Origin of the sequence: Streptomyces sp. NPDC090127 (genome assembly GCF_044746945.1) — a bacterium.
In the GTDB taxonomy this organism is placed as follows: domain Bacteria; phylum Actinomycetota; class Actinomycetes; order Streptomycetales; family Streptomycetaceae; genus Streptomyces.
In genome coordinates, this window is the sequence record NZ_JBIVDE010000001.1 from 972,929 (window position 1) to 1,029,006 (window position 56,078).

Annotated in this window: 53 protein-coding genes and 1 pseudogene (2 of these 54 running past the window's edge); 19 read left to right on the top strand and 35 right to left on the bottom strand. The window is 72.0% G+C overall.

The window, feature by feature from the left end:
• On the top strand, nucleotides 1–396 hold the 3' end of the coding sequence (locus tag ACIPPS_RS04295; protein WP_401426618.1) for a hypothetical protein. Its footprint begins 792 nt before the window's first position; only the last 396 of its 1,188 coding nucleotides appear in the window; the start codon falls outside the window, past its left edge; the stop codon is at nucleotides 394–396.
• Nucleotides 397–523: 127 nt separating this feature from the next.
• On the opposite strand, the gene ACIPPS_RS04300 is transcribed toward ACIPPS_RS04295, so the two are convergent.
• The 11 genes and pseudogenes from ACIPPS_RS04300 to ACIPPS_RS04350 form a co-directional block, all read right to left on the bottom strand.
• Nucleotides 524–1,351: a phosphate ABC transporter ATP-binding protein gene (locus ACIPPS_RS04300; RefSeq protein ID WP_401426620.1), complete on the bottom strand. Its 828-nt coding sequence runs from the start codon at nucleotides 1,349–1,351 to the stop codon at nucleotides 524–526.
• A gap of 20 nt (nucleotides 1,352–1,371) precedes the next feature.
• Complete coding sequence (locus ACIPPS_RS04305; RefSeq protein ID WP_401426622.1) at nucleotides 1,372–2,253, bottom strand: class E sortase; 882 nt, start codon at nucleotides 2,251–2,253, stop codon at nucleotides 1,372–1,374.
• A 43-nt stretch (nucleotides 2,254–2,296) separates the two neighbouring features.
• Nucleotides 2,297–3,466, bottom strand: a complete 1,170-nt coding sequence (locus tag ACIPPS_RS04310; protein ID WP_401426624.1) for a hypothetical protein — start codon at nucleotides 3,464–3,466, stop codon at nucleotides 2,297–2,299.
• A 98-nt stretch (nucleotides 3,467–3,564) separates the two neighbouring features.
• Nucleotides 3,565–4,536, bottom strand: a complete 972-nt coding sequence (locus ACIPPS_RS04315) for a substrate-binding domain-containing protein (protein WP_401426626.1) — start codon at nucleotides 4,534–4,536, stop codon at nucleotides 3,565–3,567.
• Nucleotides 4,537–4,789: 253 nt separating this feature from the next.
• The gene (locus ACIPPS_RS04320) at nucleotides 4,790–7,270 is read right to left on the bottom strand and encodes a hypothetical protein (RefSeq protein WP_401426628.1); all 2,481 of its coding nucleotides are present in this window, start codon (nucleotides 7,268–7,270) and stop codon (nucleotides 4,790–4,792) included.
• Nucleotides 7,267–9,039, bottom strand: a complete 1,773-nt coding sequence (pstS, locus tag ACIPPS_RS04325) for a phosphate ABC transporter substrate-binding protein PstS (protein WP_401426630.1) — start codon at nucleotides 9,037–9,039, stop codon at nucleotides 7,267–7,269. Before pstS ends, ACIPPS_RS04320 begins: the two co-directional genes overlap by 4 nt.
• A complete protein-coding gene (gene pstA, locus ACIPPS_RS04330) occupies nucleotides 9,036–10,253 on the bottom strand; it encodes a phosphate ABC transporter permease PstA (protein WP_401426632.1) in 1,218 nt (405 codons plus the stop codon). Before pstA ends, pstS begins: the two co-directional genes overlap by 4 nt.
• Before the next feature lie 15 nt (nucleotides 10,254–10,268).
• Entirely contained in the window at nucleotides 10,269–11,261 is a 993-nt protein-coding gene (gene pstC, locus ACIPPS_RS04335) for a phosphate ABC transporter permease subunit PstC (protein ID WP_401426635.1), read from the bottom strand.
• Between the two features lie 78 nt (nucleotides 11,262–11,339).
• Entirely contained in the window at nucleotides 11,340–11,714 is a 375-nt protein-coding gene (locus ACIPPS_RS04340) for a DUF1508 domain-containing protein (RefSeq protein ID WP_401426637.1), read from the bottom strand.
• A gap of 152 nt (nucleotides 11,715–11,866) precedes the next feature.
• Entirely contained in the window at nucleotides 11,867–12,499 is a 633-nt protein-coding gene (locus ACIPPS_RS04345; protein WP_401426639.1) for a PH domain-containing protein, read from the bottom strand.
• 34 nt (nucleotides 12,500–12,533) lie between these two features.
• Nucleotides 12,534–13,061 (bottom strand): annotated as a pseudogene (locus ACIPPS_RS04350) (class F sortase); the annotation flags it as partial.
• Nucleotides 13,062–13,286: 225 nt separating this feature from the next.
• On the opposite strand from ACIPPS_RS04350, the gene deoC reads away from it, so the two are divergent.
• From deoC to ACIPPS_RS04365, 3 genes are read left to right on the top strand one after another with little or no spacing between them, the layout of a single operon-like run.
• A complete protein-coding gene (gene deoC / locus ACIPPS_RS04355; protein ID WP_401426641.1) occupies nucleotides 13,287–14,243 on the top strand; it encodes a deoxyribose-phosphate aldolase in 957 nt (318 codons plus the stop codon).
• Between the two features lie 5 nt (nucleotides 14,244–14,248).
• The gene (locus ACIPPS_RS04360; protein ID WP_401426643.1) at nucleotides 14,249–15,685 is read left to right on the top strand and encodes an aldehyde dehydrogenase family protein; all 1,437 of its coding nucleotides are present in this window, start codon (nucleotides 14,249–14,251) and stop codon (nucleotides 15,683–15,685) included.
• Entirely contained in the window at nucleotides 15,678–16,598 is a 921-nt protein-coding gene (locus ACIPPS_RS04365; protein ID WP_401426646.1) for an aldehyde dehydrogenase family protein, read from the top strand. Before ACIPPS_RS04360 ends, ACIPPS_RS04365 begins: the two co-directional genes overlap by 8 nt.
• Nucleotides 16,599–16,692: 94 nt before the next feature.
• On the opposite strand, the gene ACIPPS_RS04370 is transcribed toward ACIPPS_RS04365, so the two are convergent.
• Nucleotides 16,693–17,082 carry a hypothetical protein gene (locus ACIPPS_RS04370; RefSeq protein ID WP_401426648.1) on the bottom strand — a complete coding sequence of 130 codons (390 nt, stop codon included), beginning with the start codon at nucleotides 17,080–17,082 and terminating at the stop codon, nucleotides 16,693–16,695.
• 119 nt (nucleotides 17,083–17,201) lie between these two features.
• Between ACIPPS_RS04370 and ACIPPS_RS04375 the strand changes: the two genes are divergently transcribed.
• On the top strand, nucleotides 17,202–17,831 hold the full coding sequence (locus ACIPPS_RS04375; RefSeq protein WP_401426651.1) for a uridine kinase: 630 nt from the start codon (nucleotides 17,202–17,204) through the stop codon (nucleotides 17,829–17,831).
• 134 nt (nucleotides 17,832–17,965) lie between these two features.
• Here the strand turns inward: ACIPPS_RS04375 and ACIPPS_RS04380 are convergent, their stop codons facing one another.
• A complete protein-coding gene (locus tag ACIPPS_RS04380; protein ID WP_401426653.1) occupies nucleotides 17,966–18,694 on the bottom strand; it encodes a SigE family RNA polymerase sigma factor in 729 nt (242 codons plus the stop codon).
• A 159-nt stretch (nucleotides 18,695–18,853) separates the two neighbouring features.
• Between ACIPPS_RS04380 and afsQ1 the strand changes: the two genes are divergently transcribed.
• From afsQ1 to ACIPPS_RS04405, 5 genes are all read left to right on the top strand, one after another.
• Nucleotides 18,854–19,531, top strand: a complete 678-nt coding sequence (afsQ1, locus tag ACIPPS_RS04385; protein WP_181019089.1) for a two-component system response regulator AfsQ1 — start codon at nucleotides 18,854–18,856, stop codon at nucleotides 19,529–19,531.
• Nucleotides 19,528–21,021, top strand: coding sequence for an ATP-binding protein (locus ACIPPS_RS04390; protein WP_401426658.1), 1,494 nt, complete (start codon nucleotides 19,528–19,530; stop codon nucleotides 21,019–21,021). Before afsQ1 ends, ACIPPS_RS04390 begins: the two co-directional genes overlap by 4 nt.
• Entirely contained in the window at nucleotides 21,015–21,638 is a 624-nt protein-coding gene (locus ACIPPS_RS04395) for a hypothetical protein (RefSeq protein ID WP_401426660.1), read from the top strand. The genes ACIPPS_RS04390 and ACIPPS_RS04395 overlap by 7 nt, the downstream gene beginning before the upstream one ends.
• A 110-nt stretch (nucleotides 21,639–21,748) precedes the next feature.
• The gene (locus ACIPPS_RS04400; protein WP_401426663.1) at nucleotides 21,749–22,297 is read left to right on the top strand and encodes a VanZ family protein; all 549 of its coding nucleotides are present in this window, start codon (nucleotides 21,749–21,751) and stop codon (nucleotides 22,295–22,297) included.
• Nucleotides 22,298–22,387: 90 nt separating this feature from the next.
• Entirely contained in the window at nucleotides 22,388–22,594 is a 207-nt protein-coding gene (locus ACIPPS_RS04405; protein ID WP_401426666.1) for a PspC domain-containing protein, read from the top strand.
• An 81-nt stretch (nucleotides 22,595–22,675) separates the two neighbouring features.
• On the opposite strand, the gene ACIPPS_RS04410 is transcribed toward ACIPPS_RS04405, so the two are convergent.
• On the bottom strand, nucleotides 22,676–23,029 hold the full coding sequence (locus tag ACIPPS_RS04410) for a hypothetical protein (protein WP_401426669.1): 354 nt from the start codon (nucleotides 23,027–23,029) through the stop codon (nucleotides 22,676–22,678).
• A gap of 182 nt (nucleotides 23,030–23,211) precedes the next feature.
• Nucleotides 23,212–24,366, bottom strand: coding sequence for an adenosine deaminase (locus ACIPPS_RS04415; RefSeq protein ID WP_401426672.1), 1,155 nt, complete (start codon nucleotides 24,364–24,366; stop codon nucleotides 23,212–23,214).
• 115 nt (nucleotides 24,367–24,481) lie between these two features.
• Between ACIPPS_RS04415 and ACIPPS_RS04420 the strand changes: the two genes are divergently transcribed.
• The gene (locus ACIPPS_RS04420) at nucleotides 24,482–25,258 is read left to right on the top strand and encodes an alpha/beta hydrolase (protein ID WP_401426675.1); all 777 of its coding nucleotides are present in this window, start codon (nucleotides 24,482–24,484) and stop codon (nucleotides 25,256–25,258) included.
• Between the two features lie 22 nt (nucleotides 25,259–25,280).
• On the opposite strand, the gene ACIPPS_RS04425 is transcribed toward ACIPPS_RS04420, so the two are convergent.
• Nucleotides 25,281–26,234 (bottom strand): LysR family transcriptional regulator, encoded by a 954-nt coding sequence (locus ACIPPS_RS04425; RefSeq protein WP_401426678.1) that lies wholly within the window; start codon nucleotides 26,232–26,234, stop codon nucleotides 25,281–25,283.
• A gap of 62 nt (nucleotides 26,235–26,296) precedes the next feature.
• On the opposite strand from ACIPPS_RS04425, the gene ACIPPS_RS04430 reads away from it, so the two are divergent.
• From ACIPPS_RS04430 to ACIPPS_RS04440, 3 genes are all read left to right on the top strand, one after another.
• Nucleotides 26,297–27,559, top strand: a complete 1,263-nt coding sequence (locus ACIPPS_RS04430) for an MFS transporter (RefSeq protein WP_401426681.1) — start codon at nucleotides 26,297–26,299, stop codon at nucleotides 27,557–27,559.
• 137 nt (nucleotides 27,560–27,696) lie between these two features.
• Entirely contained in the window at nucleotides 27,697–28,344 is a 648-nt protein-coding gene (locus ACIPPS_RS04435) for a L,D-transpeptidase (protein ID WP_401427207.1), read from the top strand.
• Nucleotides 28,345–28,426: 82 nt separating this feature from the next.
• Nucleotides 28,427–29,407 (top strand): sigma-70 family RNA polymerase sigma factor, encoded by a 981-nt coding sequence (locus ACIPPS_RS04440; RefSeq protein ID WP_401426684.1) that lies wholly within the window; start codon nucleotides 28,427–28,429, stop codon nucleotides 29,405–29,407.
• A gap of 10 nt (nucleotides 29,408–29,417) precedes the next feature.
• On the opposite strand, the gene ACIPPS_RS04445 is transcribed toward ACIPPS_RS04440, so the two are convergent.
• The 12 genes from ACIPPS_RS04445 to ACIPPS_RS04500 all read right to left on the bottom strand — a co-directional run bounded on the left by ACIPPS_RS04445 (nucleotide 29,418) and on the right by ACIPPS_RS04500 (nucleotide 43,450).
• Nucleotides 29,418–29,690, bottom strand: a complete 273-nt coding sequence (locus tag ACIPPS_RS04445; RefSeq protein ID WP_401426687.1) for an STAS domain-containing protein — start codon at nucleotides 29,688–29,690, stop codon at nucleotides 29,418–29,420.
• A gap of 51 nt (nucleotides 29,691–29,741) precedes the next feature.
• Complete coding sequence (locus ACIPPS_RS04450) at nucleotides 29,742–31,019, bottom strand: thymidine phosphorylase (RefSeq protein ID WP_401426689.1); 1,278 nt, start codon at nucleotides 31,017–31,019, stop codon at nucleotides 29,742–29,744.
• Nucleotides 31,020–31,101: 82 nt separating this feature from the next.
• Entirely contained in the window at nucleotides 31,102–31,506 is a 405-nt protein-coding gene (locus ACIPPS_RS04455) for a cytidine deaminase (protein WP_401426692.1), read from the bottom strand.
• Nucleotides 31,503–32,792: an ABC transporter permease gene (locus ACIPPS_RS04460; protein WP_401426695.1), complete on the bottom strand. Its 1,290-nt coding sequence runs from the start codon at nucleotides 32,790–32,792 to the stop codon at nucleotides 31,503–31,505. The genes ACIPPS_RS04455 and ACIPPS_RS04460 overlap by 4 nt, the downstream gene beginning before the upstream one ends.
• The gene (locus tag ACIPPS_RS04465; protein WP_401426697.1) at nucleotides 32,789–33,901 is read right to left on the bottom strand and encodes an ABC transporter permease; all 1,113 of its coding nucleotides are present in this window, start codon (nucleotides 33,899–33,901) and stop codon (nucleotides 32,789–32,791) included. Before ACIPPS_RS04465 ends, ACIPPS_RS04460 begins: the two co-directional genes overlap by 4 nt.
• Complete coding sequence (locus tag ACIPPS_RS04470; RefSeq protein WP_401427209.1) at nucleotides 33,898–35,490, bottom strand: ABC transporter ATP-binding protein; 1,593 nt, start codon at nucleotides 35,488–35,490, stop codon at nucleotides 33,898–33,900. Before ACIPPS_RS04470 ends, ACIPPS_RS04465 begins: the two co-directional genes overlap by 4 nt.
• 196 nt (nucleotides 35,491–35,686) lie before the next feature.
• Entirely contained in the window at nucleotides 35,687–36,724 is a 1,038-nt protein-coding gene (locus ACIPPS_RS04475; RefSeq protein ID WP_401426700.1) for a BMP family protein, read from the bottom strand.
• 292 nt (nucleotides 36,725–37,016) lie between these two features.
• Nucleotides 37,017–38,237 (bottom strand): amidohydrolase, encoded by a 1,221-nt coding sequence (locus ACIPPS_RS04480; protein ID WP_401426703.1) that lies wholly within the window; start codon nucleotides 38,235–38,237, stop codon nucleotides 37,017–37,019.
• Nucleotides 38,238–38,353: 116 nt separating this feature from the next.
• Nucleotides 38,354–39,547: a hypothetical protein gene (locus tag ACIPPS_RS04485; RefSeq protein WP_401427211.1), complete on the bottom strand. Its 1,194-nt coding sequence runs from the start codon at nucleotides 39,545–39,547 to the stop codon at nucleotides 38,354–38,356.
• 299 nt (nucleotides 39,548–39,846) lie between these two features.
• Nucleotides 39,847–40,740: an N-acetylneuraminate synthase family protein gene (locus tag ACIPPS_RS04490; RefSeq protein WP_401426706.1), complete on the bottom strand. Its 894-nt coding sequence runs from the start codon at nucleotides 40,738–40,740 to the stop codon at nucleotides 39,847–39,849.
• A 14-nt stretch (nucleotides 40,741–40,754) separates the two neighbouring features.
• Nucleotides 40,755–42,182 carry a cytidylyltransferase domain-containing protein gene (locus ACIPPS_RS04495; RefSeq protein WP_401426708.1) on the bottom strand — a complete coding sequence of 476 codons (1,428 nt, stop codon included), beginning with the start codon at nucleotides 42,180–42,182 and terminating at the stop codon, nucleotides 40,755–40,757.
• Nucleotides 42,182–43,450, bottom strand: coding sequence for a DUF6716 putative glycosyltransferase (locus ACIPPS_RS04500; protein ID WP_401426710.1), 1,269 nt, complete (start codon nucleotides 43,448–43,450; stop codon nucleotides 42,182–42,184). Before ACIPPS_RS04500 ends, ACIPPS_RS04495 begins: the two co-directional genes overlap by 1 nt.
• Nucleotides 43,451–43,637: 187 nt before the next feature.
• Here ACIPPS_RS04500 and ACIPPS_RS04505 point away from each other — a divergent pair, with 187 nt between their 5' ends.
• Together ACIPPS_RS04505 and ACIPPS_RS04510 are read left to right on the top strand one after the other, a co-directional pair.
• Complete coding sequence (locus ACIPPS_RS04505; protein ID WP_401426712.1) at nucleotides 43,638–44,636, top strand: glycosyltransferase family 2 protein; 999 nt, start codon at nucleotides 43,638–43,640, stop codon at nucleotides 44,634–44,636.
• Nucleotides 44,633–45,946: an alpha-2,8-polysialyltransferase family protein gene (locus ACIPPS_RS04510; RefSeq protein ID WP_401426715.1), complete on the top strand. Its 1,314-nt coding sequence runs from the start codon at nucleotides 44,633–44,635 to the stop codon at nucleotides 45,944–45,946. Before ACIPPS_RS04505 ends, ACIPPS_RS04510 begins: the two co-directional genes overlap by 4 nt.
• Before the next feature lie 10 nt (nucleotides 45,947–45,956).
• Here the strand turns inward: ACIPPS_RS04510 and leuE are convergent, their stop codons facing one another.
• Together leuE and ACIPPS_RS04520 are read right to left on the bottom strand one after the other, a co-directional pair.
• Complete coding sequence (gene leuE, locus ACIPPS_RS04515; protein ID WP_401426717.1) at nucleotides 45,957–46,616, bottom strand: leucine efflux protein LeuE; 660 nt, start codon at nucleotides 46,614–46,616, stop codon at nucleotides 45,957–45,959.
• A 135-nt stretch (nucleotides 46,617–46,751) separates the two neighbouring features.
• Nucleotides 46,752–48,332 carry a methylmalonyl-CoA mutase gene (locus ACIPPS_RS04520; protein WP_401426719.1) on the bottom strand — a complete coding sequence of 527 codons (1,581 nt, stop codon included), beginning with the start codon at nucleotides 48,330–48,332 and terminating at the stop codon, nucleotides 46,752–46,754.
• A 157-nt stretch (nucleotides 48,333–48,489) separates the two neighbouring features.
• Here ACIPPS_RS04520 and ACIPPS_RS04525 point away from each other — a divergent pair, with 157 nt between their 5' ends.
• Nucleotides 48,490–49,347, top strand: a complete 858-nt coding sequence (locus ACIPPS_RS04525; RefSeq protein WP_401426722.1) for a L,D-transpeptidase family protein — start codon at nucleotides 48,490–48,492, stop codon at nucleotides 49,345–49,347.
• A 157-nt stretch (nucleotides 49,348–49,504) separates the two neighbouring features.
• Here the strand turns inward: ACIPPS_RS04525 and ACIPPS_RS04530 are convergent, their stop codons facing one another.
• Nucleotides 49,505–50,779: a hypothetical protein gene (locus ACIPPS_RS04530; RefSeq protein ID WP_401426725.1), complete on the bottom strand. Its 1,275-nt coding sequence runs from the start codon at nucleotides 50,777–50,779 to the stop codon at nucleotides 49,505–49,507.
• Nucleotides 50,779–51,444: an RNA polymerase sigma factor gene (locus tag ACIPPS_RS04535; protein WP_401426728.1), complete on the bottom strand. Its 666-nt coding sequence runs from the start codon at nucleotides 51,442–51,444 to the stop codon at nucleotides 50,779–50,781. The genes ACIPPS_RS04530 and ACIPPS_RS04535 overlap by 1 nt, the downstream gene beginning before the upstream one ends.
• Before the next feature lie 394 nt (nucleotides 51,445–51,838).
• Between ACIPPS_RS04535 and ACIPPS_RS04540 the strand changes: the two genes are divergently transcribed.
• Complete coding sequence (locus ACIPPS_RS04540) at nucleotides 51,839–52,573, top strand: Clp protease N-terminal domain-containing protein (RefSeq protein WP_401426731.1); 735 nt, start codon at nucleotides 51,839–51,841, stop codon at nucleotides 52,571–52,573.
• 97 nt (nucleotides 52,574–52,670) lie between these two features.
• Here the strand turns inward: ACIPPS_RS04540 and ACIPPS_RS04545 are convergent, their stop codons facing one another.
• From ACIPPS_RS04545 to ACIPPS_RS04555, 3 genes are all read right to left on the bottom strand, one after another.
• Nucleotides 52,671–53,219, bottom strand: coding sequence for a hypothetical protein (locus ACIPPS_RS04545; protein WP_401426734.1), 549 nt, complete (start codon nucleotides 53,217–53,219; stop codon nucleotides 52,671–52,673).
• 62 nt (nucleotides 53,220–53,281) lie between these two features.
• Nucleotides 53,282–53,917 carry a DUF4328 domain-containing protein gene (locus tag ACIPPS_RS04550; RefSeq protein ID WP_401426737.1) on the bottom strand — a complete coding sequence of 212 codons (636 nt, stop codon included), beginning with the start codon at nucleotides 53,915–53,917 and terminating at the stop codon, nucleotides 53,282–53,284.
• A gap of 121 nt (nucleotides 53,918–54,038) precedes the next feature.
• Complete coding sequence (locus ACIPPS_RS04555; RefSeq protein ID WP_401426740.1) at nucleotides 54,039–55,652, bottom strand: glycoside hydrolase family 20 protein; 1,614 nt, start codon at nucleotides 55,650–55,652, stop codon at nucleotides 54,039–54,041.
• A gap of 301 nt (nucleotides 55,653–55,953) precedes the next feature.
• Here ACIPPS_RS04555 and ACIPPS_RS04560 point away from each other — a divergent pair, with 301 nt between their 5' ends.
• Nucleotides 55,954–56,078 carry the 5' end (the start) of a 2-oxo-4-hydroxy-4-carboxy-5-ureidoimidazoline decarboxylase gene (locus tag ACIPPS_RS04560; RefSeq protein WP_401427213.1) on the top strand. 424 nt of this gene lie beyond the right edge of the window, so 125 of the gene's 549 nt are visible here — the first part of the coding sequence; the start codon lies at nucleotides 55,954–55,956; the stop codon falls past the right edge of the window.

Consider the following 56,078-nt stretch of genomic DNA (forward strand, 5'->3'; position numbering starts at 1 on the left):
CAGAGGTCCTGGGGCAACGCCTGGGACGGCGGCTCGGTGACGCTGCGCCAGCTGCGCAGGCAGCTCGTCTACACCCAGGACCCGCAGCTCTTCCTGGTCATGGTCTCGCTCGCCATGATCGCCGCCGTCGCGCTGTTCGCGCTCTGCGTCGCCGACCGGCAGCCGCTGCCGCTGCTCGTCTTCGCGGGCGTGCTGCTGCTCGTGGTCCTGGGCAGCGGGGGCGTGTACTTCCCCCGCGCCCGGTTCCTGCTGCCCGGCTTCCCGCTGCTGCTCCCGCTGGCGCTCGCGGCCGGCCGGGCGCGCCGCCACGTCGCCGCCCTGGTGCTCGGCGGGGCGGCGCTGTCCTCGGCGTGGCTGGGCGCGTACATGCTGCTGGTGTGGCGGGGCGCACCGTGAGCCCCGCCGGGTCCGGCCGTACGGCGCGCGCCGTCTGCCCCCCGTCCGCTCTGGTCGTACGGGGCACGCCGTGAGGCTCTCCGTACGGTCCGGTCGTACGGGGCGCGCCGTGAGCCCCCCGTCCGGTCTAGCCGAAGCGGCCGTTGACGTAGTCGGCGGTACGGGAGTCCCGCGGTGAGCCGAACATCCGGTCGGTGGGGCCGTGTTCGACGATCACGCCGGGGGTGCCCTGCTCGGCGAGGAAGAACGCGCACGAGTCGGAGACCCGGGCGGCCTGCTGCATGTTGTGGGTGACGATGACGATCGTGATCTCGGACCTCAGCTCGGCGATGGTCTCCTCGACGCGCCGGGTGGAGGTCGGGTCGAGCGCCGAGCAGGGCTCGTCCATCAGCAGCACGCGGGGCCGGACGGCGAGCGAGCGGGCGATGCAGAGCCGCTGCTGCTGGCCGCCGGAGAGCGCGCCGCCGGGCTGCCGCAGCCGGTCCTTGACCTCGCGCCAGAGCCCTGCCTTGGTGAGGCACTCCTCGACGAGGTCGTCCCGGCCGTCGCGGGTCGCCTTGATGCCGTTGAGCTTCAGACCGGCCAGGACATTGTCGTAGAGGGACATCGCGGGGAACGGGTTGGGTTTCTGGAACACCATGCCGATCTCGCGCCGGGCGTGGGTGATGCGGCGGCCCCGGTCGTAGATGTCCTCGCCGTCGAGCAGGACCCGGCCGGCCAGCGAGGCCGAGCCGATCAGCTCGTGCATCCGGTTGAGGATGCGCAGGAAGGTGGACTTGCCGCAGCCTGACGGGCCGATGAGGGCGGTGACCTCACGGGCGGGCATGGCGAGGGAGACCCGGTCGAGGACCTTGTGGTCGCCGAACCAGGCCGAGACGGCGTCCGCCTCCAGCGCCGCGGCGCTGGAGGAGGGGTGGAGCGGCGGCAGGGTGACGGTGTCCGCTACGTCGGTCATGGTGGTGAACTCCTGTGCTGTCAGAGCAGGTTGGGAAGCAGCCGGGTCAGCTGCCCGGAGACGAGGACGCCGAGGGCCAGCAGGACCGGCACGGCGGCGACCCAGGTCTGCCTGGCTCCCCATCCGCGGTGCGCGGCGACGGTCAGCAGCGCGGCCAGGAGCAGTCCCTGGGCGGAGAGGAAGACCGCGAGCCAGGCGCTCTGGTCGCCGGCGAGGGGCTTCTCGGCGGCGGTGATCCAGCCGGGGCGCAGCGGCCGGGGCGGGCTGGGCTGGACGGTCGAGACCAGCTTCGCGTCGACGTGGACGATGTCGCCGGGCGTGTACGCGCCGCCGCTCGCGGTCGTGAGGACGAGCCGGCCCTGGCCGGAGCCGGGGAGCGGGGCGGGGCGGAGCGGCCGGCCGGGGCGGCGGACGCCCTCGACCTCGTAGACCGCCTCCCCCTGACCGGTCGTCACCTCGATCCTCGCGCCGACGGGCAGCCGGTGGACGTCGACGAAGGGGCTGCCGTAGCCCCACTGGCGGCCCATGATCGTGGCGGTGCCCTCCTGTCCGGGCAGGGGCGTGTCGCGCCGGTGCCCCGGACCGGACATGAGGACCTCGGAGGTGGTGCCCTCGGCGACGACCTCCCGCAGCCCGAGGGCCGGGATGCGCAGCAGGGCGACGGGGGCGCCGAGGGCGAGCTGCTTGCCGTCGAAGGTCTGCTGGCCCACGGGGGCCGTGCCCAGGGCGAGTTGTTCGCGCAGGTCGTCGTAGGCCGTCCGCTGGTCGCGGGCGTGCTGGAGGTGGCCGACGACGGTCAGATTGGCGGCGAAGCCGATGAGCAGCGCCGCGAGCACGCACAGGGCCGCCCCGGAGAGGGCGAACCCGGGGCGGCGTTCGGCGGTCGGCGAAGGGGTCGTCACGGGAGGGCTCCGGTCCGTGGGCGAGCGGGTGTCGGGGGCGGGGTCAGAGGAAGGTGAGCAGTCCCTTGCGGCGGACGTGGATCACCAGCGCGGCCCCGAGCAGCACGAGCGCGAGCGAGCCGAGGGCGGCGGCGGCCATGGGGGCGCCGGTCGAGGCGAGCGCCCCGTCGCCACCGGATCCGCCGGACCCCGAGATGCCGGAGGTGGTGTCGCCGCCCGAGGTCCCGCCCGTGGTCCCGGAGTCGCCCCCGCCGGTGTCGCCGGTGTCCCCGGTGTCCGAGGGGTCGGGGGTGGGCGTCCCGGTCTCGCTCGGCGTCTCGGACGGCGTCTCGGAGGGGGTCTCCGAGGGGGTCTCGGACGGCGTCCCGGAGGGGGTGCCGGTGGGGGTGTCGGTGGGGGTGGGGGCGGGGGTGATGTTGTACGCGGCCACGGCGCCGGCCGAGGGGGCGTGCGTGTCGGGATCGGTCGGCGTGAAGGTGGCGAAGAGACTGGCGTTGCCCAGGGGCAGGGCGGTGGTCTTCAGGACGGCTGTCCCGGACGTCGGGGTCACCTTGCCGAGTTCGGTGCGGGCGCCGCTCTTCTCGTACCCGAAGGTCACCTCGCCGGCGGCGTCGCCCGGTGTGACGGCGGCGGTGAGGGTGACCTCGGCACCGACGGTGGCGGTGCCGGCGGGGGCGGCGGTGAGCGAGGTCGTGGTGGATTCGGCCTCGATCACGGCCCACGCCTCTGCCTGGCTCTCACCCGAGATCACGATGCCGGACGTGAAGTAGGGGGCGTCGGAGATCGGTACTCCGGGTTTCGCGCAGACCAGATGGAGCGGGTACGTGCCGTTCCAACTCGTCCGCTCCGGGGCCCACATCATGGGCGGGTCGAGGACCAGGCGACTGAAGTCGGGAAGCAACGTGACGTCGAGCGGACCGGTGCCGTAGTCCCCCCGCGCCGATGCCTGCATCCGGATCCTCGCGCCGTTGGCCGGGTTGACCATCATGAAGACCAGCTCGTCGGTCTGCGCCGGGCAGGGGACCTGCGTCTTCACCGTCTGACCGAACGAGTCGTAGGCGGAGCCGCTCGTGGGGGACATGGTGAAAGAGCCGAGCCTGTCCGCCGCCCGCGCGTCCGTGGAGAGCGCCAGGGTCGCCGCGAGCGCGCCGAGGAGCAGGCCGAGCGCGGTGAGCAGGGCTATGGGTGATCTGTGCGGTGCGAGACGGTGCATCTGGTCTCTCCACGAGTGGGTGGGTGAGGGATACGGGAGGGGGCCGGGCACCCGGAGGGGTGCCCGGCCTGGGGTTCGGGTGGCGTGGGCCGCCCGGGTCAGCGCTCGGCGCGGAGCGTGGTGGCGCCGCAGTTGGCGATGGTGCCGAAGCCGTAGTTGGTGAGGGTGGTGGTGTCCAGGCAGACCTTGGAGGACGCGCCCACGAAGGTGTAGGCGATCGTGGCGTTGGTCAGCTTGGCGGTCGGGACGACGTTGTAGACGTCACGGGCCAGCGGGAAGGACGTGTTCAGGGTGCCGTTGGCGTTGCGCGGGGCGGTACCCCCGATGGAGCCGAGGGCGGCCGTGCCACGGCGGTCGACGACGCTGCCCTTCTCCTGCGCGATGTACTGCGCGACGGAGTAGGGGACGACGTCGCCGGCGCTGTCGAGGACGGTGCCGTCGTTCTCCTGGGCACCCTGCGTGACGCAGCTGCCCGGGGTGGCCACGCCGATGGAGCTGAGGAAGAACTGACGCGTACCGGAGTTGGCCTGCGGCAGGATCGGCGTGAGCGCGACACCGTTCAGGGACGTGAGGGTGCACTCGTAGATGCCCTTGAGCTGGGCCTGGGTCAGGTTGGACGGCAGGCCGCTGGTGGACTGCTTGGCCCACGTCACCGCGTCCTTGGCGAACGGGATGAAGGCGAGGTCGGTGGTCGTGGTGTCGACCGGGCCGCGCGAGGAGCGGGCGACGTCCACACAGCCGGAGGCCGTGTCGACGGCGTTGCGCAGCGCGTCGATGCCGGCGGAGGAGCCGTTCGGCCGGTTGATGACACAGTTGGTCGCCTTGGTCTTGATCGTCGCCGAACCCGTGGCGTTCCACGAGGCGATGATCTTCGCGTTGGCGGCGTCCCGGACGGAGTTGCCCAGGCCGTTCAGGACGTCCTGGGTCGTGTCGGAGCCGACGGCCGTCAGCTGGCGGTAGTCGGTGATCGGGGCCGGGTCGGCCTGGGCGGCGGGGGCGGCCATGACACCGAGACCGAGGGCGGCGGCACCGACGACGGCACCGATGCGAGCGCGGGACTTGACGTTCACTTCTGTTCTCCTCCGTGTAAACGGATGACGAAAGCCAGGAAAGGGACGCACAAGCAAATCCGGATCATTCTGCGACCGGCCCGTCGACCAGCCGTGGAGAACAATTCCGCAGACCTCCTCGGAACGGCCACAAAATCCAGCCACAGTTTGGGTTACGAGTTCATTTCCTAGGTGACTCCAAGGGAATTCCTCGCAGGGTGTACGGAATCCCCGGAACCGGTGCGGGCGGTTCCGGGGATCCCGGAGGCAGGGGTCAGCCGCCCGCCGCCCGCCGCGCCGAGAACCGCAGCATCACCGGACCGGCGAGCCCGGCCGCGCCGCCCGCGACCAGGACGCCGAGCAGCACCCAGCGGATGACGCCCAGGGCTCCGGACGGGGTGGTTCCGGAGTCGGCGAGCCGCTCCTTCGGGGAGGTGTCGCCGCCGGCGGTCGACGCGGTCGCGCCGGTCGCGGCCGAGGGCGCGGCGGACGGGTCACCCGGGCCCCCGTCCGCACCGGCGCCGCCCGAGGACGTACCGGAGGAGGCGGCACCGCCGACCGAGCCGCCACCCGCACCCGCGCCGCCCGTCCCGCCGGCGCCCGAGGTGGAGCCGGACGCGCCGCCGGGCCCGCCGGGGACCGCGCCCCGCTCCAAGGCATCGGCGGCCGCGCTCGCCCGCGCCCGCAGGTCCGCCGGCATCGGCACGTAGCCGTACGGGAGTTCACCGGGCGCGGTGCCCTGCTTCTGCCCCGGGCCCGCCGCGTACCGCATCACCCGGGCGTAGTCCTCGCGGAGGTCCGCGGGCAGTGCGACGGAGGCCGTCGCGTAGGTCACGATCGTCAGCGGGTAGGCCCCGTTCCGCGCGCGGCCGGGGTCGGCGGCGAGCACGCCGGGAACCGCCGAGTCCTGGAACCGGCCGACGGCCTCGAGCAGCGAGTCGGCGGTCGGCTTGACGTAGGCGCCGTCCGCGTTCGGCAGCGCCGCCGTCTGGATCTGGTAGCGGGAGGCCGACGCGGCGTCCATGATCCCGTAGGCGCGCCGGATACCCGGGTAGACGTCCGCGGAGGCCAGCTTCAGCTGGTTCGTCACCGAGTCGACCGTCCATCGGTCCTTGGCGTTGTTGGTGCCGCGACGGACCCACTGGGCGGCGTCGTGCATGTCGAGGGCGAAGGGCGACCGCTCGGTGACGCCGTACGTGATCGTCCGCCCGTTGTCGGAGAGTTCCGTCTCCGTCGGGTCCGCCTTCGGGAACTCGTCCGTGCCGGTCGTGGCGAGACCCAGATCCTCGAAATGGGGGTTGACCTTCATGCCCCACGGGTCCGGCTTTCCTTCCAGAAAAGCGCGGGAGTCGGCATTCGACCGCAGATAGTCCCAGACGATTTCGGTCACGTCCGACCGGTCGGCGGAGAGCAGAATTCCGCCGGGATAGTTCATCTCGGCCTGCGCCGGATCCTTGAATATCGGGTTGAGTTCCAGGAACTCCGGATCGCGCACGAGAGACGTCGGGTTGCCCCTCAGATGCTCGGGAACCGGCGCCGAGTCGCTCAGCACGCGGATGTCGTACGGGTACGACAGCGTCAGCGCCTTGGCGAGGAGGCGGGCGCTGAGCTTGAGTTCCGGTACCCGCCCGACCGAGTCCGCCTCCCAGAAGAAGCCGACGGTCAGTCCGCTGACGGCGACCGGCGCGTGGACGAATCCCGCCTCCACCCCGCCCTCCATCGGCCTGACCGTGAAGGCGAGGCCGGCCGACGAGGACGACGCGTTCGTCAGCGCCTGGCGCGCCAGGCCCTCGCCCCGCTGGGTGAACGTGTAGCGGGTGTCGCCGCCGGCGCAGAGCGCGCCCTGCCAGGACGTGATCGCGTCGGTGATCAGCTCCGACCCCGCCAGGCGCCGCTCGGCCTTGTCCGCCGGACACGGTTCGCCCACCGCCAGGAAGTCGAGCGGGAAGACGATCCGGCGCTCCCAGTTCGTCGTGCTCAACGCCGAGGTGTCCAGCTGTCCGCCGTTGCCGCCGGGGTCTCCGTTCGGCTCGTGCTCGCCGCGCGGGACGACGACGAGCCAGCAGGAGCGCCCTCGTGGGGCTCCGTCCTGCCGGATCGGGTCCCCGCAGCCGAGGTGGGGCGCCTCGCGCGTCGTCTGAAGCCTGACGACGGCCTCCCCCGTGCCGTCGGCCTGCGTGGGCGCGAAGATCTCCTCGTTGGTGTCACCCGGGCCGAAGTAGGTGAAGTCCGTACTGGTCCTGGTCGGCGGCCCCGACACCGGTTGGAAGGGGACGAAGGGGGACATCGTCTGGTCCGGACTGTCCGGGTTCGGGATCGGCTCGTCGTACTGCGTCTCCCGGGGGTCCGTCCCGACGATCAGCGTCCGCTGCGTCGTCCAGTTGCCGAACGTCGAGCCACCACCGCCCCCGCCGAACTGGCACTGCTCCCGCCTCGGCCCCGCCGCGTCGTCCCCCCAGCACTGCATGATCTGGAGGAAGTTGTTCTCCGTGCCGTTCGTGGGCCTCCCGCCCTTCCAGCTGACCCTCACCCCCTGCGCCCGCAGGTTCCTCGTCTGGTGGACGGTCACCTCCAGGTCGGAGAAGTCGTCGTACGGGCCCCTCGTGCCCTTCTTCGTCACGGCCGTGCCGTCCCGGCCGCCGTCCCCCGTCGCCGCCGCCGCGGCCGGGGCGACCTGGGGCAGCGGGAGCAGCGCGAGGACGACCGCGGAGAGGAGGGCGCCGACGCCTGCGCGGACGCGGATCGCCGCTCTCATATCAGGCCTCCCTTAAGGCGGTTGCGCGAGCCGAGCGCGCGGCCGACCAGCGGGGGTCCGACCACGACGGCGAGCAGCAGCACGCCCGACAGCGCCATCAGCACCGTGCGCAGCCCGCCGCCCGCGTCGGACGCGAGGGTGACCGGGTTGCCGACCACCGTCACGTCGCCGCCGCCCGAGCCCCCGGCCCCGCCGTCCAGGATCTGGCCGGTGTCGGGGTCGACGGTCCCGCCGGTCGTCCCGGCCGTGCCCGTGGCACCGCCCGTCGCCCCGCCGGTCGCCGCGCCCCCGGTCGTACCGGCGGAGCCGCCCGTACCGCCCGTGGCCGCGCCCGCCCCGCCGGAGCCGGAACCCGAGCCGGAGCCCGACCCCGTGCCGCCGCCCGAGCCCGACCCCGTGCCGCCGCCGGAGCCGGAGCCGCCCGAGCCCGAACCGGCCGACGCCGAACCGCCGTTGCTCACCGGGGTCGTGGTGCCCCGCGCGCCCGCCGTGCCGTCCGTGCACTGTGTCGGGCCCTGCTTGTCGCAGGCCTTCGGCTTGGGCGCGTTCTTCGCGAGGGTGTTCGTGCCGTCCGCCGAGAACGTGGGGTTACGGCACCTGGAGAGGTCCGGCGCGCCCGTCGGGGCGCCCGGGATCCGGCGGACCTGGTCGAAGCCGGCCTGGACGAGGTTCTTCGGCAGCGGCGAGTAGCCCAGCTCCTCGGCCTGCTGCTGACCGTCGCAGAGGAAGTACTGCGCGAAGGTGCCGAGCGAGCGGCCCTTCTCCCTGGTGTGCGGGGAGGACTCCGTCGTCGGGACGATCATGTACGAGTAGCTGGAGAGCGGGTAGCTGCGCTCGTCGCGCGAGCGGTAGACGTCGTCCAGGATCTGCGTCAGGTAGTTCGAGGAGTTCCTGTCGCCGTTGATCCGGGCCTTCAGCAGGGCGACGGCCACGCTGGAGGCGGTCGGCTCGACGTAGTACCCGGCGGAGTTGAGGACCTTGGCGACCGGGAAGTGCGCGTTGAGCGCGTACGAGTACTCGACGTAGGTGATCGCGCCCTCGCCCTGGGGCTGGCGGACGTGCGCCGAGACGCCCAGGGAGCCGGACTTGGCCACGATCGTCGAGCCGGGCGCGACGGGGAAGTACGAGGTCATGCCGCAGGGCGCCTGACGCCCCGCGCGCCGGCAGTAGTCGTTCCAGACCCCGCTGTGCTCCTTGGCCAGCCAGGTGGTGAACTGCGCGGTCGTGCCCGAGCCGTCGGAGCGGACGACCGGCACGATCCGCCGGGCCGGGAGGTTGAGGCCGGGGTTGTCGGCCTTGATCTCGGGCGCGTTCCACATGGTCAGCCTGCCGGCGAAGATCCCGGCGAGGACGGGACCGGAGAGCCGCAGGTTGGTGACCTGCCTGCCGCCGATCTTGACGTTGTACATGAACGCGGTGCCGCCGGCCACGATCGGCATGTACGCGTAGCCGCGCTTCGGCGGTACGTCGGTCACGTTGCCGTCCTTGAGCCCGTAGGGGATCTCGGAGACGGCGAAGTCCATCGTGCCGTTCTTGAACTGCTCGCGGCCCTGGGAGGAGCCGTTGGCGTTGAAGTTGACCGTCAGGCCGATGTTCGCGCCGATGTTGCGACGCCACTGCTCGACCGCGTTGGAGCTCCAGGTGGAGCCCGCGCCGGTGATCTTCGTGTATCCGGCGGCGTGCGCGGCCGGTGGCCGGACCGTCGCCAGCAGCGCGCACAGCACGGCCCCGAGGGCCATGCCGATCCGGACGAGGGTTGCGGGTCTCACGGAGTGCTCCTTGTCGGACGACGTACGGGTGCGGGCGCCGGGAGCCTCCCGGCCATGCGCTCGGCGTCCCGCCGGGACGCCAGGACCCGCCGGTGCTCCTGGCGCTTCGTCAGTTGCCCCGGCCCGCGCCCGCCGACGATCCGGGCGACGACGAACAGGACGAGCACGAGCAGCATCAGGACGGCGGCGGTGCCGAATCCGCGCGCGATCATGTTCGGTTCGGGCGACTTGACCAGTTCGAAGGTGGCCAGCGGCAGGGAGACCTGGGGGCCGGAGGTGGGCAGGGCGTTCAGCTCCGCCGTGAAGCCGGCCGTCAGCAGCACGGGCGAGGTCTCCCCCACGCCGCGCGCGGTGCCGAGGATGACGGCGGTGGTGAGGCCGGAGCGCGCGGTCGGCAGCACGACGTGCCAGACGGTCCGCCAGCGCGAGGACCCCATCGCGTACGAGGCCTCGCGCAGCGTTCCCGGCACCAGCCGGATGACGACGTCGGCGGCGCGGATGATGATCGGCAGCATCATCACCGAGAGCGCGAGCGAGGCGGCGAGCCCGGACCGCTCGACGCCGAGGGCCAGGATGACCGTCGCGTAGATGAAGAGACCGGCGACGATCGACGGCAGCGCCGTCATCGCCTCCACGATCGTGCGGACGAGACGGGCGAAGGCGCCCGGCACCTCGCTGAGGAAGACGGCGCACAGCACCCCGGTGGGCACGGTGAGCGTGAGCGCGATCAGGATCTGCTCCAGCGTGCCGACGACGGCGTGCAGCACGCCACCGACGTCGAGCGGTTCGAGCGGGCCCGCCAGGCTCATGTCCTCGGTGAAGAAGTTGAGGTGGACGAGCGCCTCGCGCCCCTCCCAGAGCGTGAAGGCCACCACGAAGACCAGGACGGCGACGAGCACGATCCCCGCGGTGCGCACGACGACGGAGGCGAACCGGTCGCGTACCGCGGGCCCGCCCTCGTCGAAGGAGACGAGCAGCGCGTACAGGCCCAGGAAGAGGGCGTACGCGACGAGGACGAAGCCGACGGCCCCGCTGAAGGGCAGCAGGCGGTCGAAGAGCAGCCAGGTCAGGGCGACGGAGGCGGCCCCGGCGCCGAGCGTCGCGTAGACGTCGGTGGCGCGCAGGCCGCCGGTGGTGCGCCGCCGCTCGCCGACGGACGGCCGGTCGTGCGCCGCCCCCGTGGTCAGGGGCGGTCTCTCCGGGGCGATGGTCATCGGGACGGGTCTCCCTTACGCGTCGCTGGAGGCGCCGGAACGGCTGCGGGCGACGATGGACGAGGCGGCGAAGTTGACGATCAGGGTCATGACGAAGAGCGCGAAGCCGGCGGCCATCAGGGCGGACATGCCGAAGGTCGTCGCCTCGCCGTAGCGCAGCGCGATGAGCGACGACACGGAACTCGTACCGGTCTGGAGGACGTGCCACTGCACGGTGAAGACCTGCGAGATGACCATGTAGACGGCGATGGTCTCGCCGAGGGCGCGGCCCAGGCCGAGCATGGTGCCGCCGATCATGCCGCCCTTGCCGAAGGGCAGGACGACGCTGCGGATCATGCCCCAGCGGGTGGCGCCGAGCGCGTACGCGCCCTCGCGCTCGCCGGCCGGGGCCTGCGAGAAGACCTCGCGCATGATCGAGCAGATGATCGGCGCGACCATCATCGCGACGACGAGGCCGGCGACGAAGGTCGACGAGGTGTAGACGGTGGGCGGCGCGAGCGGGTCGGCGGGATCGGCGCCGTCGACCCGGAAGAGCGGGATCCATCCGAGGTACGTGGCGATCCAGCGGGCGATCGGGAGGATCGACTCCTCCAGGAAGAAGACGCCCCACAGGCCGTAGACGACGGACGGCACGGCGGCCATCAGGTCCACGGTGGAGATGAGGGTCTTGCGCAGCCGCGGCGGCGCGTACTCGGAGATGTAGAGCGCGGCGCCGGTCGCGAGCGGGACCGCGACCACGATCGCGACGAGCGCGATCAGGACCGTCCCGACGATGACCGCGGCGATCCCGAAGCGGCCGGCGTCCGGCTCCCAGGCCTCGGTGGAGAGGAACGACCACCCGGCCCGGGAGAGCGCTTGCCACGCGCGCAGCAGCAGAAAGCCACCGACGAGCACCATGACCGCGAGGACGAATCCGCCGCCGCTCCTCGCGACGGTACGGAAGATCCGGTCCGGCAGACCGGGGTCGCTGTGCAGTCGTCTCGGTGCGTCTGTCGTCTCAAGTGTCACGGGGACGACGTTCATCGGGCCCGGTGGACGCCCCCGCCCCGCAAAGTGAACGAGGGGAGTGCTGGGGGCAACTTCCTTTCACAAGAGGGAAGTTGAGACCCACTCCGCCCCTTCTTGAGCGAGCAGGACCCGGAATCGGTCGTACGCCGACCGGCAGGTCGCGTGTCTCTCGTAGGCCCGCCCCGAGACGGCCACGGTTCTCCCCCGCACGTCTCTGAGCAGCCAGATCCAGCCGTTGCCCTCGACGGTGTGCTGGACCCCTCCCGCCATCCCGTCCTGACCCGCGCAGAGCCGCTCGAAAGCCGCCCGACAGCTCGCGTGATCCGGATGGCACTCCCCTGAACGGGCGATCACACGACCGTTCTGCGCCACCAGGCGCCAGCTGTACCGTCCGTCGATTCCGGTGTCGAACAGACAGCGCTTCCCCGATGTCACCAATGCCCCCACCCCCACAGTCTCGGCAGGAGCAATCTAGGGAGACGCTGGTGGTAGTTGGGCTCTAAACCATTTGCCGCGTGGACGCTTCACCGGTCGGTTGCCCCTAGGACTCCCCTAGGGCACTCGCCGGGGTTTCAGAAGGGACTCATCGGACCGGACGCGGACGCTCAGCCGATCGCCAGCAGGATCACCAGCAGGACCAGCCCCGCGGCCGCCGGCGCGAGGACCTCGTACGCCCAGCGCACCTGCGGCTCCCCCTGCGCCTCCGGTCGGCTGCCACAGCGCTCGGCCAGCTCGCGCAGGTCGGCGATGGTCTGGTCGGCGGGGGCGAGCCGATCCCGGTCGTCCACCCGCGCGTTGACGGACGTACGGCCGTGCGGATCGTCCTGGGAGGCCCGCGCCTGGGTCCGGGCCACGCGCTTGCGCTGGCGCAGCGAGACGGGCACGGCCCAGAGCTGGAAGGTGCCCCCGGCCCGGGTGAGGACCTCGCTGGAGTACCCGGCCCGGATGTCGGCGACCGAGGCCCAGGGCAGTGTGATGTGCCGGAAGGGGTTACGGACCCGCAGCCGCTCCTCGTTGGCGTACACCGCCGGGCGGATCGTGAACGCCACCACGAGCGGCACGACGAGCAGCAGGCTCGCGAGGGCCAGCCACGGGGTGCGCCCGGTGCCCCGGACCATCGCGTCGACGCAGAACCACAGGGTCAGCCCGATCAGCAGGACACCGCCGGCGATCCCGAGGGGCGAACGGAAGACGCGGTCGGCGTAGGGCGGCTCGGCGGGCGGCTGGGGGCTCGTCATGGAGCCGATTCTGCCTCAGCCCCCACCGCTCGGCTCAGGCGGCTCGGGTGACCAGGTCGGCGTAGAGAATGATGTTGTCGGGGCGGTGGCCGTCGGTCAGCTCTCCCCCGCAGGTGATGAGCCGCAGCTCGGGGCGGGTGGTGTCGCCGTAGACCTTGCGCGTCGGGAAGGCCTTCTTGTCGACCTGCTCCAGCTCGCGCAAGCGGAAGACGGCGTCGGTGCCGTCGGCGCGGGTGACGGTGATCTCGTCGCCGGGACGGACCTTCGCGACGTCCTTGAGCACGGCGGGGCCGCGGGCCGTGTCGAAGTGGCCGATCAGGATCGCGGGGCCGGTCTGGCCCGGGGTGACGCCCTTGTCGTACCAGCCGATGCGGTCGGCCTCGGCGACGGACGGGACCTCGACGGTGCCGTCGGCGGCGAGCCCGAGCTCCAGGACCGGCCCGGTGTCGACCCCGGCCGCGGGGAGCCTGACGCGCACCGGCTCGGAGCGCGGCAGCGGCTTCACCGGGGCGAGGCTCGCCGCCGGCGCGGGCGCGGCGCTCTCCACGACCTGCGCGGGCGGCCCGGCGCGTGAAATACAGGTCGGGTGAGGAAGAGCCGCATGCCGCTGACATCTCGTTCGGGTGGGGCCGGTGAGTTCTGGCTGGCTGCAGGGACGAATTTAGTGATCTTGTATGAGTGAGCGTCCGCTCCCTGTCACAGAGGCGTGACAGAGGTCACCTATCCCCTGCGGGACCTGCGGGGCTGTACAGGCCGCTACGCGCGTAGATATGCTCGACTGGTGACCATGCCCACCACTGCATCCGCAGCTTCCGCTTTCGCCGACGCGACCGCGTCCGACGGCGCGCTGCGCCGCTTCCTCCACGGGCTGCCCGGCGTCGACGCCGTCGGCCTGGAGGCGCGCGCCGCGTCCCTCGGCACCCGGTCGATCAAGACCACGGCCAAGGCCTACGCCATTGACCTGGCCATTTCCATGATCGACCTGACGACGCTCGAAGGCGCGGACACCCCGGGCAAGGTCCGGGCGCTCGCCGCCAAGGCCGTCCACCCCGATCCGATCGACCGTACGACCCCGGCGACCGCCGCGGTCTGCGTCTATCCCGACATGGTGGCCACCGCCAAGGCCGCCCTGAAGGGCTCCGACGTCAAGGTCGCCTCCGTCGCCACCGCCTTCCCGGCCGGTCGTGCCGCGCTCGACGTGAAGCTCGCGGACACCCGCGACGCCGTCGCCGCGGGGGCCGACGAGATCGACATGGTGATCGACCGCGGGGCGTTCCTCGCGGGGAAGTACCTGAAGGTCTACGAGGAGATCCGGGCCGTGAAGGAGGCCTCCGGCGCCGCGCGTCTGAAGGTCATCTTCGAGACCGGCGAGCTCTCCACGTACGACAACATCCGCCGCGCCTCCTGGCTCGGCATGATGGCGGGCGCCGACTTCATCAAGACCTCGACCGGCAAGGTCGCGGTCAACGCCACCCCGGCCAACACGCTCCTCATGCTGGAGGCGGTCCGCGACTTCCGCGCGCAGACCGGCGTCCAGATCGGCGTGAAGCCGGCCGGCGGCATCCGCACCACGAAGGACGCCATCAAGTTCCTGGTCCTGGTCAACGAGACCGTCGGCGAGGACTGGCTGGACAACCACTGGTTCCGCTTCGGTGCCTCCAGCCTGCTCAACGACCTGCTCATGCAGCGTCAGAAGCTGGCGACCGGCCGCTACTCCGGCCCCGATTACGTGACGGTGGACTGATCAACATGGCATCTGCATTCGAGTACGCACCGGCGCCCGAGTCCCGGTCCGTCGTCGACATCGCACCCTCGTACGGCCTGTTCATCGACGGCGAGTTCGTCGAGGCGGCCGAGGGCAAGGTCTTCAAGACCGTCTCCCCCGCCACCGAGGAGGTCCTCTCCGAGGTCGCCCAGGCAGGCGCCGAGGACGTCGACCGCGCGGTGCGGGCGGCCCGCAAGGCCTTCGAGAAGTGGTCGGCGCTGCCCGGCGCCGAGCGCGCCAAGTACCTCTTCCGGATCGCCCGGATCATCCAGGAGCGCAGCCGCGAGCTGGCCGTCCTGGAGACCCTGGACAACGGCAAGCCGATCAAGGAGACCCGCGACGCGGACCTCCCGCTGGTCGCCGCGCACTTCTTCTACTACGCGGGCTGGGCCGACAAGCTCGACCACGCGGGCTACGGCGCGAACCCGCGCCCGCTGGGCGTGGCCGGCCAGGTCATCCCCTGGAACTTCCCGCTGCTGATGCTGGCGTGGAAGATCGCCCCGGCGCTGGCGACGGGCAACACGGTGGTCCTGAAGCCCGCCGAGACGACCCCGCTCTCCGCCCTGTTCTTCGCGGACATCTGCCGCCAGGCGGGCCTGCCGAAGGGCGTCGTCAACATCCTTCCCGGGTACGGGGACGCGGGCGCCGCGCTCGTCGAGCACCCGGACGTGAACAAGGTCGCGTTCACCGGCTCGACGGCGGTCGGCAAGTCGATCGCGCGCTCCGTCGCCGGGACGCACAAGAAGGTCACCCTGGAGCTGGGCGGCAAGGGCGCGAACATCGTCTTCGACGACGCGCCGATCGACCAGGCCGTCGAGGGCATCGTCAACGGCATCTTCTTCAACCAGGGCCAGGTCTGCTGCGCGGGCTCGCGCCTCCTGGTCCAGGAGTCGGTCCAGGACGAGGTGCTCGACGCGCTCAAGCGCCGCCTGAACACCCTTCGCCTCGGCGACCCGTTGGACAAGAACACGGACATCGGCGCCATCAACTCCTCCGAGCAGCTGGCCCGCATCACCACGCTGGTCGAGCGGGGCGAGGCGGAGGGCGCGGAGCGCTGGACGGCGGCCTGCGAGATCCCGTCGGCCGGCTACTGGTTCGCCCCCACGCTCTTCACGGGCGTCACGCAGGCGCACACCATCGCCCGCGACGAGATCTTCGGCCCGGTCCTGTCCGTGCTGTCGTTCCGTACGCCGGACGAGGCGGTCGCCAAGGCCAACAACAGCCAGTACGGACTGTCGGCCGGCATCTGGACGGAGAAGGGCAGCCGCATCCTCGCGGTCGCCAACAAGCTCCGGGCGGGCGTCGTCTGGGCCAACACGTTCAACAAGTTCGACCCGACCTCGCCCTTCGGCGGCTACAAGGAGTCGGGCTTCGGCCGCGAGGGTGGCCGTCACGGTCTGGAGGCCTACCTCGATGTCTGAGCAGCGCGGTGTCGAAAAAGGCGGCTCCGCCGCAGGGCGCCTGAACGTCTTCAAGACCTACAAGCTGTACGTCGGGGGCAAGTTCCCCCGCTCCGAGAGCGGCCGGGTGTACGAGGTGACGGACTCCAAGGGCACATGGCTGGCGAACGTGCCGCTCTCCTCCCGCAAGGACGCCCGTGACGCGGTCGTCGCGGCGCGCAAGGCGTTCGGCGGCTGGTCGGGCGCGACGGCGTACAACCGGGGCCAGGTCCTCTACCGCGTCGCGGAGATGCTGGAGGGCCGCCGGGAGCAGTTCGTGCGCGAGGTGGCGGACGCGGAGGGCCTGTCGAAGTCCAAGGCGGCGGCACTCGTCGACGCGGCGATCGACCGCTGGGTCTGGTACGCGGGCTGGACCGACAAGATCGCCCAGATCGTCGGCGGCGCGAACCCGGTGGCGGGCCCGTACTTCAACCTGTCGACCCCGGAGCCGACGGGCGTCGTCACGGTGGTGGCCCCGCAGGACTCCTCGTTCCTGGGCCTGGTCTCGGTGATCGCCCCGGTGATCGCGACGGGCAACACGGCGGTGGTCATCGCCTCCGAGACGTCCCCGCTGCCGGCCCTCTCCCTCGGCGAGGTCCTGGCCACGTCCGACCTGCCGGGCGGCGTGGTCAACATCCTCTCCGGCAAGGCCTCGGAGATGGGCCCGCACCTGGCGGCGCACCAGGACGTCAACGCGATCGACCTCACGGGCGCGGATGCGGACCTGGCGCGCGAGCTGGAGATCGCGGCGGCGGACAACCTCAAGCGCGTCCTGCGCCCCCGCCCGGTCGACTTCGCGGCCTCCCCGGGCACGGAGCGCCTGACGGCCTTCCTGGAGACGAAGACGGTCTGGCACCCGACGGGTTCGCTGGGCGCGGGCGGCTCGTCGTACTAGCCCCGCGCCGCGCCCGCTCGACGGGAACGCGCGAGAAAACGGCCCCCGGCATCGCCCGGGGGCCGTTTCGCGCACCGTCGACGGCCTGGTGCCGTTACGTCCGCGGGAGCAGCCCGGTCGCCTCGCCCACCAGCGGCAGGTCGGACAGCCCCCCGCCCTGGGTGAGGTGGTCCGTCACCAGGTCCGTGCCGACGGGCTTGAAGTCGGCGACCTGGGTGCCGACGCCGTTGGCCAGGGGGTCGACGCCGGTGTTGGCCAGCGGGTTGAGCGGCAGGTCGGTCAGCGGGCCCACGGCGTGCCCGGTCGCCCCGAGGGCCGACGTCACGTCGGCACCGGCGAGCGTCTCGAGCGGGACGGGCAGCGGGGCGGCGGCCTGGGCGGCGGCGCCCGCACCGAGCACGGCGGCTCCGGCCGCGGTCGCGGTGAGCCCGGCCTTCAGCAGGGCGCCGCGACGGGAGGTGCTGGATGCCTTGTGACGCGCCATGAGAGTCCTTCGACGTTGGGTGACCGCAGGGACACCGAGCGTAGTTGAGGTGTGATGCTGGATACCACCTCCTCCCTCGGGGGTCCCCTGCCCGGGGGAATGGTTCACACTGGTGTCCCGTGAGTTCCCAACCGATCCCGACCCGTGTCGTCCTGCTCGCGGGCCCCTCAGGCTCCGGCAAGTCGTCCCTCGCCGCCGTCGCCGGCCTCCCGGTCCTGCGCCTCGACGACTTCTACAAGGAGGCCGTGGACCCCACGCTCCCGCTGGTCGCGGGCAGCGCGGACATCGACTGGGACTCCCCCCGCTCCTGGGACGCGGACGTGGCGCTCGCGGCGATCCTGGAGCTCTGCCGTACGGGACGCACCGACGTCCCCGTCTACGACCTCGCCACCAGCTCGCGCGTGGGCCGCGAGGCGCTCGACATCGGCCGGACCCCGCTCTTCGTCGCGGAGGGGATCTTCGCTGCGGAGATCGTGGAGCGCTGCCAGGAGCTCGGCGTCCTCGCCGACGCCCTGTGCCTGCGCGGCCGTCCCTCGACGACGTTCCGCCGCCGGCTGCTGCGCGACCTCAAGGAGGGCCGCAAGTCGGTCCCGTTCCTGCTCCGCAGGGGCTGGCGCCTGATGCGCTCGGAGCGCTCCATCGTGGCCCGCCAGACAGCCCTGGGCGCCCACCCGTGCGCCAAGCAGGAGGCCCTGGGCCGCCTCGCGGCAGCGGCGGCGGGCCGCCACCGCACTCCGGTGGCGCGCTGACCCCGCGGCGACGACGCGCACAGCGCCCCGGAAAAGCGGAAAGCGACGCGGGTCGTACAAGCTCCCCCGGCTTGTACGACCCGCGCCTTTTCCCCCGTACCCCCGTACGGTTCCCCCGTGTTCCCCCCGTACCTTCAGGCCACCAGCTCGCCGAAGGACTCCTCCTCGTCACGGCCGAAGCTCAGCACCTCGTCCTCGCGCAGCCTCCGCAGCGAGCGCCAGATGCTCGACTTCACCGTGCCGACACTGATGTCCAGGATCTCCGCGATCTCCGGATCCGTACGGCCCTCGTAGTAGCGCAGCACCAGCATCGTGCGCTGGAGCTCGGGCAGCCGGGCCAGGGCCTGCCACAGGACCGCGCGCAGCTCCGTGCCGCGCATCGCGTCCGTGTCGCCCGCCGTCTCCGGCAGCTCCTCCGTCGGGTACTCGTTGAGCTTGCGCCGACGCCACGCGCTGATGTGCAGGTTCGTCATGGTGCGGCGCAGATAGCCGCCGACCGCCGCCTTGTCGCTGATCCGGTCCCAGGCCCGGTAGGTCGAGAACAGCGCGCTCTGCAGCAGGTCCTCGGCCTCGAACCGGTCACCGGTCAGGTGGTAGGCGGTGGCGTACAGGGAGGCGCGACGTTCCTGGACGTAGGCGGTGAACTCCGCCTCCGACACCGAGTGCCGCTCCCCCGTGACCTCCCCGTACGCCGCTCCCCCGTCAGCCACGGCGACCATGTAGGGCGCCTTGTGCTGACGCCCGGCGCCGCGAACGCACCCCCGTACGTTCACCGCCCCGGACTTCTCCGTACCGCCCCGCACGACGATGTCGTGGAGGCGCGTGACAACTGCGTTTGAGGTGGTGCTGTGCAGTGCGTTCATCCCACGCCCCCCGTCGGTTGGAGTCTGTTCGGTCCGTGTGCCAAGAAGCTTGCCCGGGGCACTTCATCGCGGTGTCCGCCGACTGTCACAGCCGTGTCACAGGGGGCGGGTCCCGCCACACAGTCGAAGTCGGTGGCCGCATGGGACAGAATGACGTCCGTGCCTTTCCTGTTGCTGATCGAGGACGACGACGCCATCCGCACGGCCCTCGAACTCTCCCTGTCACGCCAGGGCCACCGAGTGGCCACCGCGGCGACGGGAGAGGACGGCCTGAAACTGCTCAAGGAGCAGCGCCCGGACCTGGTCGTACTGGACGTCATGCTGCCCGGCATCGACGGCTTCGAGGTGTGCCGGCGCATCCGGCGCACCGACCAGCTGCCGATCATCCTGCTCACCGCGCGCAGTGACGACATCGACGTCGTCGTCGGACTGGAGTCCGGCGCCGACGACTACGTGGTCAAGCCGGTCCAGGGGCGGGTCCTGGACGCCCGTATCCGGGCCGTACTGCGGCGCGGCGAACGGGAGTCGACCGACTCGGCGACCTTCGGTTCGCTGGTCATCGACCGTTCGGCGATGACGGTGACGAAGAACGGGGAGGACCTGCAGCTCACGCCGACCGAGCTGCGGCTGCTCCTGGAGCTGAGCCGGCGGCCCGGACAGGCCCTGTCGCGCCAGCAGTTGCTGCGCCTGGTGTGGGAGCACGACTACCTCGGCGACTCCCGGCTGGTGGACGCCTGTGTCCAGCGGCTGCGCGCCAAGGTGGAGGACGTGCCGTCCTCGCCGACCCTGATCCGTACCGTCCGGGGTGTGGGCTACCGGCTGGACGTCCCTGCGTGAGAAGAGCGATATTCGCCGGGCTGCGCTTCACGAGCCTGCGGCTGCGGCTGGTCGTCGTCTTCGCCCTCGTCGCGCTCACGGCCGCGGTCTCCGCGTCCGGGATCGCGTACTGGCTGAACCGCGAGGCGGTGCTGACGCGGACGCAGGACGGGGCGCTGAACGACTTCCGGCAGGAGATGCAGAACCGGGCGGCGACGCTCCCGCCGCGTCCCACCGAGGAGGATCTGCGGCGCACCGCCGAGCAGATGGCGGGCGGCAGCGCGGGCTACAGCGTGCTGCTGCTCGGGGAGCGGGACGAGGGCAAGCCGATCATCGGGGCCTCGAACTCGGACACGTTCACGCTGGCCGACGTGCCGGAGTCGCTGCGGGTCGCGGTGGACACCGCGCGGCCCGCGACGGACGGCGGCGCCCGCCCGTACCACCTGTTCTGGCAGCGGACCCAGCGCGGACAGACGCCGTATCTGGTCGGCGGGACGCGGATCACCGGCGGCGGGCCGACCGGTTACATGTTCAAGTCGCTGGAGGCCGAGCGGGCGGACCTGAACTCGCTCGCCTGGTCGTTGGGGATCGCGACGGCGCTCGCGCTGGTCGGCTCCGCGCTGCTCGCGCAGGCCGCGGCGACGACCGTGCTGCGGCCCGTGCACCGGCTCGGCGAGGCCGCCCGGCGGCTCGGCGAGGGCAAGCTCGACACCCGGCTGCGGGTCTCGGGCACGGACGAACTGGCCGATCTGTCCCGGACGTTCAACAGCGCGGCCGAGTCCTTGCAGAAGAAGGTCGACGACATGAGCGCGCGGGAGGAGTCCAGTCGGCGTTTCGTCGCGGACATGTCCCACGAGCTGCGCACGCCGCTGACGGCGCTGACGGCCGTCACGGAGGTCCTGGAGGACGAGCAGGACGACCTCGACCCGATGATCGCGCCGGCGGTGGCGCTCGTGGTGAGCGAGACGCGACGGCTGAACGACCTGGTGGAGAACCTGATGGAGGTGACCCGTTTCGACGCGGGCACCGCCCGGCTCGTCCTGGACGACGTCGACGTCGCCGACCAGGTCACCGCCTGCATCGACGCGCGGGCCTGGCTGGACGCCGTGGAGCTGGACGCCGAGCGCGGAGTCATGGCGCGGCTCGACCCGCGCCGGCTCGACGTGATCCTGGCGAACCTGATCGGCAACGCGCTCAAGCACGGCGGTTCGCCGGTACGGGTGTCGGTGCGCACCGAGGACGACGAGCTGGTCATCGCGGTACGGGACCACGGCCCGGGCATCCCCGAGGAGGTCCTGCCGCACGTCTTCGACCGCTTCTACAAGGCGAGCGCCTCCCGGCCGCGGTCGGAGGGCAGCGGTCTCGGTCTGTCGATCGCCATGGAGAACGCGCTGATCCACGGCGGTTCGATCACCGCCGCGAACTCGCCGGACGGCGACGGCGCGGTCTTCGTCCTGCGGCTGCCGCAGGACGAGGAGCAGGACGAGCAGGACGGGGTGGAGGAGTGTTGACCCGCCGCAGAGCAGTCCGTACGGCGATGGCGTCGGCGGTCGTGGTCGTGGCCGCGCTCGGCTCCGGGTGCGGGATCAGGACGACGTCGGTGCCGGTGGACGCCGGGCCCGGCCCCTCGCGGGTGCCGTGCAGCGTCGCGGGCGAGGAGAGCACCTCCCGCTCGACGGGCCTCCCGGTCCGGGTCTACCTGGTGTGCGGGTCGCAGTTGGAGGCGGTGGACCGACGGTCGCCGCTGCCGGAGGAGAAGGCGAGTGGGAATCCGGTCGCCACGGCGTCGGCACTGCTCACGCAGTTGCTGAGCGAGCCGTCGGAGAACGAGCGGCAGGCCGGGTTCTCCACGGCCGTCAAGGGGCCGCTGGTCGTCACCGGCGGGCAGCAGGGCGACCCCGTGGACACGTTGCGGCTGAGCCGCCAGCCCGAGGACCTGACGCCGACGGCGCTGTCGCAGATCGTCTGCACCCTCGCGCACAGCTCGGCGGGCGTGGGCGCCCAGAGCGTGGTCCTCGGCGGTCCGGGCCGCTACGCCCCGCGCCGCTACGCCTGCACGACCGACCTGCGCGAACGGCCGGAGTCGGCGCCCCCGACGCTGACCCTGCCGGCCCCGTCGCCGTCCTGAGCGGGGCGGACGGGGCTGAAGGACGTGTTCCGGGCCGCGGCGGAACCGATTCCGGGACGGGGCGCGTCTTGGGGGGCGTGCAGCGTCAAGGTTCGGGCGGCAGTGCCGCCGTGGTCGTACGCGTGGTGGGGTTCGCTCTCCTCCTCGCGCATCTGCTGCTCGTCGCCTGGGTGACGCTCCGCCCACGCGACGTGGCCTGGGTGACCGCGCCGAACCTGACCCCACTCGCCGGGATCCAAGCCGATCTCCTGCTCGGCCCGGCCGAGGCGGCCCGGCGGCTCGGTGAGGGGCTGCTGCTCCTGGCCCCGCTCGGGGTCCTGCTCCCGATGGCCGACGGCCGGCTCCATGTGTCGCCCTGGGCCTCCCTGGCCCGTACGGTCGCGGCCGGAGCGCTCGTCTCACTCGCCGTCGAACTGCTCCAGACCGCCGTGCCCGGGCAGGTCGTGGACATCGACTCGCTGCTCCTGAACACCGCCGGGGTGGCGCTCGCGCATCTGCTGGTGGTCCCCGCCGGGCGGGCGCGGCTGCGCCGGGGGCGGGACCGCGGGAGGAGCGGGTCCTCCTCGCGTACCAGGCAGGACCGGGGTTCGGCCCTGCTGCGGGACGAGGGTTCTCAGGGGCCGACCCCGACGATTCCCAGGGTCGGGATCGCCCCGTAGACCGACGCTTTGTCCCCCGGCCGGGGCCACCATGGAGTCATCGGAAGCCCGACGGAGCGGCTTCCGGAAGACCTCCCGAAGGAGCCCACCATGGCCGCACTTGTCCGCCCCCGTGACGGCCGCATGATCGGCGGAGTGTGCGCAGCGCTGGCACGGCGCTTCGGCACCTCGGCCACCACCATGCGGGTCATCTTCCTCGTCTCCTGTCTGCTGCCCGGCCCGCAGTTCCTGCTGTACCTGGCGCTGTGGCTGCTGCTCCCGTCGGAGAAGACGGCGAGCGCCGGCACCGCCTGGTAAGGCGCGAGGACGGACGCACACGCCGATGGGGCGCTCACCCGGTCCGGGTGAGCGCCCCATCGGCGTACGGGACGGCGTGGATCAGCCGATCGGCAGGGAGCCGACGGGCAGGCCGCCGAGCAGGCCGCCCACGGGGGTGTTGGCGAGCGCGCCGGTGGCACCGTCGAGCGGCGCGTGCTCCAGCGCCTGGCCGGCGGCGGCCGGGACGGCCTTGGCGCCCTGGCCGACGGCGGCCTGGCCGCCGAGGAGGGACTCGGTGGCGCCCTGCGGAAGCTCGGTGAGGCCGTCACCCAGCGGCACGGTCGAGGTGACCAGGCCGAGCGCGTCAGGGGCGGCGGGCAGCGCCGGGGCGGCGGTGGCCGTGCCCGCGGCGGCGGCGGCGAAAGCGGCACCGAGAGCGGCGACACCGAGCGTCTTGGCGGCAGACTGCTTCATCAGAAAATCATCCTTAGCGGATTTCGGGGTTCTTGGAGCTTCGGGGAGAGCGGGTAAAGCAGGTAATTCGGGGAATGCGGAGCGGCTTTGCAACTTAGCCACCGGATGACGCTCCCGCAAACACCGAAAGGCGGCCGGTCAGATGTTCCCGGCCGCCCCCGGCTCCGCGCCGAAGCTCTCGCTCAGCCCTCCTGGCCCGCAGACTCGCTGGTCGTGGCAGTCTGCCTGAACAGCCATTCGGACTTCAGCTCGGCATATCCAGGCTTGATCACGTCGTTGATCATGGCCAGACGTTCATCGAAAGGAATGAACGCTGATTTCATCGCATTGACGGTGAACCACGCCATGTCGTCGAGCGTGTAGTCGAACGCCTCGATCAGCAGCTCGAATTCACGGCTCATGCTCGTCCCGCTCATCAACCGGTTGTCGGTGTTGACGGTGGTCCGGAAGTGCAGGCGGCGCAGCAGCCCGATCGGGTGCTCGGCGATGGAGTCGGCGGCGCCGGTCTGCAGGTTGGAGGTCGGGCACATCTCCAGCGGGATGCGCTTGTCCCGGACGTACGCGGCGAGCCGGCCGAGCTTCACCGAGCCGTCGTCGGCGACCTCGATGTCGTCGATGATGCGGACGCCGTGCCCGAGGCGGTCGGCACCGCACCACTGGAGCGCCTGCCAGATCGAGGGCAGCCCGAAGGCCTCGCCGGCGTGGATCGTGAAGTGGTTGTTCTCCCGCTTGAGGTACTCGAAGGCGTCGAGGTGGCGGGTGGGCGGGTAGCCGGCCTCGGCGCCCGCGATGTCGAAGCCGACGACGCCGGAGTCGCGGTAGCGGTTGGCCAGTTCGGCGATCTCCAGGGCACGGGCCGCGTGCCGCATGGCGGTCAGCAGGGCGCCGACGCGGATACGGTGGCCGTCGGCCCGCGCCTGCCGCTCGCCCTCGCGGAAGCCCTCGTTGACCGCTTCCACGACCTCCTCCAGGGTGAGCCCAGCCTCCAGGTGCTGCTCGGGGGCGTAGCGCACCTCGGCGTAGACGACGCCGTCCTCGGCGAGGTCCACCGCGCACTCGGCGGCGACGCGGACCAGGGCCTCGCGGGTCTGCATGACGGCGCAGGTGTGCGCGAAGGTCTCCAGATACCGCTCCAGGGAGCCGGAGTCGGCGGCCTCGCGGAACCAGATGCCGAGCTTGTCGGGCTCGGTCTCGGGGAGTTGGTCGTAGCCGTGGGCGCGGGCGAGTTCGATGATCGTGCCGGGGCGCAGCCCGCCGTCGAGGTGGTCGTGGAGGAGCACCTTCGGGGCGCGGCGGATCTGGTCCGCGGTGGGGACGCTGTGGGTCTGGCTCGTCATTGCCGCACTCTAGCCCCTACGCGCGTAGAGCGCGCCTCCTCAACTCACCTGTCGATACGTAACAGTGACCGCGCGTACGGATGGCGTACACCTCGGCTTCTGAGACTGTTCTGCCATGGCGCACTCCGCACTCGTAGGGACCGCAGGAGGCCGGACACCCCGGCTCGGACGGCCCGTCGGCGCATCGCACCCCGGTACGACGGTGGGCGGTGTGGTCCTGCTCCTCCCGGACGGGGAGGTCGCGTCCGCCCGGGGCGCCTCGGTCAGGGCGCACGCGGCGCTGCTGCCGCTGGGCCGCCGACTGGCCAGGGCGGGGCGCGGGGAAGGGCTGGTGGTGCACGTGGTGCGCTACCGGGGGCGCGGCTGGAACGGCACGGACGCCCAGTTGGCCTCGGACGCCTCCTGGGCGGTGGCGGAGGCGGTACGGCGCTACGGCGACGTCCCGGTCTGCCTGGCCGGCCACGGGATGGGCGGGCGGGCGGCGCTGCGGGCCGCGGGGCACCCGGCGGTCGACGCGGTCCTCGCGCTCGCGCCGTGGCTGCCGGAGGACGACGTGGCGGCGGAGCCGGAGCCCGTACGGCAGTTGGTGGGCCGGCGGGTCCTGATCGTGCACGGCACGAACGACGCGTGGACGGACCCGGAGCTGTCGTACCGGCTGGCCGAGCGGGCGAAGAAGGCGAACCGCGACACCTGCCGCTTCGAGGTCCACTCGGACGGCCACGCGCTGCGCCAGTACGACGAGGAGATCCGCGCCCTGGCCGCCGACTTCGTGCTCGGCTCCCTCTTCGCCCGCCGGTACGCCCGCCCGGTCGCCGACGCCCTGGCGGCCCCGCCGCCGCTGGGTCTGCGGATGCCGCTGGCGGCGGGCTTCGGGCGAGCGCTGCTGCGCTAGCGGGCCCCACCCCGCACCCGCGCTACTCCGGCAGGAGGCTGCCTCGCTTGCTCAGGAGGAACTTCTTGAAGGCGGCCACCGGCGCGGTGTCGGGGTGGCCGTCCAGCCAGGCGACCCCGATCTCGCGGACGGCGCGGGGGGCCGTCACGGTCAGCTCGACGACACCGGGGCGCGGGACGGCCGGCGGTGGGAGCAGGGCGACGCCGAGGCCCGCCGCGACCAGACCGCGCAGGGTCTCCGCCTCCTCGCCCTCGAAGGCGACGCGGGGTGTGAAGCCGGCCTCGGCGCACAGGTCGTCCGTGATGCGCCGCAGCCCGTAGCCGGGCTCCAGGGTCACGAACGTCTCGTCGGCCGCCTCCGCGAGGCGGACCCGCTTGCGGGCGGCGAGGCGGTGGTCGTCGGGGACGACCAGGCGCAGCCGCTGCTCGTCCAGGCGGCGGGCCACCAGGTCGGGGGCGTCCGGGACCGGCGAGGTCAGGCACAGGTCGAGATCGCCCGCGCGCAGCCGCTCGATCATCGCCTCGCCGTAGTTCTGGACGAGCGTGAAACGGACCCGGGGGTGGTTCACGCGGAAGGCCCGGATCAGCGCCGGGACCGTCTCGGAGCCCATCGTGTGCAGGAAGCCGAAGGCGACCCGCCCCGCCGTCGGGTCGGCGTCCGCCCGTACGGAGTCGGCGGCCCGCTCCACCTCCGCGAGCGCCCGCTCGGCCGAGCCGAGGAACGTCCGGCCCGCCGGGGTCAGCGAGACCGTCCGGCCCCTGCGGGCGAACAGGGCCACCCCGAGGTCCTGTTCGAGCCGGACCATCGCCCGTGAGAGCGTCGACTGCGGCACCCCCATCTCGGCCGCCGCCCTGGTCACGTGCTCGTGCCGGGCCACCGCCGCGAAGTACGCGAGCCGGGGCGCGAGCAGCAGCCCCATGTCTTCTTCGTAACTACTCGGTGACAGCCGACCCTGTGACCTGTACTCATGCACCATGGGAACGATTACAGCAGTTCCATGCATTGGACGCATGAAACGAATCGTCCTACGTTCGAGACATGCCTTCCGCCAGTACCAAGGCGGCCGCCACCAGCACGGCCGCCGACACCCGCCTCGCCCCCGGAGCACCCGGCCACCGCCGGATGAGCTTCGCGCTCTTCGCCGCCGGTCTCGCCGCTTTCGCTCTCCTCTACTCCACCCAGGCCCTCCTCCCCGCGATCTCCGCCGAGTTCGGCGCGAGCGCCTCCGCCGCCTCCTGGACGGTCTCCGCCGCGACCGGCGCCCTCGCCCTCCTCGTCCTGCCGATGAGCGCCCTGTCCGAGCGCTTCGGCCGACGCCGGATGATGACCGTCTCGCTGGCCGTCGCGGTCGGCGTCGGGCTGCTCGTCCCCTTCGCACCGAACCTGGAGTGGCTGGTCGCCCTGCGCGCCGTCCAGGGCGCGGCGCTCGCGGGCCTGCCGGCCTCGGCGATGGCGTTCCTGGCCGAGGAGGTGCGGCCGAAGGCGCTGATCGCCGCGATCGGCCTCTTCGTCGCCGGCAACTCGATCGGCGGCATGAGCGGCCGGATCGTCACCGGCTGGGTGGCGCAGATGTGGGGCTGGCGCGCGGGACTCCTCGCGGTCGGCCTGATGGCGGTGGCCTGCGCGGTCGCGTTCCGGCTCCTCATCCCCAAGGCCCGGAACTTCACGCCCGGTTCGCTCAACCCGAAGGCGCTCGCGGCGACGGTCCGCGGCCACCTCGCCGACCCGCTGCTCGTGCGGCTCTACGCGATCGGCGCCCTGTTCATGACGGTCTTCGGCGCGGTCTACACCGTGATCGGCTACCGCCTCGTCGAGGCCCCGTTCTCGCTGCCGCAGGGCGTGATCGGCTCGATCTTCCTGGTGTACCTCGTCGGTACGGTCTCCTCCGCGGCGGCGGGGAAGCTGGTCGGCCGGCTCGGCCGGCGCGGGGCGCTCTACCTGGCGGTCGGCACGACTGCGGCCGGGCTGCTCCTCTCGCTCGCCGACAGCCTCCCCGCGGTCCTGGCGGGCCTGGTCCTGATCACGGCCGGCTTCTTCGCCGGGCACGCGGTCGCCTCGTCCTCGGTGAGCCGGACCGCGACGACCGGCCGGGCGCAGGCGTCGGCGCTCTACCAGTCCGCGTACTACGTCGGCAGCAGTGTGGGCGGCACGCTCGGCGCGATCGCCTTCCACTCCGGCGGCTGGGCGGGCACGGTCCTGCTGGGCCTGGTCGCGGTCCTCGGCGTCGTGTCGATCACGCTCTACGGCACCCACAGCGCCCGGGTCGAGGCGCGGCGTCCGCACCTGCGCACGGCGCACTGACGGCGTAGCCGATCCGGTACCGGATCCGTACAACCGTGAGGCTCCCCCGGCCGTCCTAGGGCATAGGACCCTAGGGGGAGTTGGTGATCATGAACGGGATACGCAAGCGGGCCGGGATCGTCCTCGGCATCACCTCGATGGTGGTGCCGCTGACGGTCGCCCTCGGCTCGGGGACGGCCCAGGCCGCGTCGTGCAACGTGACGACGGGCCCGTACCAGAAGCAGGTCGAGAAGTTCCTGGGCCGGACGGTCGACGGGAAGCAGTCGCTCGCCGACTGCAAGGCGATCCAGTCCTTCCAGCGCACGCACGGCATCACCCCGACGGCGGGCTTCGCCGGGCCGCTGACCTGGCGGACGATGGACACGATGCTCCAGCAGAAGGCGGCCGGCAAGAACCCGAACAAGGCCGGGAAGTGCCCGACCGACAAGGGCCGGATCGCCTGCGTCGACCTGACGCGGCAGCTGTCCTGGATCCAGGACGGCAAGACCCTGAAGTACGGCCCGGTGCCGGTGCGCACGGGCAAGGACGGGACCGAGACCCGTACGGGCGCCAAGAAGATCTACTGGCGCAACATCAACCACTGGTCGACGATCTACCACGTCTCCATGCCGTACTCGCAGTTCTTCGACGGCGGCCAGGCCTTCCACTCCACGACCAAGTCCATGTGGAACCCGCCGGGCTCGGGCGGCTGCGTCAACATGCGTCCGGCCGACGCGAAGGCCTACTGGAACCTGCTGAAGAACGGCGACGACGTCCACGTCTACGGGCGGAAGCCGGGAACCTGACCCCCGCTGTCAGTGCGCTGCGGTAGCTTCCCCTCATCGGCACAGCACCGGTGCCGGTGAGGGGCGACTGGGGTGGACCTGCATGAGTGATCTGGTGACCGCGACCGAGGACCGGAACTCCGAGCTGGAGAAGTACCGCACGGAGCTGACCGGTTACTGCTATCGGATGCTCGGCTCCTCCTTCGAGGCCGAGGACGCCGTGCAGGACACGATGGTCCGCGCCTGGCGGTCCATCGACTCCTTCGAGGGGCGCTCCAGTCTGCGCTCCTGGCTGTACCGCATCGCGACGAACGTGTGCCTGGACTCGCTCAACGCGGGGAACAGAAGGGCCAGGCCGATGGATCTGACCGCCGCCACGCCGGTCGCGCAGGCGCAGTTGACCGCGAGGCCGGAGATCACCTGGCTGGAGCCGGTGCCGGACGGGCGGGTGCTGCCGTCGGTGGCCGACCCGGCGGAGACGGCGGTGTCGCGCGAGACCGTGCGGCTCGCGTTCGTCGCGGCCCTGCAGCACCTGCCGCCCAAGCAGCGGGCCGTGCTGATCCTGCGCGAGGTGCTGGCCTGGAAAGCGAGCGAGGTCGCCGAACTGCTCGACACCTCCGTCGCCTCGGTGAACAGCGCGCTGCAGCGGGCGCGCGCGACGATCGCGGAGAACGAACCGGCGGTCTCGGACCCGGCGAACCCCCTGGACGAGGAGCAGAAGGAGCTCCTGGAGCGCTATGTCGCGGCCTTCGAGGGGTACGACATGCAGGCGCTGACCGCGCTCCTGCACGAGGACGCGACGATGTCCATGCCGCCGTACGACCTGTGGCTGCGCGGCCACGACGACATCGTGGGCTGGATGCTCGGCGTCGGCGACGTGTGCCGGGGCTCGAAGCTGGTGCCGACCGTGGCGAACGGCTCGCCGGCGTTCGCGCACTACCACCCGGACCCGGAGGGCGGGTACAGCCCGTGGGCGCTGATCGTCCTGGAGCTGCGGGACGGCAAGGTCGGCGGGATGGACTTCTTCCTGGACACCAAGCGGTGGTTCCCGCTCTTCGACCTGCCGGAGCGGCTCGACGCCTGACGCGCCTGGTTCACAGGACGGCGTCGGCGAGGCCGACCAGGCCGAGGAGGAGACGCAGCTCGCCTCCGGTCCCCCGGAACCGGAGGCGGTGCCCGAGCCGCCGGGCGGTGAGCCGCAGCCGGGCGAGGGCGTCCACGGCGGCGAGATCGGCGTGGACAAGCCCACCGACGTCGCAGATGACATCCGTCGGCGCGGCCCCTTCGAGCAGGGCGCACAGCCGCGCCACCTCCTCGGGGGTGGCGCGGGCTGCCAGGGTCAGTACGAGCGGTCGGCTGGTGTCCACACCAGTCAGACCCGTCCGACGGCCGGAACTCATCGGAGCGGGCCCTCTGCCTCAGGCGATGCGGTCGAGCACGATCGGCTTCGCGGTGAACGCCGTGCCCGTGGGGGCGATGTCCCAGGAGGCGCTCAGGGACTTCAGGGCGTAGTCGAACTTCTCCGGGGTGTCCGTGTGGAGGGTCAGCAGGGGCTGGCCCGCCGTGACCGTGTCGCCCGGCTTGGCGTGCAGCTCGACGCCGGCGCCCGCCTGGACCGGGTCCTCCTTGCGGGCGCGGCCCGCACCGAGGCGCCAGGCGGCGATGCCGATGTCGTACGCGTCGAGGCGGGTCAGGACGCCCGAGGACGCGGCCGTCACGACGTGCTGCTCGCGGGCGACGGGCAGGGTCGCGTCCGGGTCGCCGCCCTGGGCCGCGATCATCCGGCGCCAGACGTCCATCGCCGAGCCGTCGGCCAGCGCCTTCGCCGGGTCGGCGTCCTTGATGCCGGCCGCGTCGAGCATCTCGCGGGCCAGCGCGATCGTCAGCTCGACGACGTCCGCCGGGCCTCCGCCGGCCAGGACCTCGACGGACTCGCGGACCTCCAGGGCGTTGCCCGCGGTCAGGCCGAGCGGGGTCGACATGTCGGTGAGCAGCGCGACCGTCTTCACACCGCTGTCCGTGCCGAGGCCGACCATCGTGTGGGCCAGCTCCTGCGCGTCCGCGAGGTTCTTCATGAAGGCGCCCGAGCCGACCTTGACGTCCAGGACCAGCGACCCCGTGCCCTCGGCGATCTTCTTCGACATGATCGAGCTGGCGATCAGCGGGATCGCCTCGACGGTGCCCGTGACGTCGCGCAGCGCGTAGAGCTTCTTGTCGGCCGGAGCGAGGCCGTCGCCCGCCGCGCAGATCACCGCGCCGGTGGTGTCCAGGACGTCCAGCATCTCGGCGTTGGAGAGCAGCGCGCGCCAGCCCGGGATGGACTCCAGCTTGTCGAGCGTGCCGCCGGTGTGGCCGAGGCCCCGGCCCGACAGCTGCGGCACGGCCGCGCCGCAGGCGGCGACGAGCGGGGCGAGCGGGAGGGTGATCTTGTCGCCGACGCCACCGGTGGAGTGCTTGTCGGACGTGGGGCGGGAGAGCGAGGAGAAGTCCATGCGCTCGCCGCTCGCGATCATCGCGGCGGTCCAGCGGGCGATCTCCGCGCGGTTCATGCCGTTCAGCAGGATCGCCATGGCCAGGGCGGACATCTGCTCGTCGGCGACCACGCCGCGGGTGTAGGCGTCGATGACCCAGTCGATCTGCTCCGGGCTCAGCTCGCCCTTGTCCCGCTTGGTGCGGATGACGGAGATGACGTCCATGGTGGTGCCTCTTTCTACGCGCATAGAGGGGGAAGAGGAAGGAGCGGCCCTCCCATCGTGCCGGAAGGGCCGCTCCGAGGTCTTACTTCGCGAGGTGGCCGGGGCCGAAGGCCTGCGGGAGCATCTCCGCCAGCGTGACGAACCCGGCCGGGGTCTCCAGGACGAGTTCGGGGCCGCCGAACTCGTACAGCAGCTGCCTGCAACGTCCGCACGGCACCAGGGGCGCGCCCTCGCCGTCCACGCAGACGAAGTGGGTCAGCCGGCCGCCGCCGGTGGCCTGGAGACGCGAGACGAGCCCGCACTCCGCGCACAGCCCGAGGCCGTACGAGGCGTTCTCCACGTTGCAGCCGGAGACCATCCGGCCGTCGTCGACCAGGGCGGCCGCGCCGACCGGGTAGCCCGAGTACGGGGCGTAGGCGCGGGACATGGCGTCCCGGGCCTCCGCCCGCAGGGCCTCCCAGTCGGCGTCGGAGACGGGCGAGGTCACTTGCCCTCGCCCTTGCGGTACCGCATGCCGTCCGCCTTGGGCATCCGCAGGCGCTGCGCGGAGAGCGCCAGGACCAGCAGCGTGACCACGTACGGCGTGGCGCCGACGAACTCGACCGGGACGGTGTCGGTACCGATGTACCAGATGAAGACGCCGACGCCGATGACGAGGGCGATCGCGGAGGTGATCCAGCGCTTCTTGTACGCCTTCCACGCGGCGATGACCACGAGGACGGCGAACAGCAGCAGGAGCAGCGCGTGCACGGACTCGCCGCCGCTGCGCAGCTGGAGCGCGTCGGCGAAGCCGAACAGGCCCGCGCCCATGGCGAGACCGCCCGGACGCCAGTTGCCGAAGATCATCGCCGCGAGGCCGATGTAGCCGCGGCCGCCGGTCTGGCCCTCGTTGTAGATGTGCGAGGTGACCAGCGACAGGAAGGCGCCGCCGAGGCCGGCGAGACCGCCGGAGACGATCACGGCGATGTACTTGTACTTGTAGACGTTGACGCCGAGTGACTCGGCCGCGATCGGGTTCTCGCCGCAGGAACGCAGCCGCAGACCGAACGAGGTCTTCCACAGCACGAAGAACGTGGCGATCACCAGGAGCACGGCGATGATCGTGACCACCGAGAGGTTGGTGACCAGACCGCCGAGGATGCCGGCGATGTCCGAGACCAGGAACCAGTGGTGCTTCTCGATGTCGGCCAGCCACTCGGAGAGACCCGGCACGGTGACCGAGGTGATCTCGTCGGCCGGCGGGGACTGCTTGGGGCTGCCGCCCTTGGCCGCGGCCTCGCCGGTGTTGAACCACAGCTTGGCGAAGTAGGTGGTGATGCCCACGGCCAGGATGTTGATCGCGATGCCGGAGATGATGTGGTCGACGCCGAAGGTGACGGTGGCGACCGCGTGCAGCAGACCGCCGAACATGCCGCCCACGATGCCGGCGAGGATGCCGAGCCAGGGGCTGGTCTGCCAGCCGGCCCAGGCACCGAAGAAGGTGCCGAGGATCATCATGCCTTCGAGGCCGATGTTGACCACGCCCGCGCGCTCGGCCCACAGACCGCCGAGACCGGCGAGGCCGATCGGCACGGCGAGCGAGAGCGCGGCGCTGATCTGGCCGGCCGAGGTGAGGTCCTGCGCCCCGGTGATGGCCCGGACCGCGGAGAGGGCGATGAGCCCGCCCGCGACGATCAGCAGGATCCAGGGCAGGGAGAGGCGGGTGCGGCCGCCCTTGCCACCGGCCGCCTTGGGTGCCGCGGGCGGCGGGGTGGAAGTCGCCGTGGCGCTCACGCCGACACCTCCGTCGAGTCGTTGGAACGGGCCTGGGCCGCGAGCTTCTCGCCGACCTGACGCTGCTGGCGCTTGAGGCCGTAGCGGCGGACGACTTCGTAGGCGATGACGACGCAGAGGACGATGACGCCCTGCATGACGCCGACGATCTCCCGGTCGTAGTCCTCGAACTCCAGCTGCTGGCCGCCACGCTCCAGGAAGGCCCAGAGGATCGCGGCGAGCGCGATGCCGACCGGGTGGTTGCGGCCGAGCAGGGCGATGGCGATACCGGTGAAGCCGATGCCGACGGGGAAGTCACCGCCGAACTCGTACGAGTCGTTGAGCAGCGTCGGCATACCGATCAGACCGGCCATGGCGCCGGAGATCAGCATGGAGGTGACGACCATCTTCTTGACGTTGACACCGCTGGCCGCGGCGGCCGTGTCGGACCGGCCGACCGTGCGCAGGTCGAAGCCGAAGCGGGTGCGGGAGAGCGTGAACCAGTACGCGATGCCCGCGATGACCGCGATCACGACGAAGCCGTAGATCGGGGTCGGCGTGGTCGGGAACTCGAAGAAGCGCGAGGACTCCGGCAGCGGGGTGGTGGCGACCTTGGTGCCGGCCGCGTCCAGGTGGCCGAGGCGGCCGGGCTGGAGGAGGTAGGCGATGATCGAGGTCGCGATGAAGTTCAGCATGATGGTCGAGACGACCTCGCTGACACCCCGGGTGGTCTTCAGCAGACCGGCGATGCCCGCCCACATCGCGCCGACGATCATCGCGGTGATGATGATCAGCGGGATCTGGACGATGCCCGGCAGGGTCAGCGCGCCGCCGACGGCGGCGGCGAAGAAGGCCGCGAGCCGGTACTGGCCGTCGACACCGATGTTGAACAGGTTCATGCGGAAGCCGATGGCCACCGCGATGCCCGCCAGGTAGTACGTCGTCGCCTTGTTGATGATGTAGACCTGGCTGTCCGACTTGATGCCGTAGTCGAACATGATCCCGAAGGCGCTGAACGGCTCCTTGCCGGTGGCCGCGAGCACCAGGGCGGTGATCAGGAAGGCGGCGACGATCGCGAGCAGCGGCGCCGCGATGCCCAGGAGCACCCGCTCCTTGTCGAACTTCTTCATCGGGCCTCGTCCTCCGGGCCGTCGGTGCCCTCAGGGCTCTCATCGTGCTCAAGGTGACCGGCGGCGGCGCCGGTCATGGCCGAGCCGAGCTCCTCCGGGGTGATGGTCGCCGGATCGGCGTCGGCGACCAGACGCCCGCGGTACATGACGCGCAGGGTGTCGGAGAGGCCGATCAGCTCGTCCAGGTCGGCGGAGATCAGCAGCACCGCCAGACCCTCGCGGCGCGCCTCGCGGATCTGGTCCCAGATCTGCGCCTGCGCGCCGACGTCCACGCCCCGGGTGGGGTGCGCGGCGATCAGCAGCTTGGGGTCGTGGCTCATCTCGCGGCCGACGATCAGCTTCTGCTGGTTGCCGCCGGAGAGGGAGGCCGCGGTGACGTCGATACCGGGGGTACGGACGTCGTACTCGCGGACGATCCGCTCGGTGTCGTTGCGGGCGGCCTTGATGTCGAGGATCGGGCCCTTGGAGTTGGGCTTCTCGGTGACGTGGCCGAGGATGCGGTTCTCCCAGAGGGGGGCCTCCAGGAGCAGGCCGTGCCGGTGGCGGTCCTCGGGGATGCAGCCGATGCCCTCCTCGCGCCGCCTGCGGGTCGGCGCGGCCGAGATGTCGGCGCCGTCGAGGGTCACGACACCGCGGTCGGTGGTGCGCATGCCCATGATCGTGTCGACGAGTTCGGACTGGCCGTTGCCCTCGACACCGGCGATGCCGAGTACCTCGCCCTTGTGGATGGTGAGGGTGATGCCGTCGAGGACGGCGCGGACCACGCCGTCGGGGTCGACGGCGCTCAGCGACAGGTCCTGGACCGTCAGCATCGGCACGTCGGTGACCGTCGACTCGCGGGTCTCCGGCGAGGGCAGCTCCGCGCCGACCATCAGCTCGGCGAGCTGCTTGGTCGTGGTGTGCTTCGGGTCGGTGGTGCCGACCGTCGTACCGCGCCGGATGACGGTGATGTCGTCGGCGACCGACAGGACCTCGCCCAGCTTGTGCGAGATGAAGATGACGGTCAGACCCTCGGCCTTGAGCTCGCGCAGGTTGTCGAAGAGCGCGTCGACCTCCTGCGGGACGAGCACGGCGGTCGGCTCGTCGAGGATCAGGGTGCGGGCGCCGCGGTAGAGGACCTTGAGGATCTCGACGCGCTGGCGGTCGGCGACGCCGAGGTCCTCGACGAGGACGTCGGGGCGGACGCCGAGGCCGTACGCGTCGGAGATCTCCTTGATCTTGGCGCGGGCCTTGTCACCGATGCCGTACAGCTTCTCGGAGCCGAGGGCGACGTTCTCGAGGACGGTGAGGTTGTCCGCGAGCATGAAGTGCTGGTGCACCATGCCGACGCCACGGGCGATGGCGTCGCCGGGGCTGTTGAACGTCACCTGCTCGCCGTCGACCGTGATGGTGCCCTCGTCCGGCTTCTGCATGCCGTAGAGGATCTTCATCAGGGTCGACTTGCCCGCGCCGTTCTCGCCCACGAGGGCGTGCACGGTGCCGCGGCGCACGGTGATGTCGATGTCGTGGTTGGCCACGACTCCGGGGAAACGCTTGGTGATGCCGCGGAGTTCTACGGCGTTCGGACTGCTGGGGCTGGAGGCTTTGATGACGCACTCTCCTAGGCAGGGAGCGTGAGGAGGATGAGGCGGGGGACGCAGGCGCTGTCGGTGGCGAAAAATACCCTGTGGGCCGCGCGCTACGCGCGTAGCATCAGGAAAATCGTTCAACTGCCCACGGGGGTACGTGTGAAGGGGGCCCGGAGTGTCGGCCGAAGCCGCTCTCCGGGCCCCCCTCCGACATGTGTCAGAGGGTCGTCGCGACCTTGATCTGGCCGTCGACGATCTTCTTCTTGGCCTCGTCGATCTGGGCCTGGATGTCCTTCAGGTGGTCACCCGTGGTGGTCAGCGAAACGCCGTTCTCCGCCAGCGAGTAGATGTGCGTGCCGGTGATCGGCTTGCCGTCCTGGACGGACTTGACGAGCTCGAAGACACCGGTGTCGACGTTCTTGACGACCGAGGTCAGGATGGAGCCGGCGTACTTGGACAGGGCCGGGTCCTTGGCCTGGTCCGAGTCGACGCCGATCGCCCAGGTGCCCGGCTTCGCGGCGACGGCCTCGATGGCGCCGGCACCCGAGCCGCCCGCGGCGGCGTAGATGACGTCGATGCCCTTGTCGAGCATGCCCTTGGCGGCGGCCTTGCCCTTGTCGGGGGCGCCGAAGCCGGACATGTCCGTACCGGTGGACAGGTACTGGATCTGGACCGAGGCGTTCGGCTTCGTGTCCTTCACGCCCTGCTGGAAGCCGGCGGCGAACTTCTTGATCAGCGGGATGTCGACGCCGCCGATGAAGCCGATCTTGCCGTCCTTGGACTTGAGGGCGGCCGCGACACCGGCGAGGTACGAACCCTGCTCCTCGGTGAAGACGATCGAGTCGACGTTCTTCGCCTCGGAGACCGAGTCGACGAGACCGAAGGTGGTCTTCGGGTACTTGGCCGCGACCTTGTCGATCGCGTCCTTGTAGGCGAAGCCGACACCGATGACCGGGTTGAACCCGCCCTCGGCCAGGGAGGCGAGGCGCTGCTCACGGTCGGCCGGGGTCTCACCGGTCTTGGCGGTGAGCTCCTTGGTCTCGACGCCGAGGTCCGCCTTGGCCTTGTCGAGACCGCGCGCGGCGGAGTCGTTGAAGGAGTTGTCGCCACGGCCGCCGACGTCGTAGGCCATGCCGACCTTGATGGTGCCCGAGTCGGAGCCGGACTCGGTGGACGACTCACCACAAGCGGTGGCCGTGAGAGCGAGGGCCGCGGTCACTGCGGACGCGGAAACGATCTTGGATACCCGGCGCAAGAGGAGGGTCCCTTCGAGACTGACCGAAAGCGCCTCTTCCGGCGCTGGTTTCGCGTGGATCGTAACGCGCGTAGATGTCAGTTAAAGACCTGTTCATGAGTCGTTATCGGATCGTCGCGAACCGGCCAGGAGGACCGCCCGGAGGACCACTTGGGGCGACCGTCCCGGCACCGCCGGTTATACAGGGCGGCGCGGGGGTCCGGCCCGGGCCCGCGCGGCGACGCGCGGGCCATTGAGCCGAACGGGTGAAGGGCGTTTCGGCCGTCCGGACCGCCCGGGACGGCCTCGGCGGTCAGGGCCGGGGGGCCGCGTCGATCAGGGCGGCGGCGGTGAAGAACTCGACGCCGACCTCGATCGCCGTCTCGTCCACGTCGAAGTCACCCGCGTGCAGGTCCCGGCGTGTCGTGTCCCCGGGGGCACGGACGCCGAGGCGGGCCATGGCGCCCGGGACGTGCTCCAGGTACCAGGAGAAGTCCTCGCCGCCGAGGCTCTGCTCGGTGTCCTCGATCGCGTACACGCCGCGCCGGGCGGTCATGGCGTCCCGGAGCAGTTCGGTGACGGCCGGGTCGTTGACGACCGGGGGGACTCCGCGGACGTAGGTGATGGTCGACTTGGCGCGGTGGAGGGTGGCGATCTCGTCGATCGCCGCGTGCACCAGGTCGGGGGCGTCGCGCCAGCCGGGCAGGTCGAGGCAGCGGACGGTGCCGGAGAGCTCGGCGTGCTGCGGGATGACGTTGCAGGCGTGACCGGCCTCGATCCGGCCCCAGGTGACCGCGAGGCCGGAGCGGGTGTCCACCCGGCGGGCGAGCAGCGCGGGGACGTCGGTGGCGATCCGGGCGGCGGCGGTGACCAGGTCGGTGGTGAGGTGCGGGCGGGCGGTGTGGCCGCCGGGACCGTCCAGGGTGACTTCGAGCCGGTCGCAGGCGGAGGTGATGGGCCCGGGGCGCAGCCCGATGCGGCCGGCGTCCACCTTCGGGTCGCAGTGCACGGCGATGATGCGGCCGACCCCGTCCAGCACACCGGCCGCGATGGCGTCGGCGGCGCCGCCGGGCAGCACCTCCTCGGCGGGCTGGAAGATCAGCCGCACGGCGTGGGGGAGCAGCCCCTGCCGGTCGAGATCGGCGAGGACGAGCCCGGCGCCGAGGGCCGTGGTGGTGTGGACGTCGTGTCCACACGCGTGGGCCCGGTTGGGCACGGTGGAGCGGTACGCGACGGTCTTGACGTCCGGGATCGGCAGCGCGTCGAGGTCGGCGCGGATCGCCAGCATGGGGCGGCTTCTGTCCCAGGTGCCGATGTCACAGACGAGTCCCGTGCCCGTCGGGAGGACCTTCGGCGCGAGTCCGGCGGCCTCCAGGCGCGCCTTCAGGGCCGCGGTCGTACGGAACTCCTGGTTGCCGAGCTCGGGGTGCATGTGCAAGTCGCGCCGGAAGAGGATCAGTTCGGCGCGCAGCGAAGCGGACAGCGTTCCGGGCAGAGCGACGGAGCCGGGCTCACGGGACTTCAACTGGTTCACCTTTTGAAGGGTAGGCCCCTTCATAGATCAACTGCCCGTTGATCACGAAAAGTTCAGCCCGATAGGGGAAAGAAACTCCGTCCACCAGGCTTGATGACCATCCCTTGTGGGTAAGCTCACCCGAATTCGAACCGTTGTGTGGACTGGGCCGTGAGGCGGTCGACCTCGTGCGCCGCGGTGCCCGTGACCCCGGCGAGGAAGCCCTGGGCCCGCGGGGAGGCGTTCTCCTTGAGCCACTCGGGAGCGATCTCGCAGACGGCGACCTTGACCCCGGTGCCGGCCAGGGCGAGCGGCAGGGTGTGCACGACCGTCGAGGGAAAACTGACCACCGTACGGCCGATCGGGCCGCGCCGGGCGATCAGCTCCAGCGGCAGGTCGGGCCGGACGATCTCCAGGCCGGTCTCGACCGCGATCCGGTGCAGCTTCTCGGTGGACTCCCTGCGGTGGGCGAAGTAGCGGGTCGCGCCGTGCGTGCGGGCCAGCTCGGCGACGGCCAGCGCGTACTGGTCGGCGTCGACCACGCCCGTCTCGACCAGCGAGGTCCCGACCAGGTCGGCGCCCTTGGTGAGACGGGGCGGGCCGAAGCGGGAGCGGGTCCAGGCGAAGGTGTTCCGGGTGACGGTCGTGCCGGGCGGCGGCTGGACCGGGAGCGAGGTGAAGATCTCGACCGTACGGCGCCGGGTGGGGGCCAGCTTGCGGCGGGCGGCGGCGGAGACCGGGGCGAGCACGAGCTCGCGCGCCCCCCTGCTGCCGCGCCGGTGCCAGCGCACGAGGCGCTCGCCACGGGCCAGTTGGGCGGCGTACTCCATGGTCGCGGTGCCGTCGTCGACGACGGTGAGGTGCTTGGGCGCGAAGAGGGTCAGCAGGAGCTGGACGTAGCGGGAGAACGGGTCCCCGACGATCACCCGGTCCGCGGAGCGCAGCAGCGGCGCGAGCTCCCGCAGGGTCTGCGCGAGCGAGCCGCGTCCGCCGCGGGCGTCCTGCCAGCGGACGGTGAAGCCGTCGTCGCGGGCCAGCTGCGCCATCCGGCGGAGCTGGCCGCGCGACATCGGGTCGGTCGGCGAGAGCACGACCAGCGTGAGCTCTGCCCGCGCGGGCACGACGGGCACGGAGATCGCGCTGTCGTCGGCGCCGGGGGGCGGGGCTTGGCGGTCGTGAGGACCGTGAGGACCGTGAGGGTCGTGAGGGTCGTGAGGGTCGTGAGAGTTGTGAGGGTCGTGCTGGTCGTGAGGGTCGTGAGAGCTGTGAGGGTCGTGCTGGTCGTGAGGGCTGGCGGGAGTGGCGCCCTGCGCGCCGTCGACGCGCCCCATGACGGCCCCGGCGGGCGGCCCGCCGGAGGAGCCGACGCCGATCGGAGCCGGGTCGGCGTCCGTGCCGACGGCCGCCGGGGCCGCGTCGCTCGCGGCGGTCGCGAGGGTCACGGGCACAGCGGAGCCGGGGCTCTGCGCGGCGGGGCCGGGCGGCCCGTCGTGGGCGGGCGTGGCCGCGTGTATCGCGGCCCCCCGGCCGTCGGGGGCGGGTGCGCCCCCGACGGTGAGGGACTGGGCGTGGGCCCACTCCAGGACGTTCAGGAGCTGGACAGGGCTCTCGACGAACGCCAGCCGGCCGGTCATACGGCGACAGGCCCCTGGACTCGGCGGAGCTTCTTCATCGGGCCGAGCTCCGACTCGTAGACCTTCTTGACGCCGTCACCGAGCGCGGTCTCGATCGTGCGGATGTCGCGGACCAGGCGCTGCAGGCCCTGCGGCTCGACGGAGGCGGCCTGGTCGGAGCCCCACATGGCGCGGTCGAGGGTGATGTGACGCTCGACGAACGTGGCGCCGAGGGCGACGGCGGCCAGCGTGGTCTGGAGACCGGTCTCGTGGCCGGAGTAGCCGATCGGGACGTTCGGGTACTCGTCCTTCAGCGTGTTGATCACGCGGAGGTTGAGCTCCTCGGCCTTGGCCGGGTAGGTGGACGTCGCGTGGCAGAGCAGGATGTTGTCCGAGCCGAGGACCTCCACCGCGTGGCGGATCTGCTTCGGGGTGGACATGCCGGTCGACAGGATGACCGTACGGCCGGTCTCGCGCAGGGCGCGGAGCAGCTCGTCGTCCGTGAGGGAGGCGGAGGCGACCTTGTGGGCCGGGACGTCGAACTTCTCCAGGAAGGCGACGGCCTCGGTGTCCCACGGGGAGGCGAACCAGTCGATGCCGCGCTTCGCGCAGTGCTCGTCGATGGCGCGGTACTCGTCCTCGCCGAACTCCACGCGGTGGCGGTAGTCGATGTAGGTCATCCGGCCCCAGGGGGTGTCGCGCTCGATGTCCCACTGGTCGCGGGGGGTGCAGATCTCGGGCGTGCGCTTCTGGAACTTCACGGCGTCGCAGCCGGCCTCGGCGGCCACGTCGATGAGCGCGAGGGCGTTCTCGAGCTCACCGTTGTGGTTGATGCCGATCTCACCGGTGACGTAGACAGGCCGGCCGGGGCCCGCGGTCTTGCTGCCGAAGGTGCGGAGGCGGTTGCTCATGGTTCTGGTGTTCCTTAGGAGTTGGGGGAGAGGAGCTCGGGCCCGAGGAGCCAGGCCGCGATCTCGCGGACGGCGCCGGAGCCACCGGGGGTGAGGGTCACCGCACGGGCGGCGGCCCGTACGGAGTCGTGCGCGCTCGCCACCGCGACGGGCCAGCCGACGAGGTGGAAGCACGGGAGGTCGTTGACGTCGTTGCCGGCGTAGAGGACGCGCTGCGGGTCGATGCCCTGTTCCTCGCACCACTGCTTGAGGGCGAGGTCCTTGCGGTCGATGCCGTGCAGGACGGGGATCTGGAGCTTGCGGGCGCGGGCGGCGACGACGGCGTTCTGCTCGGTCGAGAGGATCAGGACCGGCATGCCGGCGCGGCGCAGGGCCGCGATGCCGAGGCCGTCGCCGCGGTGCGCGGAGACGAACTCGTGGCCCGCGGCGTCGAGGTGGACGCGGTCGTCGGTCTGCGTGCCGTCGAAGTCGAGGATCACGGCGTCGATGTCGCCGAAGCCGGGAGTGACCGGGGTGTCGAGCAGCGGCGCGAGGGCGCGGGCGCGGGCCAGGTCGTGCGGGTCGTCGATCTCCAGGACCCGCAGGGGGTCGGTGACGACGAGCGCGGTGTGGCCGAAGAAGCGGTGGTTGTGCGTACGGAACCCCTCGGCGGCCATCGCGTAGACGGCGCCGGTCTCCAGGTACTCGGGCTCGCGGTCCTGGCGGCGGGGCCGGAAGGCCTTGTCGTGGTTGACGCCGTAGGCACCGGAGTTCCCCGCGGCGGCACCGTGCGCGCCGGAGCCGTGCGCGCCGGAGCCGGTCGGCCCGGTGCCGGTCGGCCCGCCGCCGGTGGTCGCGGAGTCCGTCGTCGCGGAGTCCGTCGTCGCGGTGCCGGTCGGCCCGGTGCCGGTTGGCCCGGTGCCGGTCGGCCCGCCGCCGGTGGTCGCGGCGCCGGTCGGCCCGCCGCCGGTGGTCGCGGCGCCGGTCGGCCCGCCGCCGGTGGTCGCGGCGCCGTTGTGGCCCTCGCGCCAGAGGAAGCCGTGGCTCGGAGCGGCCGTGAAGGCCGTGTCGGCGCCGTCGGTGGTGATCTTCTCGACCGTGCCGTTGACCTCCTCCGCCGTGATGAAGGGGCTCGTGCACTGGACGAGGAGGACCACGTCCACGCGACGGCCGCTCGTCGCCTCGAAGGCGTCCATCGCGTGCAGGACCGCGGACTCGCTGGTCGCGGTGTCGCCCGCGATGGCCGCCGGGCGGTGGATCGCCTCCGCGCCGGCCGCGCGGGCCGCCGAGGCGATCGCCGCGTCGTCCGTGGAGACGACGACATCGGTGACCAGACGGGCGCCGAGGCAGGCGCGGACCGCGCGCGAGACCAGCGGCACGCCCGCGACCGGGGCGAGGTTCTTGGCGGGTACGCCCTTGGAACCGCCCCGCGCCGGGATGACGGCAAGCACGGTCGTGGTCATCAGAGTTCTCCAAGCCGGCGGATGACGGGCGCCACGCGCTGGACGCCGTGGCGGTACGCGCCCCGCGCCGCCTCCCGGACGATCCGCCGCAGCCCGCTGTCGCGGGTCCGGGTGGCGGTCACGTCCAGACGGTGGCGGGCGAGGATCCCGGGCAGGTAGCCGGGGGCCGACTCCGCTGTGTAGTAGGGGTCGATCGGGGGCAGTGCCGGGCCGGCGAGCAGGTCGGCGACCCGCTCGCGGGCGGCGTCGAAGGCCTTCTCGTAGCCTCCGTCGGACGCCACGCCCTGCCGGGCGAGCCACTCCTCGTCCGCCTTCGGGCGCACGTCCGCGTCGAGCCGGTCGAAGGAGGTCAGCAGGCCCGAACCGATGAAGTGGTGGTTGCCGAGGACCTCGCGCACGCCCATGTCGGTGAGGATCGCCGTGGGGATCCGCCGGTGCAGCGCTTCGAGGGCGGCCGTCGAGGAGACGGTGACCAGCAGGTCGGTGCGGTCCAGGACCTCGCCCATGTGCCCGTACACCAGACGGAAGTTGGGCGGGGTGTCGAGGTCGCGTACCAGCTTCTGGTACGGCAGCTCCTCCAGGTGGGTGGTGTGCTCGCCCGGCTTGGAGCGGAGCTTGAGCAGCACCTCCCGGCCCGGGTGGAGCCGCGCGTGGTCGACGAGCCTGCGGAGCAGGTAGGCCCGGTCGGCGCGGCTGACCGGCACGGAGGGCTGGGCGGCGAAGACGAGGGTGTCCCGGCCGGCCTCGGGGGCGTAGGGCGCGCCGCCGAGGAACGGCAGCGCGGCCTCCACCACCGAGGAGGCGTCGGCGCCCACTCCTTCGTACACGGCGCGGAAACGCTCCGCGTCGTGACGGGAGTTGGCGAGGACGACGTCCGCGCCGTGGCGCAGCAGGAGACCGTCGGCGAGCTTCTCGTAGACGACTCCGACATAGCCGGTGACGATCACCGGGCGGCGCTCCAGGCCCAGGTCGGCGATGCCCTGGAGGACCGCGCGGACCGTACCGCCGACGAGGGCGAGCACGACGAGGTCGTACGCCCCGTCCCGTACCTCACGAAGGAACTCCGCGCCCGTCACCTCGCGCGGGGGTGTGTCGGACACCCCGGTCTCGGCGAGTTGGCGCGCGGTGGGGGTGGCCCGACCGCGCAGGACGAATCCGGTGGGCTCGGAGGCCGCGATACGACGCGCGGTGAGCGCGCCCCATTTCCACCGGGTGTCGGAGTCGGCGAGTACGGCAATGCGTACTCGTTCATGGGTACGTGATGGCACGTCGAGGACGCTAAACAGGCATTCCGTTGGCTGGCCCAACTGAGACACAACAAACGGTGAACAGAGCCTCTCCGCACGCTGAAAACGGACGGGATCGGGGGCGGTTAAGGCTCCCGCCTCTCCGTGTTCACCGAACATCCCTCTGCCGGTCAGAACGAAGGCCGGACCGGCGCCTAGCGTCGGCCGGGTGGTCAAGCTCTCCGTCGTCGTGCCGTTCTTCAACGTGCAGACATACGCCCCCGACACCCTGACAAGCCTGCGCGCGAATGCCCGCGAGGACTTCGAATTCCTGCTGGTCGACGACTGCTCGACGGACGGAACGCCGGAGATCCTCGAACGGGCCGCGCGCGAGATCCCGGGGGCCGTCCTGCTCCGACACGAGGAGAACGAGGGGCTGGCCACGGCGCGCAACACCGGCCTCGACGCCGCCCGGGGCGAGTACCTCGCCTTCCTCGACGGCGACGACTGGCTCGCCCCCGGCCACCTGGCGCGCCTCGTGGCCGCCATGGACGGGCTCGGCTGCGACTTCCTCCGGACCGACCACGTGGTGAACACGGGCCGGGCCCGGTCGGTGAAGCGCGTGCCCGTCGGGCGCAGGGGCGAGGTGCTGCGCCCCCGGGACGCGATCCTGCCGGCGCACCGGACGACCTCCGTCGACTACCCGTACGCCTGGGCCGGGATGTACCACCGGCGGCTGCTCGACCGCGGGCTGCTCCACTTCACGCCCGGTCTGCGCACGGCGGAGGACCGGCCGTGGATCTGGAAGCTGCACCGGGAGGCGGAGTCCTTCGCGGCGGTGAGCACGCTCGGGATCTTCTACCGGCGGGGCGTCGCCACTTCCCTGACGCAGATCGGCGATATTCGCCAACTCGATTTCATCCGGGCCTTCGATCAGGTGATCGACGAAACGGCGAACGACGTGGACGCGGACCGGCTTCTTCCCAAAGCCGTCCGTACGTATTGCGCGCTCATTTCGCACCACGTCTCCTCCATTGAACGATTCGAACCGGCGGTGGCGAAGAAATTGCGCTCGATGAGTGCGGCGGCGCTGCGGCGCATGCCTCAGGACGTGCTCGACGAGGCGCTGTCCTCGATGGACGAGGAGCGGGCGGGCGTGCTGCGCAAGCTGCGCCGGCGCCGCGCGGGCTCCCTCGCCCCGACCGCGGGTCAGGGGGCCGCCGCGTGAGGACCACCCAGATCTTCTACGCCTCCACCCTGTACGGCGCGGCGACGCTGGCCGCGGCCCTGGACAGCGGCTGCTTCGGCCCCGCCGACCGGCGGCTGCTGCTCGTCGGCAACAACGCGGCGGTACCGGAGACCACACCCGCCCTCGACGAGATGCCCGGCTTCGAGCGGCTGCGGGGGCGCTTCGACGACGTACTGTCCTGGAACGAGGCGATCGAGCCGTTGCACCCGGCGGGCTGGTCGCCGCGCGGGGACGACGTACCGCTGCTCGAACGCCATCTGCGGCGGCTGTGGGAGCTCGGCGACGACCGGATCGAGATCGCCCTGGAGTCGGTCCAGGTGGCGCCCGCGCTGACGATCGCGCGGCTGTTCCCCGAGGCGGCGCTCGACGTCTACGCCGACGGCCTGATGAGTTACGGCCCCACCCGGAACAAGATCGACCCGCTGGTCGGCGAGCGGGTACGGCGGCTGCTCCACCTCGACCTCGTGCCGGGCCTCGCCCCGCTGCTGCTCGGCGAGTTCGGGCCGACGGCGGAGGTGGTGGAGACGGAGGCCTTCACCAAGGTGGTAGCCGAGCTGGCGGACTCGGCCGGTCCGGCCGGCGAGGAGGACGGCCCTGCGCTGCTGCTCGGCCAGTACCTCGCGGCGCTCTCGCTGCTCACCCCGGCCGAGGAGGAGGAGCTGCACGTCCGGATGGTCCGGGGCGCGATCGCGCGCGGGCACCGGCGGCTCGTCTTCAAGCCGCACCCCACGGCGCCGGACGCCTGGACACGGCGGCTGGCCCGGGAGGCGGAGGCGCTGGGCGCCGAACTGACCGTCCTGGACCGGCCGGTGCTCGCGGAGGTGGTGTACCGGGAGCAGCGTCCGGCGCTGGTGGTGGGCTGCTTCTCGACCGCGCTGATGACGGCGCACGCCTTCTACGGGATCCCGGTGGCGCGGGTCGGCACGCGGATGCTCCTGGAGCGGCTGACCCCGTTCCAGAACAGCAACCGCGTCCCGGCGACGCTGGTCGACGCGCTCGTCCCGGACCTGGAGGCGGACGGCCCCGAAGGTCCGGCACCGGACGCGGAGGCCCTCTCGGGCCTGGTCGCGGCGGTCGGCTTCGCGATGCAGCCGAAGATCCGGCCGGACCTGCGGGGCGCGGCGGTCCGTCATCTCTCGGGCCCGCTGGCGGAGCGGACCCGGTACTACTTCAAGCGCCGCCGCCTCACCGTCCTCGGCCTCCCGGGCGGCATCCCGGTCCCCCGCCACCCGAAGGTCCGACGGCTGGCCCGGCGCGCGCTGAAGCTGAAGCGAGCGCTGGCGAAGTGAGCCCGCGAGGTCAGGCGGCGCTGCTGAGGGAGAGCTTCGCGGCGAACCCGAGGAAGAGCGCGCCCGCCGCCGAGGTCGCCCCCGCCGAGAGGCGCCTGCGGCGCCGGAACGCGGCGGCGAGCCGGGTGCCGCCGAATATCAGCATCGTGAGGTAGAGGAAGCTGCCGATCTCCAGGAGCGTGCCGAGCACCAGGAAGGACAGCGCCGGGTAGGCGTATCCGGGGTCGACGAACTGCACGAAGAACGAGATGAGGAACAGGATCGCCTTGGGGTTGAAGAGGCTGATGATCAGCGCCCGGCGGTACGGGTTCTCCCCCGCGTCGCCCACCGCCCCCGCGCTCTCCGGGTCCTCGCGCACCTCGCCGCGGTCGCGCCACATCGACCAGGCCGCCCGCATCATCCCGTACGCCATCCACGCCAGATAGCCCGCGCCCGCGTACTTCACGATCATGAAGAGCAGGGGGGTGGTCTGGAGCAGCGACGCGGCGCCGAGCGCGGCCAGCGTCATCAGGACCGCGTCGCCGGTGAAGACGCCGGCGGCGGCCCGGTACCCGGTCCGCGTGCCCTTGCGTGCGGCGACGGACAGCACGTACAGCGAGTTCGGCCCCGGCAGCAGGATGATGAGGACGAGGCCCACGAGATACGTCGGAAGATCGGTGACACCCAGCATGGAGCGGAGTCTCGCACGGAGGTACGACAGCCCGCTTCCCTGTTTCGTATCGCGGAAGATCACGACCCCGGGCGCCCGATCGGGCCGCGTGCGACCGCCGGGCGTGGGGGCCGCGGGGTCCGCGGCGCGCCGTGGTCAGAACGCGTCGGTGGGGACGTACGTGCCCCAGACCTCCCGCAGCGCGTCGCAGACCTCGCCGACCGTCGCCCGCGCCCTGAGCGCGTCCTTCATCGGGTGGAGCACGTTCTCCGTTCCCCGCGCCGCCTCCTGGAGCCGGGCGAGCGCCGCGTCCACCGCCGCCCCGTCGCGCTCGGCGCGCAGCCGTGCCAGCCGCTCCGCCTGCTGGGCCTCGATCGCCGGGTCGACCCGCAGCGGCTCGTACGGCTCCTCGACGTCCATCGCGTAGCGGTTGACGCCGACGACGATCCGCTCCCCGCTGTCGGTCTGCTGCGCGATCCGGTACGCGGAGCGCTCGATCTCGCCCTTCTGGAAGCCGCGCTCGATCGCCTCGACCGCCCCGCCCAGCTCCTCGACCTTCCGCATCAGCTCCACCGCGGCGGCCTCGACGTCGTCCGTCATCGACTCCACGACGTACGAACCGGCGAACGGGTCGACGGTGGCGGTGACGTCCGTCTCGTACGCCAGCACCTGCTGCGTCCGCAGGGCGAGGCGGGCGGATTTGTCCGTCGGCAGGGCGATGGCCTCGTCGAAGGAGTTGGTGTGCAGCGACTGCGTGCCGCCGAGGACGGCCGCGAGACCCTGCACGGCCACGCGGACCAGGTTGACCTCGGGCTGCTGCGCGGTGAGCTGCACCCCGGCGGTCTGGGTGTGGAAGCGCAGCATCAGCGACTTGGGGTTCCGCGCCCCGAACTCCTCCCGCATCACCCGCGCCCAGATCCGGCGGGCCGCCCGGAACTTGGCGACCTCCTCCAGGAGCGTCGTACGGGCCACGAAGAAGAAGGAGAGCCGGGGCGCGAAGTCGTCCACGTCCATGCCGGCGGCGACGGCGGTACGGACGTACTCGACGCCGTCGGCGAGGGTGAAGGCGATCTCCTGCGCGGGCGAGGCACCGGCCTCGGCCATGTGGTAGCCGGAGATCGAGATCGTGTTCCACCTCGGGATCTCGGCGCCGCAGTACTTGAAGGTGTCGGCGATGAGCCGCAGCGAGGGCTTGGGCGGGAAGATGTACGTGCCGCGTGCGATGTACTCCTTGAGCACGTCGTTCTGGATCGTGCCGGTCAGCCGGTCGGCCGGGACGCCCTGCTCCTCCGCCACGAGCTGGTAGAGGAGGAGCAGGAGCGCCGCGGGGGCGTTGATGGTCATCGACGTGGAGACCCGGTCCAGCGGGATCCCGTCGAACAGCACCCGCATGTCGTCGATCGAGTCGATGGCGACACCGACCTTGCCGACCTCGCCGTGCGCGATCGGGGCGTCCGAGTCGTACCCCATCTGGGTCGGCAGGTCGAAGGCGACGGAGAGGCCCGTCGTGCCGTGCTCGATCAGCTGCCGGTAGCGGGCGTTGGACTCGACGGCGGTGCCGAATCCGGCGTACTGCCGCATCGTCCAGGGCCGGCCCGTGTACATCGTCGGGTACACCCCGCGCGTGAAGGGGTACGCGCCCGGCTCGCCCAGTTTCGCGGCGGGCTCCCACCCGGCCAGCGCGTCCGGTCCGTAGACCGGCTCGATGGGCAGTCCCGACTCCGACTCGCGCGCCATCGCTCCGCCTCTCCGTGAGATCTCGCTTCTGTCACAGCATGGTCCGCGTTGGAGCTCCGTGCGCAACCAAGGGCGCGCGGGAGGCATCAAAGAGGTACACACGCTGATTCCCGGGGGGCAACAGATGCGCCGTTCTTCCGTCATACGCAGAGCACTCATGGCCGCGGTCGCCGTGGCGGTCGTCACGGGCTGTACGGCCCAGGCGGCCGGCGGCTCCGGCGCCGCGCCCTCGGCCGGCGGGACGCCGTCGAGCTCCTCCTCCGCCCCGGCGACCGACGAGCCCACCTCGTCCCCCACCTCCGCCTCGCCCAGCGGTACGCCGACGGCGGACGACAAGCCGACGGCCACGCCCAGCTCCTCCCCCACCTCCGCGCAGCCGGTCGGCGAGGTCCTGATGAAGGACGGCGACGAGAACGAGAAGGTGCGCGAGCTGCAGGCGCGGCTGCGCCAGATCGGCTACTTCGACCGGGCGCCCACCGGCTTCTACGGCTCGATCACGGGCGGCGCCGTGAAGGCGTTCCAGAAGAAGCGGGGGCTGCCGGAGTCCGGCTCGGTGGACGAGGTGACCTGGCAGCGGTTGACCGGGATGACGCGCAAGCCGACGGCCGCCGAGCTGAAGCCGGCCACCACCAACACCCTCGACACGCCGGACCCGCGCTGCATGACCGGCCGGGTGCTCTGCATCAGCAAGGAGACCCGCACGCTGGCGTGGATGATCGACGGCACGGTCGTCTCGTCGATGGACGTCCGCTTCGGTTCGGAGAACACCCCGACCCGCGAGGGCATCTTCCAGGTCGACCGGAAGGTCCGTAACGACTGGTCGAAGCTATACCACACGCCGATGCCGCTCTCGATGTACTTCAGCCGGGGCCAGGCGGTGCACTACTCGGCGGACTTCGCGGCCCGGGGCTACAACGGCGCCTCGCACGGCTGCGTCAACGTCCGGGACCGGGGCAAGCTCTCCGCGCTCTTCGACCAGGTGAAGGTCGGCGACAAGGTCGTCGTGCACTGGTAGGCCGCGGGGGCGGAAGGAGAAGGGGCGCGGGTGGGACCGGGGGAACGTGTCCCACCCGCGCCGGTGCGCGGAGCCGAAGGTACGGGGGGAACCCCGGCTCACGCGCGGCCGATGACCAGTCGGCTCACTCATTACTGCGCCGACAGGCCGAAAACTGTCACACCGTGTTCGTCGAGGCGCCGCCGACCCGGACCGTCGGACCGGCGGGAGCCCGGTCGACGGCGCGTTCCTGGGCCCCTTCCCCCGTGCCGGCGGGGCCCGCGGCACCGGTGGGGCTCGTGTAGCGCACGGGGCTCGTGTACCGCACGGGGCTCGTGCGCATGGGGATCGTGGAGCGCACGGGGCTCGAGAAGCCGGCAGCGTCGTTGTTGCGCGCGAGGCTGGTGGAACGGACGGGGTTCGTGGAACGGGCGCCGGCGCGGCTCTGGGCTCCGCCGTCGTCCCGCTGGCTACTGCGGCCGTGGCCCTCGGGGCCCGTTCGGTCGCTTTCGCCGTCGCCGTCGCCGTCGCCCGAGGAGTCGTCGTCGCCCTGGCCGGGCGAGCGTTCGCCCAGGACGCGGTCGCAGAAGCGGCGCAGGGTCTCGCCCGCGCGGGCCGACTTCGCGAGCCGGTCCTTGGCGGTGGCGTCGATGCGCCCGGCGCGGAAGTCCTGGCAGGCCTTGACGAGCTTGGCGCCGGAGGTCTCGCCGCCCTGGTCCGCGGGGCTGGTGCTCTGCCCCGGCCGCGGGGTGGCCTCGTCCGTACCGCCCTGGCCGCCCGTCCCGTCCGACCCGCCCGGACCGGCGCCGGGGCCGGTCGTGGCCGGGGGCGCGGGGGTGGCGGGCGACGAGGGGGACGCGCCGGGCGGGACGAGGTCACCGGTCACGGGCGCCGAGGGCGTGACGGTGTCGACGAGCGGTCCCGGTGACTCGGAGGAGTCCGGGGAGTGCGAGGGGATCGGGCCGGGGGTGCCCGCCGCCGACACCGAACCGGCCGGCGTCGGGCCCTCCGTGGTGAACGGCAGCATGCCCGTGCCCGAGGCGACGGCGACCCCGCCGACGGCCACCGCGGCGACCGCGGCCGCGAGTCCGTACCGCAGGGAGCGACCCCAGCGCCGGTCGGTTCCGACCGGGGCGATCCGTACCGCGCCGAGGTCGGCGACGCCCGGCGCGCGAGTCCGGGAGGCGGGCGGGGCGTGGGAGGCGTGTGCGGCCGGCCGCACGACCCGGCCGCGTTCGGCGGCGGCCTTGCGGAAGGCGGCCAGGGCGGCCGCCTCACCCGGCAGTTCGATCCCCGCCACGGAGGGGAGAGGCGCCGGGCGGGTCTCCGCGAGGGCCCTGGCCAGGCGCTCGGCCTCGGCCCGGCTGTGATCGTCGACGGCGTCGACCGCCTCACCGCGCAGCAACCGCTCCGCGGCTTCCTGGTCGAGCCATGGGTACCGCTCGTCGGCCATCACATGTCCTTCTGCGTCCGCGCGCGCGATTGCGTCACACCTCCGGGGGCCGGAACCCCCGGTCTGCGACCACGCTGCGGTGGTACTCCCCCGAGAGGGGCGGCGCCGCCGTCGCCCTCGACGCCGAGGAGTTCGGCGAGTCGCTTCAGACCGCGATGGGCCGCGGTCCGTACCGCGCCGGGGCGCTTCCCGAGGGTGTCGGCGGCGCTCTTGGCGTCCAGGCCGACGACGACCCGCAGGACCACGGCCTCGGCCTGGTCCTGCGGAAGTTGGGATATCAGGTGCATGGTGTCGCCGGTGGCGAGTGCTTCCAGTGCCTCGTCCGCGGTGTCGGACTCGGCGGGCTTGTCGGTGAGTTCGGTCTCGTCGCCACTGGCCGCGGGGCGTCTGCCACGCATCCGGATGTGGTCGAGCGCCCGGTTGCGGGCGATGCGGGCCGCCCAACCGCGGAACCGGTCGGCGTCGCCGCTGAAGCGGTCGAGGTCGCGGGCTATCTGGAGCCAGGACTCGGAGGCCACGTCCTCGGCGTCGGCGTCACCGACGAGCGAGCGCAGATAGCCCAGCAGCCGGGGATGCACGGCGCGGTACACAGTACGGAAGGCGTCCTCGTCCCCGTCCTGCGCAGCGAGCACCGCGGCCGTCAGCTCCGCGTCCTCCCCCAGCACTCCCCACCCTGTTCGTCATCACGGCTGGTCACCACCGCCGCACCGCTCGGCACGCAGCAGACGCTACGTGCTTCTCCGCCGCCCCGTCCACGTTCGCCCACCCTTTGTGCAACCTGCAACCAACTTGGGACATCGGCGGTGGTGTGACAGAAAACGCTTGTATGGCGCTGAAGGGAGTACGGGGCCGTGCTGCGGCTCCGCGGACGACGACCGGGGCCTCTCCTGTGGGGGGTGGCGGCCCCGGTCGTCCTCCTTTTCCTGCCACGTCGGGCCGCCCTCTCCTGCCGCTTCCGGCTCCTGTCGCCCACCTCAGGCCCCTTTCGCACCCCTTCACGCCCTCTCCGCTGTCAACTGATGGTTGACAGTGGAGAGGTGTCAACCTAGGGTTGCACCCATGACGAAACCAGTCGGCATGACCATCCCCGTCCGGCTCGACGACCTCATCGAAGCGATCAAGAAGAGCAACTCCGACGCGCTCGACCAGCTGTCGAACGCGGTGATCGCCGCAGACCACCTCGGCGACGTGGCCGACCATCTGATCGGGCACTTCGTCGACCAGGCCCGGCGCTCCGGCGCGTCCTGGACCGACATCGGCCGGAGCATGGGCGTCACCCGCCAGGCGGCCCAGAAGCGCTTCGTCCCCAAGGACCCGGACGCGGAGAAGATGGACCCGAACGCCGGGTTCAGCCGCTTCACCCCCCGCGCCAGGAACGTCGTCATGGCCTCCCAGAACGAGGCCTCGGCCGCCCGCAACGCCGAGATCGGCACCGCGCACGTGGCCCTCGGCCTGCTCGCCGAGCCCGAGGGGCTCGCGGTGCACTGGATCGCCTCCCAGGGTGTGACGCCCGAGGCGCTGCGCGAGGCGCTCACCCCGACGCTGCCGCCGGCGGCCGAGGAGGTGCCCGAGCTCATCCCGTACGACGCGGCGGCGAAGAAGGTGCTGGAGCTGACCTTCCGCGAGGCGCTCCGGCTCGGCCACAACTACGTCGGCACCGAGCACATCCTGCTGGCGCTGCTGGAGTTCGAGGACGGCGACGGGGCCCTGACGGGCCTCGGCCTGGACAAGACGCGGGCGGAGTCGGACTTCGCGGCGATCCTGGAGCAGCTCTCGGTGAAGCCGACGGAGTGACAGCGGGGGCGGGCGGGCGCGGCCGAGCGCGCCTGCCCGCGCTCCGCCGGGCCAGGAAGGCCGCCATGCCAGGAAGGCCGCCGGGCCAGGAAGGCCGTCAGGCCGTGCGGGCCCGGCGGGAGACGACCGCGCGGAGCACCCGGCCGCCCTCCGTGGAGAGTTCGCGGGCCCGGCGCAGTCCGGTCGGGCCGTGGGCGACCGACTCCAGGACCGCCTGCTGGCGGCGCAACTCGCCCGCGAGGAGCGGCCCGGCCCCGGCCGCGTCCCCGGCGCGGCACCGCCCGATCAGCTCGTCCGTGACCTCGGCCGCCTCGTACCGCCCGTGCAGGGCGAGCGCGCTGACGGAACATCCGGCGGCCCACACCCTGAGCGACTCCTCGACCCACTCGGCCGGCGCGGCGCCCAGCATCTCGCGTACGAGACCGGCCGCGACGCCGCCTGCGTCGACACCGTCCAACTCGACACGGGCCTTGGCCACGGCCTCGCCCCACGCCTCGCCGTCGCCCCGGGCCACCGCCGCCCAGACGGGTCGCAGCACGTCGCCGCCGTCGGGGGCGAGCAGCGGCAGACAGCGGTCCAGACAGGCGAGCCCGGCAGCCGCCAGACTCCGCTCGTCGGCCCGGTCGATCAGTTCCAGCAGGCTCATCGAGGCCTCCCGTCGCGGTCGCGGCACTTCCTCTTACTGCGCCGCCTGGCGAAAATTCGTCACTATGCGGCCGGAATCATGCCAGTGGCCTTGTGGTGCTGCATAGAGGTCAGCCGCCGGACGAAGAGGATCGCGAGGACGGCGGCGACGATGTCGAGCACGTACCCGAGGAGCGACACGCGCGCCGCGGCGACGAACGTGTCGGCGGTCTCGGCACCGCGGTACATCAAGGCCCCGACGCGGCCCACGATCATGACGGCGACCCAGACCGCCCACCAGCTGTTGAGGAGGGCGAGCTCCCCCTTCCGGTCGGCGGCGTAGGGAGTCATGCGGCTCGCGCGCCAGATGTCGGCGGCGGTCTCGCGCGGGATCCACAGGTTGCCGATGGGGATGAACCAGCCACCGACGGCCCACCCCGGGCCCCGTCCCTGCAGGTCGGGAGCCCAGACTCCGGCGTTCTTCCGCAGTCGGTGGAACCAGACGATGAAGACGACCCCGGTGGCCACGTACAGCGTGAAGGCCATGCTGTAGGCCACGTTCAGGTTCAGGGACCCGAACACGGCCGGGTCGGCCTGGCCCGCCGTCTCGTCGGCGAGGAGAACGCGGATCTCGAAGACGGCCAGCAGGACGTCGAAGGCGATGTTGGCACCGAGCAGGGCCACGACGGCGTACGACAAGCCGTTCGGATTACGGAGCATGGTGGAGCGGGTCCCCCCAGGATGAGCGGGCCCCCTCCCCGAGGTCCCGGCAGGGCCGCGCGGCCGCCGCGAACGGGACCGTACGCGAAGCGGACCGTCCCGTCCATGGGGAAACCGCAGGTCAGCCGCGCACCTTCACCGCCAGGTCCTGGAACTGGGCCCAACTCGCCGTCGGCGTCCGCGCGTCCCACAGCTTCTGCGCCGTCGCCGTCAGCGGCATCCGGATCCCGTCGGCCACCTGCGCCGGGGTCTGCGCCTGGGACAGGTCGCACCAGACCGCGAACCGGCCGCCCAGGATCTGCGGCCCGTACCGCGCCGGCACCGGTGTCGTGCCGCGCAGCACCAGCGGGGTCCACTGCTCGTAGATGCGGCGGCCGGTGGGGTACGTGAAGTCGTTCGGCTCGCCGAGGACGTAGTAGAGGTACTCGTCGTTGAGGTTCACGACCTTCCGGCCCTCGGCCAGGTACTCGGCGGGCGGCCGGGCCCCGATCTCCTTGCCGGTCCAGTACTCGACCTCGATGTCCTTGTCGGCCGTGACGACCCCGCCCTGGAAGAACCCGTCGTTCCAGGCCTTCGCCGTCCTGCCCGCGTCGCGCACCACCGCCGCGCGGTCGTTCAGCCAGCCCTCGGCCAGGTCCTGGACGCCCGCGTCCGGCCCGTACTTCTGCCGGGCCGCCTCGGCCAGCTGCGGGTACGAGGCCGCCGGGGAGCTCACGGTCAGCGCCTGGTACTCGTCGGCGCCGACGTGGAACCAGCCGCCGGGGAACAGTCCGGCGTACTCGCGCAGCAGCTCGTCGACGAGCTTCGCTGAGGCGGGCTTGGAGATGTCGATGGCGCCCTGGCGCGGCACCCCGGAGACGTTGCGCAGCTGGAGGTCCGGGTAGGCGCGCAGGACGGCGCCGAGGTGTCCGGGCGAGTCGATCTCGGGCACGACGGTGATGTGCAGGGTCTGCGCGAGGGCGAGGATGCGGCGCACCTCGGCCTTGGTGAGGTGCTGGGCGGAGACGATCTCGGGGTGGGTGTCCGAGGCGATCCGGAAGCCCTGGTCGTCGGAGAAGTGCAGGCCGAACTGGTTGAGCTTGAGGTCGGCCATCTCGCGCAGCCGGGCCTCGATCCACTCCGCCGTGAAGAACTTGCGGGCGATGTCGACGTTCAGCCCGCGCTGCGGCTTCGCGGGCGCGTCGGTGACCGTGCCCTCGGGCATGGCGCCGGAGCCGTTCACCGACTGCTTCAGCGTGCGGGTCCCGTAGAAGACGCCCGCCTGGTCGGGGCCGGTGATCCTGACCCGGTCGTCGCGGGTGGTGACCGTGTACGACTCGGGGGCGCCCTTGCCGCCGAGCGCCAGCTCGACGTCGCCCGCGCGGGCGGCGACCGCGCCCCGGTACGCGATCTTGAGCTCGCCCGCGAGCAGCCGTGCCTCGTCGGCGAGGCCCTCGCTGCCCGCCGCGACGACGATCCCGGCCTGGGGGTCCGGCTTCCAGCCCGGCCCGCGCGCCGCCTCGTGGGAGCGGACGGCGGGGACGGTGAGCGGGGCCGTGGAGAGGGGGTACGTCCGGGTGGGGCTGGGCGGGGGCGTGCTCGTCGCGCTGGTCACGGCGGACGGCGTGCCGGCACCGGAGGTGGGGCCCGCCGGACCGTCGGCCGAGCCGCTGGAACAGGAGGTCACGGTGGCCAGTGCCACCGCGGCCGCCACGAGGGTGGGGCCCGCGTGGGCCCTTCGTATGGCGTAGCGCATCACTGGAATCCTCCCTCAGCCTGCGAAGTGAGGCCATTCGGGGCGGGACCGGGACCGGTTCGGGGCGGGCCCGGGACGTACAGAGATCTGTGCCGGAACGTCACGCACACGTTCCGAAACTCTCCCTTCCGGGTGAATTTCGCGCATCCGTCGGACACTTCTCCCTCCCCATCGATAACGTTGAGTCACATCCACCCCACCTTTCCCGGAGCCCACGCTGACCAGCGACACCCGCGCCCCTTCCCGGAACCGGAACCTGGGCTCCGCCACCACCACCGGCGCGCCCGGTCCCGCCCCCGCGATACCGGCGCAGCAGGGCGAACCCCGGCCGCTCGCCACGCCCGACGGCCTGGGGCTCTTCAACGCCGCCCCGGCCGACGCCGCGCACGAGCTGCTGCTGGCCTGCTGCCACAGCCGGCGTTGGGC

Coding starts and splice junctions, on each gene's coding strand:
- ACIPPS_RS04300 (WP_401426620.1), bottom strand. CDS start 1,351: ATGACCGACGTAGCGGACACCGTCACCCTGCCGCCGCTCCACCCCTCC.
- ACIPPS_RS04310 (WP_401426624.1), bottom strand. CDS start 3,466: ATGCACCGTCTCGCACCGCACAGATCACCCATAGCCCTGCTCACCGCG.
- ACIPPS_RS04320 (WP_401426628.1), bottom strand. CDS start 7,270: ATGAGAGCGGCGATCCGCGTCCGCGCAGGCGTCGGCGCCCTCCTCTCC.
- pstA (WP_401426632.1), bottom strand. CDS start 10,253: ATGACCATCGCCCCGGAGAGACCGCCCCTGACCACGGGGGCGGCGCAC.
- ACIPPS_RS04345 (WP_401426639.1), bottom strand. CDS start 12,499: ATGACGAGCCCCCAGCCGCCCGCCGAGCCGCCCTACGCCGACCGCGTC.
- deoC (WP_401426641.1), top strand. CDS start 13,287: ATGCCCACCACTGCATCCGCAGCTTCCGCTTTCGCCGACGCGACCGCG.
- ACIPPS_RS04360 (WP_401426643.1), top strand. CDS start 14,249: ATGGCATCTGCATTCGAGTACGCACCGGCGCCCGAGTCCCGGTCCGTC.
- ACIPPS_RS04365 (WP_401426646.1), top strand. CDS start 15,678: ATGTCTGAGCAGCGCGGTGTCGAAAAAGGCGGCTCCGCCGCAGGGCGC.
- ACIPPS_RS04370 (WP_401426648.1), bottom strand. CDS start 17,082: ATGGCGCGTCACAAGGCATCCAGCACCTCCCGTCGCGGCGCCCTGCTG.
- ACIPPS_RS04380 (WP_401426653.1), bottom strand. CDS start 18,694: ATGAACGCACTGCACAGCACCACCTCAAACGCAGTTGTCACGCGCCTC.
- ACIPPS_RS04405 (WP_401426666.1), top strand. CDS start 22,388: ATGGCCGCACTTGTCCGCCCCCGTGACGGCCGCATGATCGGCGGAGTG.
- ACIPPS_RS04410 (WP_401426669.1), bottom strand. CDS start 23,029: ATGAAGCAGTCTGCCGCCAAGACGCTCGGTGTCGCCGCTCTCGGTGCC.
- ACIPPS_RS04415 (WP_401426672.1), bottom strand. CDS start 24,366: ATGACGAGCCAGACCCACAGCGTCCCCACCGCGGACCAGATCCGCCGC.
- ACIPPS_RS04420 (WP_401426675.1), top strand. CDS start 24,482: ATGGCGCACTCCGCACTCGTAGGGACCGCAGGAGGCCGGACACCCCGG.
- ACIPPS_RS04425 (WP_401426678.1), bottom strand. CDS start 26,234: ATGGTGCATGAGTACAGGTCACAGGGTCGGCTGTCACCGAGTAGTTAC.
- ACIPPS_RS04430 (WP_401426681.1), top strand. CDS start 26,297: ATGCCTTCCGCCAGTACCAAGGCGGCCGCCACCAGCACGGCCGCCGAC.
- ACIPPS_RS04435 (WP_401427207.1), top strand. CDS start 27,697: ATGGTGGTGCCGCTGACGGTCGCCCTCGGCTCGGGGACGGCCCAGGCC.
- ACIPPS_RS04440 (WP_401426684.1), top strand. CDS start 28,427: ATGAGTGATCTGGTGACCGCGACCGAGGACCGGAACTCCGAGCTGGAG.
- ACIPPS_RS04450 (WP_401426689.1), bottom strand. CDS start 31,019: ATGGACGTCATCTCCGTCATCCGCACCAAGCGGGACAAGGGCGAGCTG.
- ACIPPS_RS04465 (WP_401426697.1), bottom strand. CDS start 33,901: ATGAAGAAGTTCGACAAGGAGCGGGTGCTCCTGGGCATCGCGGCGCCG.
- ACIPPS_RS04485 (WP_401427211.1), bottom strand. CDS start 39,547: ATGGGGCGCGTCGACGGCGCGCAGGGCGCCACTCCCGCCAGCCCTCAC.
- ACIPPS_RS04490 (WP_401426706.1), bottom strand. CDS start 40,740: ATGAGCAACCGCCTCCGCACCTTCGGCAGCAAGACCGCGGGCCCCGGC.
- ACIPPS_RS04495 (WP_401426708.1), bottom strand. CDS start 42,182: ATGACCACGACCGTGCTTGCCGTCATCCCGGCGCGGGGCGGTTCCAAG.
- leuE (WP_401426717.1), bottom strand. CDS start 46,616: ATGCTGGGTGTCACCGATCTTCCGACGTATCTCGTGGGCCTCGTCCTC.
- ACIPPS_RS04520 (WP_401426719.1), bottom strand. CDS start 48,332: ATGGCGCGCGAGTCGGAGTCGGGACTGCCCATCGAGCCGGTCTACGGA.
- ACIPPS_RS04525 (WP_401426722.1), top strand. CDS start 48,490: ATGGCCGCGGTCGCCGTGGCGGTCGTCACGGGCTGTACGGCCCAGGCG.
- ACIPPS_RS04530 (WP_401426725.1), bottom strand. CDS start 50,779: ATGGCCGACGAGCGGTACCCATGGCTCGACCAGGAAGCCGCGGAGCGG.
- ACIPPS_RS04540 (WP_401426731.1), top strand. CDS start 51,839: ATGACGAAACCAGTCGGCATGACCATCCCCGTCCGGCTCGACGACCTC.
- ACIPPS_RS04545 (WP_401426734.1), bottom strand. CDS start 53,219: ATGAGCCTGCTGGAACTGATCGACCGGGCCGACGAGCGGAGTCTGGCG.
- ACIPPS_RS04550 (WP_401426737.1), bottom strand. CDS start 53,917: ATGCTCCGTAATCCGAACGGCTTGTCGTACGCCGTCGTGGCCCTGCTC.
- ACIPPS_RS04555 (WP_401426740.1), bottom strand. CDS start 55,652: ATGCGCTACGCCATACGAAGGGCCCACGCGGGCCCCACCCTCGTGGCG.